Source organism: Marinobacter sp. MIT930201, assembly GCF_047122665.1.
Lineage (GTDB): Bacteria > Pseudomonadota > Gammaproteobacteria > Pseudomonadales > Oleiphilaceae > Marinobacter > Marinobacter salarius.
Genome location: NZ_CP138916.1, coordinates 3,275,955 through 3,333,625 on the forward strand (window position 1 = coordinate 3,275,955; position 57,671 = coordinate 3,333,625).

Below are 57,671 nucleotides of genomic sequence, written 5' to 3' on the forward strand. Positions count from 1 at the left end.
CTTCGCCCCTTTGAAACACCTGGCTGATCACGCTCATTGGCAGGGCGAGGGCCTTGCCCTGACGATCGCTGAGTGTTGAGTGGGTGGGGATCTCAACCTGTGGTGACGGCTGCTCTGGCCGGATTATGGCCTCGACACTGAACGCACCACCGGCCCGGACAATCAGGCAGCCCCATTGCCCACCGGCATTTTCCAGCAGAATCGCCAGGGTTTTCTGCAACAGCTGGTCCAGCACCATCTCGCCGGAGATCTCACGGGAGGCTTTCATAACCGATGCCAGGTCGAGACTGGCCAAATGGCTTCCTGGTGGGCTGAGGTGGGCCTGAACCCACTGACGAAGCACCGGGAACTCGTCCTCCAGCTGTTCTACCTTGCGTTGTGCGCCCCAGCGGTTGTATACCCCGTGGGCACCACGGAGATAACCCTCGGCTGAGCGCCCTTTACCCAGTGCCAGCAGGTGCCGTGCGGCTCGCTCAAAGGCAGTGGCCTCATCGCGCAGGAAGCCGTTTGCCCGTGCCGTGTCGATGGCCGTGTCATAGAGCTCCAGTGCGGCGTCGTGCCTGCCATCCAGGCGGGCGAGTTCTGCGGCCATCAGAAATTGAAGGTGGCGGAAATTCGCTTCGCAATTGTCCGCCCAACGGGTCATGCGCGCCAGGTCCCGTTCCAGGCGTTCTCGTGTGGCCTGTTGGTCAGCCCTGTTCATGGTGGGGAATAGAGTCGTGAGGGTGAGGTTGGCAACAATGTAGAAACGAACGAGCTGGGGCAGGGACATCGCGGACTTGATTAGCTTGTCCTGCTTTCTGACAAAGTGCAGTGCCTGTTCGTAGTTCCCGTAGAGCAGGTTGATCTCGGCACTGTAGATCTGATGATTGGCAATGCCGGTCATGAACCGGCGCGTACTCATTGCCTCGAGACACGCCTGGTCATCAAAATCATCGGTGCTCAGACTGGCCGGTGAGTGGGTGGTGCCAAGAAAATTGCGCTGCATCTGCAGGAAGAGGGAACCGGAGTCCAGCGAATCCTGGTAGGCGCACTCGCGAACGATGTCGAGGTTTTCCTGATGCAACTGGCTTGCGGTTTCCAGATCCATGCCCGGGTCCCAGATCACGCAGTCCTGGGCACTGTAGGCCAGATAGAGCAGGTCGCCGGATTGATAGCCGGCTTCGATGCCCTTGCGGAACCAGGGCGTGAGCGTTGCCCAGTGGTTGCTCCAGTGATGAACGAACATGGCGTATACATAGATAACGCGCGCCCTCAGGCTGAGGTCATCAAGCCGTTCATTGATGGCCAGGCCAACCTTGGCGTACTGATAGCCCAGGGCGGGCTCGTCCAGCTCACCACACAAAAGCATGCCGTAGGCGGCATAGGCAAACGCCGATTCCGGGCAGTTGCCCCGATGCAAAGCCAGGTTAACCGCTTTTAGCACCAGGTAGCTGAACAGCTTGCTGCCGGAGAGAAACGCGGCAGCAAAGATTTCCATCAGCAGACGCATGGCGGTCAATGTGGCTGGGTCTTCGATGACAGGAGCGCCAACCAGATCGGTGATTTCGCGGCCAGCCAGGTTCGTCAGTACCCGTTGGCGTTCGACATCGATATCGTGCTGGCTGGGGTGTTCGGTGAAATTAACACCCAATAGTGCCAGCCCCTCAATGGCAGCGTGAATAGACGCCTCCATTCTACCCAGCGTGGCATTCTGCCGGGTACGTATGGCGAGAATGTCGGCGCGATGCAGCCGGGAGTCCGCATGGTCCAGCATCTGTTCCAACCAATGGTCGGCCTCTTCGGTACGTCCGGTGAGGTAGAGGCAAAGCTGTATCTCTGACGCCAATGTGGCCATCAGTGAGGGCATCTGTGACCAGGCGTCGTCTGGCAGCAATTCCTCGGCGACCTGCAAGTAGTCGAGTGCCTGTTGATAGGCTGAGGTTTGTCGGGCGCGACTGCCGGCACGAAGGTTGAACTCGGCCAGTTGAAGGCGTTCTGACCCGGACTGGATCAGCGCACGCCCCTGATTGAGATGATTAACGATATCAATCAATTGGTCATCGGCGACCTGCCCGCCGCCGTGTTGTAACATCAGGCGCCCGACCGTTAAGTGTACCCGGGGGAGCTCGTCGGTTGCGATGAGGTTGTAGGCAGCCTGCTGCACCCGGTCATGCTGAAAACGATAGCTGGGGTTGAGCACCCGCTCTTCGTCCTGGTGTCTCGCCAGGCGATAATCACTGTGTAGCGGCAGCACGGTGTACTGTTTCAACGCCGGCAGAAGGGCCCGGGCGGTTTCCGCAACGGTATGCTCGTAGATGGTGGCGAGCGTTTGCAGGGTAAAGGTATTACCGATGCTGGCGGCCAGTTGAAGTACGTTCTGTGTTTCGTCCGGGAGCTGTCGCAGGTTATCCAGCATGAACTCAACCACGTCATGGCTGGTTTCATCCCAACTGGCCCTGTCGAGCTGCCAGTGCCATTGGCCACTGCCCGAATCTGACCAGATTGCCCCCTGGGCATGGAACTGTCGCAGCAACTCGTTGGTAAAGAAGGGGTTGCCCTGGGCGCGGTGAAACAGCATCTCGCTCAGTGTGCGGCTCGTTTCCGGCTCGCAACGCAGGGCATCGGCCACCATTTGGTCCACCGACGATTCATCAAGCGGCCCCACAGGGATCTGATGAATTCGACGATGGTTGTTGAGGTCATCCAGGAGCAATCTGAGCGGGTGCCCAGGGCCGACTTCATTGCTGCGATAGGCGCCAATCAACAACAGGTGGCTCTGGTCCCTGGAGGTGACTATACGGCGTATCAGGTCGAGGGTTGGGGTGTCGCTCCACTGCAGATCGTCCAGGAACAGCACGACCGGATGGCCTTCGCCGGCAAACACTCGCAGGAATGCGGTCAGTACCAGCTGCAACCGGTTACGGCTCTCTGAGGGTGGCAGCTCGGTCACAGGGGGTTGTTCGCCGATAATCAGCGCCAGCTCCGGTACCAGGTCGATCACCAGGGCGCCGTTGGGCCCCAGCGCACCAAGTAGTTCGGTGCGCCAGCAGTCAAGCTGGTTGTCGGGCTCTAGCATGATTTGCTGCACGAGGGCACGAAAGGTGGCTGCCAGTGCTGAGTAGGCTTCGCTTTGCTGGAACTGGTCGAACTTGCTCTGGACCAGGAAGCCGCGTTCACGGATCTGGTAGCGATCAATTTCGTTGACCAGTGCCGACTTGCCAACGCCGGAGTAGCCGTGAACCAGGCAGAAACGGGATCGTCCCTCCACCGCCTGCTCGAACAGGCCCAGCAGCTCCTGCAGCTCGCGCTCGCGGCCGTAAAGTGCCTGGGGAATCAGAAACTTCTGCAGATGGTCCTTTTCACCCAGTGTGAAGGGCAGCAGTGGCAGATCCTGTTCTATCGACGTGGTGCAACGGGATAGGTCGTGCAGCAGGCCCAGGCTGCTTTGATAACGTTCTTCCGGGGATTTGGCCAGAAGCTTCAGCACAATGTCTGAAAGGGCCTCGGGTATGTCCTCAAACACGGTGTGAGGCGCCGGAGGCAGACGACTTATGTGGCTGTGTACCCACTCCAGGGTATTGTTGGCTGTAAACGGAGGTTGGCCGGTCAGAAGTTCAAACAGCAGCAAGCCGAGGGAATAGTAGTCCGAGCGGTAGTCGAGGCTCCGATTCATGCGCCCGGTCTGTTCCGGCGACATGTAGGCCAATGCCGCCTCGGGCTGATTGGGCAGCTGTTTGGCCTGCCGCTCCTGCCCCAGCTCCGATGCTATATTGAACCCCGACAGCACCAGTGCGCCACTTCTTGAGTCAAACAGGACGTTATGGGGTGTCAGCGACTTGTGCACGATGTCCTGTGCGTGGATGTCGCTCAGAATCTGTACCAGGGCCTGGGCTATTTTCAGCGCCTGGGGCAGGGGCAAGCGTCTGTTACGGCTCTCGGCCATTACCGAGGCAAGCGAACGCTCACAGGGATCGGTGACGAGCGCCAGGTTCCCACTACCGTGTGGCAATATGTCATGAACCCTGCGTACGCCTTTCACGCCGTCGAGCCGTGAAGCAATGCTGGCTTCGTGATTGAGCGTGGCCACCTGCCTGCGGTCGGGATATTCGGTATCAAGGGTTTCAATGCAGACGTCTGCACCGTCCGAGAGTCGCCGTGCGCGATAGGCCGCCCGGCCTGCTTTTCTCCAGAGGCAGAAGGAGATTGTGTATCCGGGCAGCTGTAATTCGCTCTGCATCAGGTGCCGCTCCTGGGGATCACGCCTGGCAATGGAACACTCGATCGAAGGTGGCGCTGAAGTCCTCTTTGGCGTTGTCCAGTAGGGGTTGGCCATGGCCACAGAGAACGTGTTTGAAGTTCAGTGTTTTGAGCCGGTTAAAATCCTCGGCAGCAGGTTCCGCCGCCTGCAGCCAGACTGGGCCAATGTTGGCGGGTGTGAAGAAGCCCATCTGCTCCATTCGCTGTCGCGAGGCGTCGCAGAAGTGCTCGTCGGGTTTCAGCCAGTTCTGCAGGGCGTCACAGGCTATCAGGATGCCGCCATCCCGCTGGAGGTGGAGTACGCCTTCAGGAAGTTTGGTAGTTTGGAACTGAAATAGCGATGCGTCACTCAGGGGCAGCGTCTGGCCGAGGACGTTTGCCTCTCTTTCAGACCCGCTTTGGTCCTCCGGTTCCAGACCTGGCATCACCCAGTACTGCGCCTGGTAACGGTCAACATAGAACGCATCGTCACGCCCATGCAGAGCGCCAAGCCGAATCACGTCGGTTACTTTTCCCAGTCGGTCCAGTTCCGCCAGGCCGTCATCATCAAGGCGGACCGTATTGATGAGGATCAGCCGTTCACCGTCACGGACGATGGTCATGTTGCGGCTGAATTGCCAATCCAGGTCCATAAGGACGGTTTCCATGGCACCACTGACAAAAAACAGATCCGGCAGGATCTCTTCGATGGCATTGTGTGCCAGGGCTGGCGGGAAAGACGGCATGAGAGCTCCTCAGTCTTTATCATAGTTATAGCGGCCGACGTAGCGATACTCTCTGGCGTATTCGTTCAGATAGGCGTTGAGGTATCGCTTCTGGGCCTTGTTGAGGCGTCCGTTCCGGATATCGTCCATGGTTTCATCAACGTTGCTGCTGTCCAGCCGTCTGAGGTGAAAAAGCGTCATGTCCCTGCCTCCAAAAAAGCCTTTGAGGAAGTGGTGCAGAGGCCTCGCCTCGGACATATCAAACACGGCCCCGTAGAGGGCCGTGTACAGCGGCTGTTTTGCCAGCAACGCCCGGTCAAATGTTGGGTAGTCTCCGGGTGGTGCCGCGAACGTTGGGTGCTCATCAAGTTGATGAATGGGCTGATTGGCCAGTGACTCCAGGTATTTGCCATCCAGTCCGGCCTGGCGGCCTCCCTCCAGAACGATGTTCAGGTAACGACGGCTTGGTCGGCAGTCGTTGTCGATAAATTGGGGCATGCCCACATAGGTGAGAGCAGAGACCTTCGGGGCCATTGCCGCGCTAGGGTTATCCGGCTCTACCTCGATCTCTATGCGGTTATAGCCATGCCCGTAAGCTTCGGCCTGATCCAACAGAGAAAGCGCCTCGTCGGGGCATTCATGGAGCACGCCGAGAACCCGGTCGTCCGGGTGGCCGGTGTTTTCGATGTTGCCAACACCACCCTCATGGCGGAAGAAGTGCTGCACGTTGAAGCGTAACCGCCATCCGCGCAGCACCGCTTTCGTAGATGCCCGAGGCTCGACACCCTTCGCTCTCAGCGAGAGCATGCTCATGTTGGAGCCAAAGCCAAAGTAGTAAAACATAGATTCAATAGGTTACAGGTTAACCTGCCCTCAGGTACTTTTCTATAACCTGCCACGGCAAAGGCGGTGGCAGATTGGCTTATCAGCAATACGGCCAGGTATCGGTTTTCGCGGAGTTACCTTTACCCCGGGATATTGGGGCTTAATGGTAGTCTATATGGCATCATTATTTATGATCTCGCGTTGAAGTTATACCCGAGTATTGAAAGTGCCAAACCCCGTTCCCTTTAGCCTGAAACCATGACCTCTCTTTATTCACTATGATTCAGCATCTCACAGAAGCCCTTGTCCCTCTGCTGTCTTTGATACTCCTCGGGGCCATTCTTGGCCGAAAAACCGATTTTTTTGACGGCAAGGCATTGGCTGGCCTGGTTACCACCGTTGGAATCCCCGCGTTGCTGCTCCACTCCGTATTGAGCATGGATATGGACATTTTCGGAATGGGTGCCCTTGTAGGCATTACCGTGGCCTGGCTGGTCGTCATGGCGATGGTCACTGCACTGTTGCTTACGCTAGCTGGCCTGCCGGTGAGGTCCTATCTTCCGGCGTTGGTGCACCCGAATACGGGCAATATGGGGGTTCCGGTGTGCTTTGCGCTGTTTGGTCCGCAGTCGCTTGGGCTGGCGGTGGTGATTTCCTCGGTGATTCAGGTCAGTCATTTTACGTTGGGAATCGGCTGCCTGTCCGGGCGGTTTTCCATCAGGGCAATGCTGAAGAACGGGCCCGTCCTGGCATTGATCGCAGGTGCTTTTCTGTTGGCGACAAACATTCGCCCGCCTGGACCGGTGATGATAACGCTGGATATGCTGGGCTCGATTACCGTACCGATAATGCTAATGCAATTGGGCAGCTCTATTGCCAACCTGCGGCTGTCAGGCGCGCGGGATATGCTAAGGCCTCTCGTGTTCAGTCTGTATCGGCCATTGGGTGGTCTAGCCCTTGCGTGGGTGCTGTTGCTGATTTGGCCGTTGAGCGCCATGGAAGCGCAGGTTTTCCTGATTCAGTGTGCGATGCCGGTGGCGGTAATGAGCTACGTACTGTCGGTGCGCTATCAAGGGCCGTCGCAGGAGATCGCTTTGACTATTCCAATGTCGTTGCTGGTTTCTTTGGGGATTGCCGTAATTTTTGCCCTGTTTGCGTAGGGGGCAGCGCCCGGGATTACTGCGGCGAACATCAGGTCGGCTTGCGGCTCCAACGTATTGACGGTGCCCAGTTTCCGCAGTCACCCTGAATGAACCGTGTCTACCAGCAATCGTTTGGCCGGGCGGGAGAGTATTCTGACTGATCACACGCCAGAACAATCCGGTGACCGCGCGCTAAGAAGTGCAATGCTTGTAGCGCTTGCAGCCCTTTTCTGGGGGCTTTCGGGTGGTATCGGCGCCATCCTGCTCGCAGAAGGGTGGGGCTCGTTCGTAGTCTCGTTCTACCGGGGGATTGTCGGCCTGCTGTTTGTACTTGTCTGGCTGATTCTACGTCCTGGGAACAGCGGATTGGCCAAGCCGCGGCTCTGGTTCTGGGCGGCGGTGGCCGGCCTTGGCGTGGCGGGCAACTTCTCCTTCTATTTCCTCAGTATCTCCGAGGGCAGCGTTGCCGTCGCGGCGACCCTCATGTATTGCGCCCCGGTGTTCGTGTTTCTGGTTTCCTTTGCCATCGGGCTGGAGCAGCCAACGCCGTTCAAATGCGTGGCCATTGTCATCGTTATTGTCGGCATCGCTCTACTCACGGGTATCTATGACGTTGGCGGTAGCAGTATTACGTGGGTTGGCGTGGTTGCCGGCCTGCTTTCGGGGTTGTCCTATGCATTGTTTATTTTCGGCTTCAAGTTTGCTGCCAGGAACGGCAGCCCTCAGGCTGCTCTGGTGATCGCGTTTGCCGTGCTCGGTATTGTTCTGATCTGGCCAGCCAGCCTTGTGCAGGTCATTGCTGTGCTGGGTGCACCGGAATGGCCGATGTTCATTGCGCTGGGGGTGCTCGGTGGTGGCGTGTCTTTTATAAGCTATATCGTGGGTCTCAAGCACACCGTACCAACCGTCGCTGCCGTTGTAGCGATGGTCGAACCTGTTACCGCTACGCTCTTCGGCATTGTATTGCTCAATGAGAGCTTGGGCAGCGTCCAGTTCCTCGGCATGGGGCTCATCCTGGTCACAGTGACGGCCTTGAGCGTCTATTCGAGCAAGTCCCAGTAGTAATCAACCGGGATTCCAGCGTTCTCTGGCGATAGCCATTTGCCTTCAGAAACATGAAATCTCGCCCACAATTTGGCGTGCCGTTCGATTAGCTCCTATGTTGTCGGAAAGACTCGGGGAGAAATCGCCATGGAAGCTCTCGCAAGAAAGTTGGGTCTCAGGACCAACCCGACCATCTTTTTCACGTCCGCTGGGATCATGATCCTGTTTCTGGTTGTGCTCCTGATTGCGCCAGGCCCAATCGGAGAGGCCTTCGGAGCGGGGCGCGAATGGATCGTTACCAACCTGGGTTGGTTTTTCATTTTCGGGGTGACGAGTTGGGTAGCGTTCCTCTTGTGGGTTGCGCTCAGCCGATTCGGCGCCATCCGGCTGGGCGGCAACGACGCGAAACCGGCCTACAGTAATATCTCCTGGTTCACCATGCTGTTCGCCGGTGGCATCGGCACCGTGCTGATGTTCTGGGGCGTGGCCGAGCCCATCTCGCACTTTTCTTCCCCGCCGAGGCCGAATGTCGAGCCCTATTCGGTCGAAGCCGCCGACGATGCCATGAGCTTCGCTATCTACCACCTGGGGCTGCACACCTGGGCGATCTTCACCATGCCGGGGCTTGCCTTTGCGTATTTTATCTATCGTTACGACCTGCCGATGCGCTTCAGTTCGGTGTTCTATCCGTTGATCGGCGACCGCATATACGGGCCTCTCGGCAAGACTCTCGATGTGTTCGCAATCCTCGGCACGCTGTTCGGTGTGGCGGTGTCAATCGGGCTGGGCACGCAGCAGATCAACGCCGGGCTGACTGAGTTGTTTGGCATTCCGGATGCGGTAATCACCAAGGTGCTGATCATTGCCATCCTGACGGCCGTCGCTGTGGGGTCGATCGTCGCCGGGCTGGACTCTGGTGTGAAGCGGTTGTCCAACATCAATATCGGTATGGCCGTTGGCCTGATGGTATTCGTGCTCTTTACCGGTTCGACGGTTTTCCTTCTGCGAGCCGTGGTTGAGACGTTTGGCCTCTACATATCGAACCTGCTGCCCATGGCCTTCTGGAACGACACACTTGCAAGCTATACCGGCGACGATGGCGGCTGGGGATGGCAGGGCAGCTGGACGGTATTCTACTGGGCCTGGACGGTGACCTGGTCGCCCTTTATCGGAATCTTCGTGGCGCGGATTTCACGGGGGCGGACCATCCGTGAATTCGTGCTCGGGGTCCTGTTCGCGCCATCAATCTTCACCCTGATCTGGTTCGCCATTTTCGGCTGGTCAGCAATGCAGATCGATGGCATTGGGCCGGAGGCCAGGGAGGCGCTGGGCGAACAGGCGGGGGTGTTGTCACAAGCCGTAGGGGAAAGTGTTCCCCTGGCCATGTTCGCGTTCTTCGAAAACTTTCCGGGGGCTACGTTGATTCAGGGCCTGGCGGTTGTGATTGTCGCCATCTTCTTCGCGACCTCATCGGACTCCGCTTCCCTGGTGGTCGATATGTTATGCACGGGCTCGCCGGACCCGGGCCCCTGGCATCAACGCGTTTTCTGGGGTGTGTCTGAAGGCATGCTGGCAGCGATGCTGATCGTACTTGCCGGTGACGCCGGGCTGACCGCGTTGCAGGAAGTGATCACCGTGGTTGGCCTGCCGATGTTCATCCTCGTATTCGCCATGATGTTTGCCCTGTTCCGCGGCCTGGCCCAGGAGAAACTCAGCGAAGTGAGGGTGGGCAGTCCACCGCGGCCGGAGCAGTTGTGAACTGACCTGAATTGGTTGCTGATCACTGTTGATGGCTGGCCGAGGCCAGCCATCCTGGAGTCAGGAAAGGTGATGAACGTTTTCCATACCGTACACCGGCGTGTCGATGCCCTCCTTTCGGGCTTTCAGTTGAAGTGCGAGATACAGCGAGTAGTGGCGTGACTGGTGCAGGTTGCCCCCGTGGAACCAGAGCGCTTCCTGTTGCGTTGGCTTCCACATATTGCGCAGCTCGCCTTCCCATGGGCCAGGGTCCTTGGTGGTGTCTGATCCCATACCCCAGCACTTTCCGACTTTATCGGCGACCTCTTGGGATATGATTCGAGCCGCCCAGCCATTCATTGAGCCGAAGCCGGTGGCATAAACAATCAGGTCGGCCGGCAGTTCGGTGCCATCCGTCAGGGTGACAGAGCGGGGGGTGATGCGTTCAATGCCGACCCCGCTTTTGAGCTTGATTTCGCCCTGGGCGACAAGTTCGGATGCACCGACATCGATGTAATAGCCTGAGCCACGGCGCAGGTATTTCATGAACAGCCCTGAGCCATCATCGCCGAAGTCCAGCAGGAACCCTGCTCGCTCCAGCCGACTGTAGAAGTCCGCATCCTGTTCGGCGACCTGCTCGTAAACCGGGATGTGCATATCGGGCATGATTTTGAAGGGCACCGACGCAAATGTGAGATCGGCCTTTTCTGTGGTCATGCCGTTCTGTACCGCCTCTTCGGAGTAGAGTGGGCCTAGCACCAGCTCCATCAGAGTGTCGGACTTGATGATGTGGGTTGATGAACGCTGAACCATGGTGACGTCGGCGTCGTTCTCCCATAACGCAGCGCAGATATCGTGTGCGGAGTTATTTCCACCCAGGACTACGCACTTCATGCCTTTATAGGCAGCGCCACCGGGGTGTTTGCTGGAGTGGTGTTGCTCGCCTTCAAAACTGTCCATTCCGGGAATGTCGGGTATGTTGGGGATGCCCGACATGCCGGTAGCCAGGACGAGCTGCTTGGGGCGAAGGGTGACTTGCTCTCCGTCCCGAACCACTTCCACGACCCATTCCTGACTGGCCTCATCGTATCGCGCACCCGTGCACTCCGTTGAGCTCCAGTAGTTGAGCTCCATAATCTTGGTGTACATTTCGAGCCAGTCGCCGATTTTGTCTTTCGGCGCGAAAACGGGCCAGTGGTCCGGGAACGGCAGGTAAGGCATGTGGTCGTACCAGACCGGGTCATGCAGGCAAAGAGACTTGTAGCGGTTGCGCCAGGAATCGCCTGGATTCGGGTTTCGCTCGATCACAATCGTTGGCACGTCCAGTTGCCGCAGACGGGCGGCCAGGCCAATGCCCCCTTGTCCACCGCCGATGATCACGCAGTAGGGCTGGCGGCTGTATCCCAGTTCCTGTTCTTCGTCCTGCTTTGCCTCAAGCCAGGTTTTCCGTGACTTGGTCGCTCCATGCTGAGCGCCTTTGGGTCGAAGAAAGTTTTTCTTCTCGGGAAACTCCTTTAATTCCTGCATGGTGGTCAGCAGGGTCCAGGCACCGCCATCGCGAAGCCGGATGTGCCCTTTACCCAGAGCATCCCTGGTTTCGAAGGTAATCCAGGCTTCGGTCACGCCGTCCTGTTCTGTCGCGTCTTCGGCAACCTTCCAATTGCTGGGGAGGACATGTTTCGAGGTCTGTTCCAGCATGTCGCGGATATGGTCCCGGCCCTCCAGGGTTTTTATGTTCCAGGTTATTGCAACAAGATCTCTCCAGAAGCCGTTTGCTTCAAACAGTTCCGCCGCCCTTCCAGGATCGCTCGACTGCAGTATCTCGCTGAACCCGTCAAGCCACTGCTGAACTCGTTGGGTGGGGGTGATTTGGGTTTCGGTCATCACGGTTCTCCAGATTTCCATTGTTTTTGTTGGCGGGGAGTCTTTGATCCCCGGTGCGTTGTTGAACACGCTAATAGGAACGGAGCAGATGACGTGCCACATCGGTCTCCAAGGGCTTTTTATTTTCCAGGTATCTGAAATAAAGGGGTTTCAGGGATTTTTGTGAAAGGAGGAGGGGGTGGCGGAGCCATGTGGCAGAAGGCCCTGGCATTACGGCTGTAATGCGATTGCCTGTAAATGCGTTACAGGTGTAACGATCACTCAGGCACTAAAGGAGGATGTTGATGCCGGGTAATCCGGTATAGGCTGTCAGAACGACGAAGCAGTATCTCATCGTAAATGACAACAACAATATCAGAGCAATGCAGGAGCTTGGCATGACGATGCAACAGGCACAGCGGCGCCACATAGATACGATTCTAAGTTATACGGATGAAGGCGTGTGTGCGGCTTTATCTCCGGAGTCCGAACTGATTGGTCGCTCATGGAAGCGATGTATTGACGAGTACGGACTGGACCCGAGCCAGCCGCGTCGTGCCCGGATCGTGACTCATCAAACCCTGAGGGAGCATCAGGACTCGGTCGATGAATTTCTCAACGTGGCTCGGGCCGGCGTTGAGCAACTGTATATGAATATCGCAAAGCTGGGTTATGTGCTGTTGTTGACGGATCACCGGGGCATTACCGTGCAGTTTCTGGGGGATCGGCGTTCTGACCAACGTTTGCGTAAAGCCGGTTTGTACCTGGGGGCCGATTGGAGTGAGAAGTACGCGGGCACCTGTGCTGTGGGTACGTGTATTGAAGAGGGGCAGGCCCTGACATGTCACCGGGTCGACCATTTCGATGCAACCCATATAAGCTTGACCTGCACCTCGGCGCCCATTCTTGATCCGCTGGGCAACCTGCTTGCGGTACTCGATATTTCGGCTCTGGATTCGCCTGATCCACACAGCAGCCAGACGTTTGCACTGCACCTTACCCAGCTCTACGCCCGCATGATTGAGGACGCCTATTTCCTCCGCCGTTATCGCAATCAGACGGTCTTCCGGTGTGATGCCTCGCGGGAGTTTGTGCAGGTAAATGGCCAGTACCTGTTCGCCATTGACGGGGATGGGTGCGTGGAGGCCGCCAATACAGCCGGTCGTTCACTCATGTGGAGCCATGGAAACGGCAGCGATACCAAGCTGACCAGCCTGTTTGAATGCGAGTTAAGGGACATCTGGAGCATCCCTTACGATCAGGATGATCAGGTCAGGGCGTTCAGGCACTGCATCAGTGGCAATACCTTTTTTGCAGCGTTGATCCAGCCTAGGATCAAGTCGACGGCTTCCGCATCTTCTGACGCCCTGCCCACTGATGAATCTGTGCCTGAGCTAGATGCGCTGGCAGCGGATGACCCCGTCATGAGGCGAACTCTTGGCCTTGCCAAACGACTGAGGAACAGAGATGTCGGGCTGCTGGTGCTGGGTGAGACCGGCACGGGCAAGGAAGTGCTTGCCCGGGCAATACACCAGTCCAGCCACCGCTCCCGACGGGCGTTTGTTGCCGTAAACTGCGCAGCCATTCCCGAGTCACTGATCGAGAGCGAGCTTTTCGGGTACGTGGCGGGCGCGTTTACCGGTGCGCGGGCCAGAGGAATGCGGGGAATGATCCAGCAGGCGGATGGTGGGACATTGTTCCTGGACGAAATCGGGGATATGCCCCTGCAGCTCCAGACCCGGCTGCTGCGGGTGCTGGCGGAAGGCGAAATTCTGCCAGTGGGCGCCGACAGTCCCGTGAAAGTGAACTGTCGCGTGATAGCCGCCACGCACCAGGACCTGGGCCAACTGATTGAACATGGTGCGTTCCGCGCTGACCTCTATTACCGGCTGAATGGGGCCACGCTGCGCTTGCCCTCTCTGGGAGAAAGGGCTGACCGACAGCATGTCATTAACCGGGTACTCACACACCTGATCGACCAGGGACAGCTGCCCGATGTTCGAATCCGGGCAGATGCGATGAGTGCGCTGCTTGCCTATGACTGGCCGGGTAACATTCGTCAGCTTGTTAATGCACTGGCGTTTGCAGAAGCTACCTGCGACGATGGACAGATCACGGCCAATGACCTACCAGACGAGTGCTTGAGAGATCCTGCGATCGCGGCAACGAGCGTTGAGCGGGATGTCGACCCCGACGAGAGCGATCCGTTATTGGCGGCACTAAAGAAATATCGCTGGAACGTCTCTGAGGTCGCACGTCGTTATGGAGTGTCACGCCCGACTATCTATCGCTGGATGCAGCAGCAGGCGATTGAGGCGCCGAGGTTCCAAAGCAAAATATAAGTCTACGCTGCATTATATCTGCTTGTAGACCACCTCTGACAACCGGCTGCGGTTGCCATCCGTATCCAGGGTGCGGATAGCGAAGTACCAGGTGCCTTCGGTGAGCTCGTCCACCAGCAACTCGTCGATAGAGGCGTCGCCAACGGCCAGGCTTTGGTCCAGGCTGTCCTCGCTGTTGCCGTAAACCACCTCAAAGCCGGCAATTTCGCCCATTGCGAGACTGTCTCCATTTTCTCTGGTGAGCGGCGCGGTCCAGCTTAGCAGGGCTGCGTTGGCCGGAACGGTGTCCTCGGGGCTTGGCTCGGGGGCCGGCGGTTCGCTGGTGTCGTTGTCCGTTCCGTTGTCGGCGACAGTATCTCCAGTGCTGTTGTCGTCACTGGTATCGGGCTCTGGTGTATCGACAACGCTGGTGTCGTCTTCGCCGTATACCTCTGCAATGGTCTTGAAGCGTTGTACGTAGCGGTATTCGGCCACCACGAGTCTCTGGCTGATGACGCTCGAGTCCACCTTGGCCTGCAGCTCAGAGGCCTGCACTGCTGCGGCAGACACGAGATCGGCCAGAGCGATGTTTTCGCCGTCGCCCATCAGGCTGATCTGGCCGGTTTCGAGAATCTGGGTTGCCACGTTGTTCAGGACATCGGAAATGTTGTTCCATTGGGCGTTGTTGTTGACCAGGGCAAGGAAAGCCGCATTGGCAACGGCGACCTGCAGGGCATCGGCAGACACGCCGTTAAACTCGTCCAGGCGAGTCAGGTCTGGCGGGTCGAGGCGCAAGGAGCCCGCTGCCAGGCCAAACCAGCTTTCAACCCTTTCATAGGCCCCAGAGAGTGCATCGGGGGAGAGCCCGTTCTCGCTACGCTCAGCCAGCGCCACGGCCAAATGGGTCAGCGGCGTGAGGTTGACGGTCTCCATGCGAAGATCACCGGCTCCGCGCAGACTGAAACTATCGTCCAGCATCATGGTGTCGCCAAAGGCAACCGGCTCGGCGCCGCTGCGTTCGCATTGGGGAACGACGTCGCAAGTCATGCGGGTATTACTGTCAGCGGTAAGTTCTACCAAAGCCCAGCTGTCCGCCTTTCCTCGCAATTGCCACACATAACTACCGTCGTTTGCTGTCAAAACCGGTTTTGCGGCCTGTCGCTGTGGAGCATAGTAGCCGTCTTTGTCGGATATCAGGCGAGTGGCGGTCACCAGGCCTTGTTGAATAACGCCTTTCATGGCGGCGCCGGCAAGCTCAACCGTTTCAGCCGCCGGAGTGGTTGACGCTTCTGACTGTGGTGTCGTGGCGTTGTCTGAGGACGTCATGTCGAGACCGCAGCCCGAAAGCAGAACCGCTAGAGATAGAGTCAGCAGTCCATGCTTCGTTAAATTATTGCCGCAAGTTGACATTGTTTCGCACCAATTTATTGACGAGTTCGGACGAATCTTACAGCGGCATTTTTCGGTTATATGCGGTCTGGTTCAGGGTTTTTCGGGTGAGAATCGTCAGGAAGTTGGCGCTTACAGAGCGATACACGGTGAGACTGAGCGTTACATGCTCTCGGGGCGATTTTGGTTCCTTAGTTCGCTGTTATTTATACATTTTATGCAATCGACCCGGCAGCCGGGACATTTGCTTGGGCGCGGAGGGACTATTAGCGATTACAAATTTAAACGGTGGGCAGGAGTTGGATATACCTCTAAGTATTAATACGTAGTTTTTTTGCGGCGTTCTAAGTAATCACTGCGTATTGGTTTGGTCATTCCTACGGATTGTTAGTTCTCGCTCAAATCGTGACCATAAGTCGCGAATGACGACCCGAGCATCGTTCTAATACAACAAACACAACAGGAACAAGATCATGAAAAACTTCTTGAAAGCTGCTGCGACCGCCGCAGTGGTGTTCTCCGTGCTGTTCACGTCCTTTGCCCACGCTGCTGATAAGAGCTACACCCTCCGACTCGCAGAAACCTGGGGGCCGAACTTCCCGATTTTCGGTGATGCCACCAAGAACATGGCGGAAATGGCCGAAAAAATGTCCAACGGCCGGCTCAAGATCCGGATCGACTCCGCCAACCGCCACAAAGCGCCTTTTGGCGTCTTTGATATGGTTAAAGCGGGCCAATACGATATGGGCCATTCAGCGTCTTATTATTGGAAGGGCAAAGTGCCCAACACCCTTTACTTCACCAGTATGCCGTTTGGTATGAACGCTCAGGAGCAATGGGCGTGGTTCTACCACGGTGGCGGTATGGAGCTGATGCAGGAAGTGTACGAGCCCCATAACATGCTGTCGTTCCCGGGCGGTAATACGGGCAACCAGATGGGCGGCTGGTTCCGCAAAGAAATCAAAACCCTGGAAGACCTCGACGGGCTGAAAATGCGAATCCCCGGGTTTGCTGGCGAAGTCTTTGCCGAAGTTGGCGTTAATCCTACCAACATCCCGCCGGGAGAGCTTTACACTGCCCTGGAGCGCAACACCATCGATGCGGTTGAGTGGGTAGGCCCGGCCCTGGACCTGCGTCTGGGTTTTCAGCAGATTGCTGACTATTACTACACCGGCTGGCATGAACCCGCCACCGAGTTGCAGTTCCTGATCAACAAGGATGTCTGGGAGGACCTGCCGGCGGATCTGCAGGAAGTTCTGCGTGTCTCTATGCGTACGGCATCCTACGACATGCTGACCCAATCCGTGCATGCCAATGCACAAGCTTGGGCATCCATTCGTGACGAGTACCCGAACGTCAAGGTCAAAACCTTCCCGGACGATATCTTCAAAGCCATGGTCGCGGCTAACGAAAAGGTCCTGGAAGCGTATTCCAGGGATAACGAGCAAGGTCAGCGCATTATCAAGTCACAGCAGGCCTATCTGGACAAAACACGTGCTTACATCGACATCTCCGAGCGCGCCTACCTGAACACCATGGCCGAACTGGAAGAGTAAGTTTCCCGCCATTGGCCGGATGCTTGGCGCTTCGCAAGAAGCGTCGGCATTCGGGTGTTTTCATGAGTCCTATTTAATCCCGATTGGTCCGGAGTCCCCGCTTCGGCAAGAGGAGTTGTAATGCGTTGGTTAATTGCTGTGGATGACGGGTTAGGCGCTGTATCTCGAGCGTGTGGCTGGGTCGCAAGCGTGGCATTTGTCCTGATGATGCTGAACGTTTTCTACGATGTGGTGGCTCGGTATGCCTTCAATGAGGTATCCATTGGGATGCAGGAATTGGAGTGGCACTTGTACGCCGTCGTCTTTCTGATGGGCATTCCTTACGCCATGAGGACGGATGGCCACGTGCGAGTGGACGTTCTTTATGCCGGCCGTAGTGAAGCTTTCAAGGCTTGGGTCAATCTTGTTGGGGCCCTTTTTTTTGCGCTTCCGATTGCCGCCATGATCGCCTGGCTGGGTTGGGGATACATGCTTGATGCCTATCACATGGGAGAAGGCAGCGGAGATCCGGGAGGTTTGCCCTACCGCTTTATTGTTAAAGGGCTGATTCCGTTTTCTTCATTCTGGCTGGCGGTTGCCAGCGTGGGCATGGCGACCTTCGCTCTCAGGGTTCTTGTCAAAGAGTCCGCCTACGACGAGCAAAACGGTGCAGGAGGTCTGGCATGATCGGGATGATAATGTTTGGGGTCTGCCTCTTCATGCTGCTGTGGGGCTTTCCTGTTGCGTTTACGTTCGGCGGCGTTGCGTTGATTTTTGGCCTGATTGCAGAGGGGCCGCAACTGTTTGCCTTCATGCCATTCCGCATTATGAGCATCATGCAGAACACGGTGTTAATGGCGATACCGCTGTTCATTTATATGGGCATCGTGTTGCAGCGCACCCGATTGGCGGAGCAATTGCTGGAGTCCATGGGGCGACTGTTTGGTGGACTGCCCGGGGGGCTGGCGATATCCACCATCGTGGTTGGTGCTTTACTGGCCGCCTCCACTGGAGTGGTGGGTGCCAGTGTCGTGGCCATGGGGTTGATTTCGCTCCCGGTCATGCTGGCGAATGGCTATGACAAAAAGCTTGCCTGCGGCACCATTTGTGCCTCAGGCACCCTGGGGCAAATTGTGCCGCCATCCATCATCCTTATCATCCTCGGTGACGTGCTCGGCTTGCCTGTAGGGGACCTTTTCAAGGCCGCGGTGATCCCCGGTGTGGTGCTTGTGGGGCTCTACATCGGGTATATCCTGTTCGTCAGTTGGCGATCGCCGGGAACGGCGCCAGCGATGCCGCGGGATAGCGATGACAGCCGGGCACAGGAAATCGGCAAAGCCCTGATGGCGATCATACCGCCGCTGGCATTGATTGTTGTGGTACTGGGCTCGATCTTTACCGGTATCGCAACGCCGACCGAATCTTCAGCCCTGGGTGCCGTCGGCGCGCTGGTTCTGGCCGTGGCCTATCGCCAGTTTTCCTGGCGGATGATGTGGGAAAGCTCTCGGGATACGGTCAAGGTGACGGCCATGGTCTTCGCCATTCTGGTAGGGGCAACCGCCTTCTCCATGGTGTTCAGTTACACCGGTGGCGACTACCTGCTGGAGGAGTGGATGCTGCAACTGCCGGGTGAGAAATGGGGCTTCCTGATCCTGACCATGCTTATTATTCTGGTGTTGGGTTTCTTCATCGACTTTGTCGAAATCTCCTTCATCATCGTACCTATTCTGGCGCCCATCGCTGAACTGATGGGTATCAATATGCTCTGGTTCGCCATCCTGATCGCGATGAACCTGCAAACCAGCTTCTTGACGCCGCCCTTCGGGTTCAGTCTTTTCTACCTGAAAGGAGTATCACCACCCGAGGTTAAAACCACCGACATCTATCGCGGTGTGGCGCCATTCATACTGCTGCAGATAATGGTGCTGATCGCGATCCTGATCTTCCCCGCGTTCTTTGGTATGTCATCCTCCTGAGCGAGTTCTGGAGGCTTTTATTAATGACGCTGAGGGCATGTTTCGATCTGGCTGAAGTACCTTGACTGGAGGTTTGGCGGGCCTTGGGAGACTCTTTTCCAGGCCCGCTCTTTTTTACGGTTTGGGTTAGACTGATGGAGTCTCGCAACCGATGCCTAGATGGCGTGTGCTTATAAAGGACAATGTGACGGTCATGTCGTTAAGAACAAAATTGATACTGCTTGCCCTGGTTCCCTTGCTGGTGGTGACCGGTATTTTCTCCGCGGTGACCTTGCACCAGGGCGACATACTCATGGAACGCGAACTGCAGATTTTTGAGCAGAACCTGCGGCGGTCCAAGGAAACAGCGTTGAAAGACTACGTTTCCATAATGCGCACCGCTATCGAATTTGTCCGTCAGAACGCGGCCAATGATGATGAAGCCCGCGACAAGGTTATGGCTCTGATGCAGGAGGCCTCATTCAGTGACGACGGCTATTTCTATGCCTACACCCATGACGGATTGAACCTGGTCCACGCAGCACAGCCGGCCCTGGTCGGACGGGATATGTACGATTTCCAGGACAGTAGCGGGAACTATCTGATCCAGAATCTGATACGGATTGCTGACAATGGCGGAGGGTATTACCAGTATCTGTGGCAGCAGCCTTCCACCGGCAGGGAAGTGGATAAAGTTGGCTACGTTGAACAGATTGAAGACTGGCAATGGATGTTTGGCACGGGATTGTATATCGATGATATTGCCGCTGAGATGCGGGCCATCGAAGCGGGCGTGGACGCTAACGTTAAACAGACCCTGTGGGCCATTCTGTTGGCGTTGATGGTATCAATCGGTGTTGTGGTGTCTGCGGGGGTTCTGTTTAATGTGCACGAACATCGCTTGGCGGACCAGAATCTGAAAGAGCTGAGCCACAAGACCGTGCAACATCAGGAAGAAGAACGCCGCCGGGTATCGAGGGAATTGCATGATGGCATCAACCAACTGCTGGTGTCTGTGAAATATCGGTTGGAGACGGCCATGACCCATATTCCAGAGGGTGACTCCGTCGCCCAGGAGTCACTGGTGAAAGGCGGAGAGGTTTTAAACCGTGCGATACAGGAAGTACGGCGTATTTCCCATGATCTGCGCCCCAGCGTACTGGATGACCTGGGGTTGTTGGCGGCGCTCAACCAGTTGCTGGATGACTTCCGCGAACGTAGCGGGATCGTTATGGACATAGATATCCAGCCACCGCAGGAGGATATTTCCGAGGAGGTGGCTACAACGCTGTATCGTATTGTTCAGGAGGCCTTGTCGAACGTTGAGAAACACGCCCAGGCCACCCGGTTGGCGCTGAGCCTGGAAGAGGATGCGGAGGGGCTCTTTCTGTGTATTTCCGACAACGGCGTAGGCATTGCCGAGAAAGATGCATACGCCAGGCGAGGCATCGGGTTGCGTAATATGCGCGAGCGTGTGGAGTTTTTGGGTGGGGAGTTTGAGGTATCTCCGCGGCCAGGAAACGGAACCCGGATAATGGCCTCGTTCAAACAATACCAGGCATAGTCGAAAGAATAAGGATAAGCCTGGCGGTGTAGTAAACCTGACGGTAACGGTCCTATGAGCACATCAGAATCTGTAGTGAAGGTCATGCTGGTCGATGACCATATCCTTGTCCTGGAAGGTATCAGGGCGCGGCTGGAACAGGAAAAGGGCATCGACGTCGTCGGCCAGGCAACCGATGGGCTGGAGGTCCTGGAACGGGTCAAAGACCTGAAGCCGGACGTGATCATGATGGATGTCAGCATGCCCAACATGAACGGGATTGAAACAACGAAAATTTTCCAGGAGCGCTATCCCGATCTGAAAGTGCTTATCCTCAGCATGCACGACAACCGGGAATACATTTCACAGCTGATGTTTCATGGCGCCAAGGGTTACATCCTGAAGGACGTATCGGTTGAGGAAATGGTGAGCGCCATTCGTACCGTGGCTGATGGCGCCACCTACATCTGCCGGGCAGCGACCGAGACGTTGTTTCGTCATGGGGAAACAATGGAGCCGGTGGAGAGCAAACTTACTCGCCGCGAGGAGGCCATTCTTTCCAGAGTGGCCAAAGGGCTTAGCAGTAAAGCCATCTCCAATGAGCTCAACATCAGCGTGAGAACGGTGGAAACCCATCGGCAAAACATTAAGTCCAAGCTGGATTTGAATACCACGGCGGAGCTGACCAAGTACGCCTATGACCAGCAGTTGCTCTGAGTCAGAATAGCCCCATCTGGGGCTGGGTCTCGTCGAGGTCCAGGGCATCAACCATGGGTGCCCGTTCACGCAGTAACTCATTCCAGAGCGCCGCCAGGGAAAGGGCATCGCCCTTGTTCGGCATGTGCATGAAAATATAGGGACGTTTCCCTTCCTCGATCCACGCAGCTGCGCGCTCAACCCAGGGTGCGAGAAACGGACGGTTGGCCTCCAGGTCGGGATGGCCGACAAAGCGGATCACCGGCGCTGCATCCACAGGGAGCAGATGCACTGGTACTCGCGGCTTTTTGCGCTGTGCATCGCGTGTTTCCTCGTTATCCGGGGTCGCGGCAAAGAGTGCCCGGCTGTCCATGCACACCCGTGCAATGCGGCGTTCTCTCAAGCCACGATTCAGGGCTTTCTCGGCCTCCCCCTTGTCAAAGAACGCACTGTGGCGAACCTCAACGGTGCAGGTCAGGGTCGGGGGCAGGGCATCCATAAATCGCCAGAGGTTTTCTAGACGCTCTGGCCCGAAACTGGCGGGAAGTTGCAGAAGAATGGGGCCAAGCACATCGTTGAGTGGCGCAATTATCTCAAGAAAGTCAGATGCTTCGCGGCCAGCGCCACTCAGTAGACGGTCATGAGTGATCAGGCGTGGAAACTTCAACAGAAAACGAAAGTCATCGGGCACCTGTGACCGCCACTGTCGGCACTGTTCCTGGCTGGGCGTGGCGTAAAAAGTGGTGTTGCCCTCCACGCAATTGAGGGCACTGCTGTAACGCGCCAGCGGGCTCTGACCGGGAGGGAGTCGGCTGGTCCAGTCGGGATGTTGCCACTGGGGGCAGCCGAGAAAGTAGGGTTGTGCCATGGTCCCGTTTTACCACCGTTTATCAAGGGTCTGCTAAAAATTAGTCTCTGTATGTCACAAACATCAGGGCTGCCCCGTCTACCTCTGTAGAACCTACGTGGACATGATGCCACCTCGTGTCCCCCCATGCAGAGGAGTAAGATAATGGAAACGCGATTGAATGCCTACAAGGCTTCCCCTGATGCCATCGCCGCAATGACCCGGCTGGAGGAGTACGTTGGCAGTTGTGGGCTGGAACACAGCCTCATCCACTTGGTGAAAACCCGGGCATCCCAGATTAACGGTTGCGCCTATTGCCTGCACATGCACACCAGCGATGCCCGCAAAGCCGGTGAAAGTGAAGTACGGCTCTACCTGCTGTCCGCTTGGCGTGAGTCCGGGCTCTACACACCTCGTGAACGGGCTGCCCTGGCCTGGACCGAAGCACTGACGAACGTGGCTGACACCGGTGCACCCAGTCAGGATTACGAGCAGGGGCGAGCGAATTTCACCGAGAAGGAGTTCGTCGACCTGACGTTGCTGATCGGTGCGATCAACGTCTGGAACCGGATCAGCGTGGGCTTTCGGGCGGTTCACCCGAATGACAGTAAACTGTAACCAAGTACGCCGGGAACCAATTGCCATGAATGAACAGCCCGCGCATCAGTTTGATCACTGGCGCCGATACCTGACAGGCGTCGCGTACCGCATGCTGGGTTCGGTGACGGAGGCAGAGGATGTGGTGCAGGATGCATACCTGCGTTGGCACCATGCCGATCACCTGTCAGTCGATGATGTGCGGGCCTACCTGACCACGGTCACCAGCCGGCTTTGTCTTGATCGCCTTCGCGCCGCTCATCGGCAGCGGGAGGTCTATGATGGTCCCTGGCTGCCGGAACCTATAGTCGAAATTCAGGACACTCCGGCAGGCGCCGAGGCGCTTGCCAGTGATGTGTCCTTTGCCCTGATGCTGGCGCTGGAGCGGTTGTCTCCCCTGGAACGTGCTGCGTTCCTGTTGCACGATGTATTTGGGCTGGATTTCAGCCAGGTCGCTGGGAGCCTGGAACGCAGTGAAGCCAGTTGCCGCCAACTCGCAAGCCGCGCCCGGAAACGTGTGCAGGCTGAGCGCCCGCGCTATGAGGTGAGTTTAAGCGAGCATAATCAGCTGACCGATCGATTCTTCGACGCCGCCCGCAGTGGCGATGTGGCAACGTTGAAGGCGCTGCTGAGTGAGAACGCCATACTGCATACCGATGGTGGGGGAAAGAGGATTGCAGCGCGGCGCCTGATTCTTGGTGCCGACAGGATCAGCCGGTTCTTTGAAGGCGTGGCGCGCAAGTCTGCATCGCCCAGCCCTCGGTGGGTTAAAGCCGTTTTCGTGAATGGGCTACCGGGATGGTTGACCATCGAACAGGATGGGCTGCCACAGATCACGACACTGGATGTGGTGGATGGCCGTATCCAGTCGGTCTATGTCGTGCGCAACCCGGACAAACTACGGCATTTGGCCGGCCACCTGCCAGAGTTACGTGTTTAGGGTGTCACACTGGCGCCACCCCGAAGAGCCATTGGTGAGCCCACATTACCAGCACCGCATAAACCGCAAGGCCACCAACAACCGCTATGGCATCGTTCGCTTTGCTGGCCGGCAGGGTCGCAATCGGCCGCTGGGTTCTGCGTTTCAAGGAGATCCGATCCACCACGGCCCAGGCCAGGAAAGAGCCGAACAGCAACAGGTCGTGCAGCATCCCGTTCGCGAGTAAGTGAGCCAAAGCCCAGAGCTTGACCGCGACGAGCATTGGGTGCCCAAGTTTTGCCTTGATCTTGCCCGGAAAATAGGTGGCCAGCAGTAGGGGAAAGACCGGAATCAGAAGGAGCATGGCCAGGTGCCGGAGCCAGCCTGGAGATGTGTAAATGACGGTCGGGTCGAGGCGGGCGTTGCCATACCCCCAAACGATCAGAACCAGACCGACCAATGCGGCCAGCGAGTAAAGCCCCTTGAACGCCCCTTCGCCAAGGGAGTTGTGCAGGCGATTGCGCAGCGGTTCGTTGACGATGGACAGAGAGTGCACGCCAAGAAATAAAACCAGACCAACGATCAGTGTTGCCATTTACCCATGCTCCGTTGAGAAATTCCAGACAGTATAGTTGCGCAAACCGGGACAGGGCAGCCTCAAGCGTTTATCATCCGGAGCCTGTTTTACCGGATTGAGAAGGCCCCATGAAGTTTCCAAAAGTCACGGTCGTATTGGTTTCCGCAGCCCTGTTGTTCGTACTTTGGGAGCAGACCCGGGAGCGCCCGCAACCCGTGGATGCCCGCCGTTTTGCCAACCTTGCGGATAATCCAGTCGAACTTAGCGTAGCCATGGACTGGGTCGTTCGCCAACTCCCCGTGTTGTGTGAGGACGCGACTGGACAGGATTCGGACTCCGGGGCTCATTCGACGTGCGTCAGTGAAGGGGAGACCCGTACATCGGCCTGCCGACGTGCGGTTTATGATCGTTTTCCAAGTGTGATCGCCTCGGAACAGGTGTTCCGAGATGTCGCCCTCAGCGCGATGAACTGCCTTGTCCCGCAGTCCGGATTGGTTGAATAAGCTTTTAACCAATGACGTACAGGACGTATGGACGGTGTTTTATGCGAGTATCCCGGACGAACACCTGAATCGGCACTATAGTGGGGTAACATCAACACCATAGTGAGTTTCCGTGTTCTGTGGCCAGACGATGACCCGTACTCAATGCCTCGATAGTGTCCTCCGGCTCCAAAGCCGAGCCCTCTTTATTGCTGGGACTCTCTCTTTCAGTCAGATCGCTTGGGCGCAAATTGACACTGACAATTGTATTGTCAGCGAAATCCAGCCGGACGCGATTGATCTTGACCAGCCCCGGGACCAACTGGCTCGCCAGAGCGACTTGGATATTCCGGCAGGTGCCAGAATCGGCCGAATAAACATTATTCGGCGCCCGATCTTCGATACCAGCGATCCGGAACAGGACAACTTTCTTTATCGCACGCTGAACGCTCTAAATACCCCGACCTGGAAATCGGCCCTGCGTGCCCAGTTGGTGTTCGACGAAGGTGACGTTTACCAACCGGGTACGCTGGACGAATCCGAACGTATATTGCGGCAGAGTGAGTACCTGACGGCCGCGTGGATCGGTGTTACCCGCGTTTGCGGGAATGAGCTGGAAGTCACTGTCCTTGCACGTGACACCTGGACGTTACTGCCGAGCGTTGGTGCTTCCAGGACGGGAGGCGAGAATAAAACCAACACCGGCCTTTCTGATCCGAATTTCCTGGGTTCCGGCAAGAGCGTGGGGATTTCCCACAAAAAAGATGCCGACCGCAGCGAGACCAGTGTCGATTTCGATGATCCGAACGTGCTTGGCTCCCATTGGCAGGCAGGCCTTTCCTACGATAAGCGCAGTGATGGGCGCGGTCGCAGTGCCTACCTTGAGCGTCCATTCTACAGTGAGCTGGCGGAGTGGCGATTTGGCCTGAGTGGTGAGGATGACATTCGCGAACAATCCCGCTATGTGGGGGCGGAGGCAATTGCGGACTATCGGCAGGACCGCGATTTTGCCAGTGTTGATGTCGGCTGGCGACTGGCAGAACGCAATGGCAGCCAGTTAAGGCTGCTTGCCGGTTTTCGCTACGATGCTCGGGCGTTTGAGCGCTTACCGGATGAAACCAATCTGGACCTTCTGCCCGATGATCGGACACTGAGCTACCCATGGGTCGGGTTTGACTACCGTGAGAACCGCTTCCGGGAAATGACAAACCTGACTCGTCTGCAACGGGTCGAGGACGTGCGGGACGGCTTTGTGTGGCGTACCGAGCTGGGGTACTCCTCGCCGGGACTTGGAGCGACGGAAGACCGCGCCGTACTGAATATGGACTTCCGGGATGCTTTGCTGGCCACTGACACCAACTACGCCAGCTACGGGTTCAGTCAGAGCGGCACCTGGCGATTTGACCAGCACCGTTTCGAGAACCTTATCGGAACCCTGAGCCTGGAGTACTTTCATGGCGGGGCAGTGGATTGGAACAGTTGGTACACCAACCTGTCGTTCACGGCAGCGCACAATTTGACCGTGGATCAACAGCTTCTTATTGGCGGTGACAATGGCCTTCGTGGTTATCCGAGCAACTACCAGCAGGGCAACAGAAGAGCGCTGTGGACACTGGAGCGCCGTTACTTCCCGGACTGGCACCCTTTCGAGCTGTTTCGCATGGGGGGTGTGATTTTCACCGATGTAGGCAGAGCCTGGTTTGATGATGGTCGCAATAGCGGACCCGATGACGGCGTACTGACGGATGTGGGATTCGGTCTGAGGCTGGCCTCAAGCCGGATCGAAGTACAGCGAATGCTGCACCTGGACTTCGCCTTCCCGCTGGCGGGAGATGACAGCGTTGACCAGGTGCAGGTCTTGTTGCGGGGTCGTTCGCGATTCTAAGCGACAGTCATGTCACTTGATCCACTTGTCGCCCCAATGGGTGATGTCGTGCTTCTGCTCCACTTGCAGTGTGCGGGCGCCAGCGGCCGGTTCTGCTTCTTCCGCGGCAGCAATTTCCTCGTCAATCACTCGCGTTGAGAGGGACAGCCAACTGGTCACGAAGGCGGCAGCATCGCCGTTGATCTCAAGAGCGAGCTCGTCGACGTTGGTGATGTCGTCACAGGCTGAGTGATAACAGGGGTCGAAAGCAATGCCAGCCTCGCCACCGAACTTGGCCGCCTGCTCTTCGGTTTTCAGCACTTCCGCACCGGTAAACAGCCCGCCAAACGCAATGCCGTCCTCGAAGAACTGCGCGTAGTCTGAGCGGAAGCTGATTTGCGTGCCCTCTGAGGCGATTTCACGCAGGTTGAAGTACTTCTCGAACAGCGCCTCCGTGGCGGCTGATCCCGGAGGACCTGCCAGATCGAAGTCAGAACCATCGCCATCGTAGATAAAGTTGCCGAAGTTGGGCGAACCAATCATGTCGTAGTTCAGGTAGACCTTGATCTTGTCCTTCTCTTCCTGGGAAAGGCTGTTGACGTAGAACGTTGAGCCAACCAGGCCGGCCTCTTCCGCACCCCACCAGGCAAAGCGGACCTGATTACGGGGGTGAGCCCGTTTCATTTGCAGGGCCAGTTCAAGAAGCGCAGCGCTGCCGGAGCCATTGTCGTTGATGCCGGCCCCTTCAAACACTGAATCCAGGTGAGCGCCCGTCATCACGACGTTGTCAGGGTTGCCCCGATTGGTTTCGGCAATCACGTTGGAGGTTTCGGTTTGCTCTCTCACCACGTTGGTCACGACTCTGAGCTGGAGGTCCTGCTGCTCAACCCAGCCAGCGCCAATGTCGTAGGTGGTGAACACGACGGGAACTCCCCCGGCGTAGTCATCGCCGAGCGTGGCGTTGATCAGGCCTTTGCGGTCTTCCGTGTTGCCCTGGTTGAAGATCACCACACCCGCGGCACCTGCATTGGCCGCGTTGGTTGCTTTCTGCCCGAAGGCGCAGGCTCCCCGTTGGATGACGGCGACCGATCCAGCGGGGAAGTCGGTAAAGTCCTCGGGTTCACAGCCACTGGTGGAGGTATTGTCGGGGCCGAGTTGAACGTCAACGGCAACGGCCATGCCCGTCACATCGCCTGGCTCCGTCTGGGACAGGTAGGTAAAGTCCTCTTCCCATACATAGTCGGTCGGAGTGGGTGCCGTGGCCTGCAGAATGCCGTCTCCGGTCGGGTAGAAGGCATTGAAAGGAAACTGCTGGATGGTCACGTCATAGCCCGCACTCTCCAGTGTGGTTTTAACGTAATCGACCGTCGCCTGGTATCCAGGTAAGCCGGCAGCGCGATTGCCATCATTGGCTTCGGCAATGCCGTATAACCGGTCCAGGTGGTATTGGATGTTGCTTGCCTGCATGCAGCGGGGCAGACCAAATGGCGTGCTATTGAGAATGCCAAAGCGACACTCAAACGGACTGATTCGATCCGGGCTCCAGAAATCGTTGAGTAAATCGCCGGTGGATTTCTGGCCTGGCGAGGCGTGTGCGGTTATTGCAAAGAAAAGGGATCCTAAAGCCATGGTGCGGCTTGCGGTGCTGATTTTCATTGTGATTCTCCAATCCTGGGAGTTTGTTGTTAGGTCCGCTTGTGGCGGACTTTCAGCGCGGGGAGGCCTGAATGGATGTTAAACAGGCGCCCGGGCATCACTACTTCCATCGATGCCTACCGCAAGACTAGTCGCGGTTTTTTTGTCCATCCAGGCGGAAAACATTACAAAACGTTAGGTTTCGGGAGGCGCCGACGTGAGCGTTGGTCACGTCGGCGTTGGGAGGCAGGAAGGGCGCTCTTGCGGTGCGCTCAGAATCCGTAGGAGCGGGAAATGGTCTCCTTTTCGCCGGACTCAACCAGTGCCTGGTAACTTTTGTTCAGAGCCTGCAGGATCTCGGGGGCGGTGTCCTTGTGGACGGCGAGATACATTGGCGTTTCACGGAACACCAGAACGCGCTCGAGCCCGGTTACATCGGACGCATCAGCAGCCAGGTACGGGCCAGCCAGACCGTCAGCTACCCAGAGATCGATCTGATCCTGGACCAGGCGGCGCGCATTCAGGCCGTTATTGCTGATTGCGGAAACGTCAAAGCCCTTGTCGATCAAAAAGTTGGTCATGACGTCGCCCTTGTACCCACCGATCTGATAGCTGTGGGCATCGTTCAGGGTGTTCAGTTCAATGGACGCCCCGGGTTTGGCGAACAGTGTCCATTCGATGGAGGACAGTGGCCCCACCCAGTCGAAAAAAGGCGCTCGATCCTCTGTTTTGGATACACAGTAGATGGCGTGGTCAGGATGCCGTTCGGCCCGGTTGAGGCCATAGCTGAGGTCCCGGAGTTTAATGCTGTAATCCAGCTCGGCTTTACCCAGAAGCGCCTTCACGACATCGGTACAAAGACCCGTGATGTCTGCTTCCGAGTGGGCAAATGGCTGACCATTGGTGGTCATGTTATAAGGAGGGTATTGCTCTGTGTAGATCCGCAGTTCTTCTGCGGCAGTCGTACAACCTGCCGTTAACATCAGGGCCATTGTCAGCCCGAATTTTCCTTTCATGAACCCACTCCACATGTATGGTTACGGTATTTACGGAGTGCGGCATGATATTGAAGAGGAATCCAGCGTGGCATGCTGGATTCCTCTTCTTTACATTTTGGCAATGTAGTGAAAGTGGCAGGTAATGCTGACGTTCTACCTGGCGTTTGTCCGGGCACGGTAGACGGAAGGTGTCTCTCCGAACCTCGCCTTGAATGCCCGGCTGAACTGGCTGGCGTCGTTGAAACCGCAGTTGAGGGCGATGGCAGTGATTTTACTTCCCGGTTGGCGGAGTAGGTCCCGGGCCCGGGTCAGGCGTTGTTCCTGAACGTATTGATAGGGTGCGCAGCCAAAGGTCGCCCGGAACAGGCGGGCAAAATGGTAAGGGCTAAGATTAACCCAGCCCGCCATGTCCGCGAGGGTCAACGTCCGGTCCAACTGCGCGTGAATACGTTCCTGTAGCAATCGGCGGTAACGCAGTGAGAGTTGTCCGGTAACAGAGGGAGTTGCCTGCTGTACGTTCGAGTGACGACTAACCACCTGTAGTAACAGCCACTGGGCCAGGTGATCCATCGCCATGGACTGACCGGGGGCGAGCCAGTCACTCAGTGCCAGTAACTGGCCCGCCTGGGCCAGAACCGGGTCCTGCGTGTGGTATCGCTCACTGAGTTCAACCCGGTCAGGTTCGCAGTCCCAGGTCTGTTCTGCGCAGCGGGCGATGTCCAGGTCATTGAAGTAGAGGTGGAAGAATTCGAATTGGCCGTCGATCTGCCAGGTGGATTGACTGCCGGCGGGAAACAGGCAAACAGCCCCCGGAAAGCCCTGGCTCACGGCCCGTCCGTTTACCACCCGCCTCGCTTTGTCGCCCTCGTTAATGTAAATGCTCAGGGCGTGATGGCGCGGTCGCTCGTAACGCACCTCGCCCTTGCGGTTCTGCCACTGTGCGAGGGCACGGCCCTGGTCCAGCTCCATGAGCTTTTGAGGCGCCACGCCAGCGGCTCGCAGCGCGTCCACAATGTCGCGGCGTTCCCTGTGGGGATTCTTCGTTGAATCGGGTATCTGGGGTGAGCTGGTCTGCATATCGGGCCTCCGCAAGAATCATCCATGGTTGCGCAGGATCTGACAAGTTTTCCCCTTCGCACTGTCATAAGATCGGCCACTAGATACATCAATGCGTCACTTATTAAAGGGAATGACTGTTATGCCGATTTCCATGCACTACGGTTTGACGGTACTGATCTGGGGCCTGACCTGGACGGCCATTCGCCTGCAGGTTGAGTCTGCGCCGGTGGATGTTTCGGTGTTCTATCGTTTTTTGATGGCTTCTGTTGTGGCTCTGGTGGTGCTTGCATTGCTTGGGCGCCTGCAGACGTTGACGCTCAAGCAGCATGGCTGGCTTTTTTTGCAGGGGCTGACGCTGTACAGCGTGAATTTCCTGCTCATATACCGTGCCGCCGAGTCCATGACCAGTGGGTTGCTGGCAGTGGTGTTTTCACTGGCGGCGCTGTTCAATGCCTTGAATGGCTGGCTATGGTTGCGGTTGAAGCCCGCCGCCCGTCTGTATCCCGCGGTGGCGTTGGGGATTACTGGCGTGGCCCTGCTGTTCTGGCATGATCTGCAGCTTGGCAACGCCACCGGTGCCAGCATCCTGTTTGCGGCTGCCGGCACGTTCTGGTTTTCCATGGGGAACCTGGTGAGTATCAAGGTTCGGCTGGCGCAAATCCCCTTGTTGGTGGCGAATGCCTGGGCCATGGTTTACGGCGCTGTGATCCTCGGCGTCTGGTGTCTGTTGCAGGGAGTGGAGTGGGTGGTGCCAACCTCCGCGACCTTCTGGGGCGCAACGGTTTTCCTGGCGGTACCCGGCTCCATTATTGCGTTTTATTGCTACATCACTGTGATCCAGACCCTCGGTGCTGACCGGGCTGGCTATGCAACGGTGCTGTTTCCGGTGGTTGCCCTGAGTGTATCGACCTGGCTGGAAGGCTTTGAATGGACAACAACCGCCGTATTGGGTGCCCTACTGGCCATCCTGGGAAATTACGTGCTGTTTCGCCGAGTCAAATGATATCCCGTGGGGCCTCGGAAACCGCTACGTTGTATGGAGCTTCAGATGCGTCACCTTTTCCGAGAGACGGCTGGGTTCCGTGCCGAGGATGTCATCCAGTGAGGAAGGCCGATGGACCCAGAAGCCCTGGAGAAGATCCACGCCGATCTCCTTCAGTAACGACGCTGCATCCTCGGACTCGACGTACTCGGCCACCGTGATCATGTCCATGGTTCGGCCAATGTCATGAATGGCCCTCACCATTGCAAGGTCTGTTTTGCTGGTGACGATATCGCGAACAAACATCCCGTCGATCTTCAGGCAGGTAACTGGCAACCGGCGAAGGTAACCAAACGACGACAACCCTGAACCGAAGTCGTCCAGGGCAAAGCTGCACCCCATGTCGCTCAGGCGTTTCATGAAGGCCTGAACTTCCAGCAGGTTATGGACGGCGGCAGTTTCGGTGATTTCGAAGCAGATCTTGTTCGCTGGAACCCCGTAGTGGTGGAACCTGCCAACCACAAAATCCGCGAAGTCTGTTTGATCGAACGAGCGACCAGACAGGTTGATGTGGCAGGCTTCCAAGGCACCAAGGTGTTCTGGGGCGGCGGACAGTTTTTCGAGTACATTCTCGATAACCCAGCGGTCGATTCTCGATGCCATGCCATAGCGCTCCGCAGGGGGCAGGAAAGCACTGGGAGGCACCACCGAACCATCCTGTGAGCGCATGCGAATCAGCACTTCGTATCGCAACCCCTTGCCCCGGCCTGTGGGCGGGGCAATTATCTGGCATTCAAGGAAAAAGCGGTTGTCCTGAAGCGCGGTCTGAATGCGGTTGTGCCATTCCATCTCGCCCTGCTGGGAGGCCATCTGCTTGTCGTCCATCGACATCACGCACACGCGGTTGCGGCCGCCGTCTTTGGCGGTGTAACAGGCAATGTCGGCGGCTTTCATCAGGGCGCTGATGCCCGCGCTTTCTGCGGTTATAGGCACCACGCCAATACTGCAACTGATGGTGTGGCTGGTTTGCTGCCAGGAAAACACCAGGTGGTCGAGAGAGGCCCGCACCTTTTCAGCCACATGATGGGCGGTGTCGAGGTCGCAGTTCTGAAGAATGATACCGAACTCGTCGCCGCCCAGTCTGGCCAGGATGTCCGCTTCGCGCAGATTCTTTGAAATGATGTCGGATACCTGGCGCAGAAGTTGGTCGCCCGCGTCATGGCCCGACGTGTCGTTCGCCAGCTTGAACTGGTCCAGGTCGATGTAGCAGAGGGCGTGTTGTTTTCCTCCGTTGCGGACGTGCCCGAGATGGCTGGCAAGCTGCTGCTCAAACGCTCTTCGGTTTATCAGGCCGGTCAGGCTGTCATGGGTCGCCATGTAGCTCAATTCCGTCGACAGACGGTGAGACTCGGAAATGTCTTCCATAACCGTTGTGAAGTACGCTGAAGCGCTGGGCACATCCCACACGCGGGATACGGTGAGCCTGGCCCACAAGAAGTCATTGTCTTTTCGAACAATGCGATGCTCGGTCGTATAGCTGTCGATGTTACCGAAGCTGATATCCCGTCGTTCTTCCCGGGCAACGTCCCAGTCTTCCGGATGGACCAGCTCCCGATAGGGGCGATGCACAAGGTCATCGGGCCGGTAGCCAAGGATGTCGCAGGTCGCCTGATTGGCATTAACGATTCGGCCCTCGGTATCAATCTGGATGATACCGATGGCGGACTGCTCGAAGATCGAGCGGAAGTTCTGCTCGGTTCGATTGAGCAGTCTCACCAGCCGGAATCCCAGGAACCAGGACAGCAGCGCCACAAGAGTCAGGAACAATGCACTGACAACAGACAGGAAGCTGGCGGCCCAACGCGAGGCGTCTCCCATGGAAAGGCGGAATTCCCGGGCATTCACCTGCAGTTGCTGGTCAACAATCGCGAGCTTGTCTCGCAGGGCCTGCAGTTGCTCGCGATCCGGAGGTGCCGCCAACCACTCTCGTTCCATCGCATTGCCGATCTGATCCAGTTCAAACAGCAGGTCATCGGCGCCCTCCCAGGCGGTTAACGCCCGCTCCAGTTGATCAAGCCACGAAAAAAGACGGATCAGCAGAATCATGCGGGTCAGGTCTTCTTCATGGTTGCCCCCTTGGAGAAAACCATGCCTGGCACGTTGCCAATCGAGCGTATCGGAGGTGATGGCGACGCGGGCGTGCAGATCGCCGATGGGAACCGCCAGCGCCTGCCTCGCCTTCGCAAGGTGCGAAAAATCACCAGATTCGGAAAATCGGTTGAGGTGGTGGACAGTATCGATCTGCGCTCGGGACCAGACGCTTTCGCCCCAGGTATAGGCAGTGATTGCCGACTGCACCTGCACCACGGCGACCATGAAACACACCGTCAGGATGATCGTGAGGCACAGTCCTGCCACCAGCGCAATCAGTTGTCTTTGAAGATTGGGTTGCTGTCCTTTGCGTCGCATGGCTGCCGGTACTCTCCATACATGGTGCAAAACAACATAAATGGCGCACCACAAATGGTGCCAGTAGGTGGCATTTTCTCAATGGGGCGTCGGCTTACAACGTATGCCCCAACAACCCCAGGACACCGAGGATGATCAGATAGCCCGCCACGATGTAGTTCAGCAGCTTTGGAAACACGAGTATGCCAATGCCCGCGCCCAGGCTGATCAGTGGCGCCAGTTCAAGGTGAAGTGTCATAAGAGTAATATCCTCGTCGAGTACGTTGGAGCGTGTTTTTTCTATCTTTCATCGTAGTCGGTAAGTCTGCACAGTGCATCCACGCACGCCTCGATCTGTGACTCGCTCGCACTCGCGAATCCCATCACCAGCCCGGTTTGCGCGGTTCTTCCGATGTAGTGCTCGCTGAGGGCTGTGCTGCCGAAGCCCAGGTCTCTCAGTTGCTGACTCAGGGCAAGGTCATCCACGTTGCCTTTCAGAACCAAATGCATCCCGGCACTTTCCGCTATGGGGGCCAGCCTGCCGCCAAGCTTTTCGGTAACCCGCGCCTGAAAATGATGCCACTTATCACGATAGAGTTGGCGCATACGGCGCAGATGTCGTGTGAACTGGCCGCTGTCGATGAACTCGGCGATGGTTGCCTGGGTCAGTAACGGTGTCTCTCCGCCGCTGACACGTTTGGCCCAGAGGAAATGGTCGACGAGTGCCTCTGGTACGATCAGGTAGCCGACGCGCAGGGCTGGCAGCAGTGTCTTACTGAAGCTACCCACATAGAGAGCGGGGGCGGTATCGAACATGCCCTGAATGGCTGCAAACGGTTTGTTATAGAAATGGAACTCGCTGTCGTAATCGTCTTCCACGATCCACGTCTGGTTTCGGCGCGCCCACTGTAGCAATGCCATGCGCTGTGACACATCGAGAATGCCCCCCATGGGGTACTGATGAGTAGGGGTGCAGAACAGCAGTTTGGCAGCGCCAAGGCTGTCCAGGACACCAACATCCAGAACCTGTTGCTTGAGCGGTACGGGCAGCAGTGGGTTGCCGTGACGACCAAGGGCGTATCGGGCGCCCCGGTAGCCGGGGTTCTCAACAAAGACCCTGTCACCGGGTTTTAACAGCACGTCTGCAATCAGCGACAGCGCCTGTTGAGCCCCATTGGTCACGATCACCTGGTGTTCCTGGCAACGCACCCCGCGGGAAGCTCGTAAATAATCAGCAATGGCTCTGCGCAATGGCTGGTAACCCTGGGTTGTGTCATAGCCGCGAAGGCTTGTTCGGCTCTCCTGATGGTGCAGTATTCGGTTCCAACTGCGAATGGGGAAGGCGTTGATGTCGGGCAGCCCGGGCTGGAAGGGCAGGTTGGCGTCCTCCCCAAGCTTCAGGCGGCTGGCGGGAGCCGGCGGCAGTGGCGGCAAGGTCATGGCCTGCATGGTTTGAATGGCTCCGCCGGTAGGTTGGTTGATGGCCAGGTTGAGGTCTTGATGCACGAATACGCCCCGACCAGCCCGGCTTTGCAGGAAACCTTCGGCTTTCAACTGGTCGTAAACGGCATTGACGGTGTTGCGGCTGATACCCAGGTCTGCTGCCAGCTGACGGCTGGAGGGCAGTTGGCTTCCCGGCAGGTAACGTCGATGGATAATGCGTTGGGACAGGTGTTGATAAAGCTGTGTTTGCAGCGGTGTGGTGTGCTCGAACCGTATATCGTCAATCACCTTAACTGGTCCTATTGAAATCTATAATCTGGATCTTTCCATGGTATCAGATGTTGCTTCTAATAGAGATGTACTTTGCAAAAGGAGCATACGATGTCTCGGAAGGAAATCACGGATACCCCTTTATCACTACCGTTATCACCGCCGTCATCACCGCTGTCTTGCTGTCCTCGCAGTCGGGTGAAGCGCGCGGCCAGGAGAGCCAGTTATGAGCGGGCGCCGGCTTACGCCCTGATCGATCGGTTAAAAACAGCGCATGTGGGTTTTGTGGAAGAAGGGGAGCCACGCATCATCCCGATCACGGCCTGGCGTCTTGCTGACGACCTTTACCTGCATACACTCAGCGGTGGCAGGTTGGCGCAGACGCTGGCATCGGGACAACAGTTGTGCATTTCATTTGCCGTGACAAACCAGTGGGTAATGACTAAGTCAGCGTTCCACCACAGTGCCAACTATGAATCGCTGGTGCTGTTCGGCAGGGCCTCGCCAGTGTCGGATGATCGTGAGTTCGACGCCGCGTTTCAGGCCATCATTAATCAGATTGAACCGGGCCGCTGGGAGCAGGTGCGTGCCCCCAATGCGAAGGAGCGGAAGGCGACGGCATTGTTCCGGATTCCGATCGAGGAGGGCGCGTTCAAAAGCCGGGATGGCGGTCCTGGAGAGGAACCCGAGGATATGGCGCTCCCGGTGTGGCACGGTGTGCTGCCCGCGTAAGGTGAGTGTAGGCGTTGATGCACCCCGATCGTTGGCCGGCAGGTTATGATTGGGGGTCATTCAAGGTAAACTGTGTTCACAATCGTTTCATTTACTTGCCAGATAACACAGGCAGCAACGCATGTCCGATGTTGATCCCCTGAAAGCCTTGTCCGATATTGCCAGTGATGCCCATACCCGCATCCAGGCTGCCCATGAGCACATCAACCCGGTGTTGGAAGTGCGCCGGGGCATGCGTGATTCGGGTATTCCTGCGGATGTCATGACCATTGACTGTCTGCGCACCCGTCGCCGCATAACGTTGATCCTGCACGACAACCAGCCAGGCGTGTTGTTGTATCAGTTCGTGACCATCGATGATGAAGTGGGTGATGAGTTCCAGGGCATGGCGTTGTCGGAGGTCAGTGCCCAAACGCTGGTGGACTGGATGCAGGATTATTTTGGATAAGCGGGCCCTTATGTCGGGCGCCTGACACACGAGGGGCAGCATGGAAGCATTATTGATTATTCTGGCACTTGGTCTTGCCATACTCCTGCCGGTGGGCTCCGTGCTGGGTATTCTTGCGTTTTCCCGGCGTCGTGATCAGTCGGAACGCCTTGAGTCCCTGAACCGGGAAGTGTCCCGTTTGCGCGAAGAAGTGACTTATCTAAAGCAACATTTGGGCGGAAAAGACCAAGACCAGCCGGCCCCGGAGCTGGAGCTTGAACTTGAACTCGACGAAGCCGTTGTCGAGGACACGCCAGCCCCTTCTGAATCAAGCCCCTCTTCTGACACAAGCCCCCCGAGTGCGGATGCGACGTCACGCGATAAATCTCGCTTTGTCCAGGCCCTGAAGGATAACTGGATGGTCTGGCTTGGTGGCCTGAGCGTTGGGTTGGCCGGTATTTTCATGGTCAGCCACTCCATCAACGCAGGAATGATCGGCCCATCGCAGCAGTTGATGTTGGCGCTATTCAGCGGTCTTGCGTTGCATGCGGGAGCGGAGTACCTGCGTCGTCGCAACCGGGGTGCAAACGAAGTATTTGCGGCGCTGGCGGGTGGAGGCAGTATCACCCTCTATGCGGCATTGCTGGCGGGCGTTCACCATTACGGGCTGGTCGGCCCTACCGTGGGCCTGTTCGGGCTGGCTATTGTATCTCTGGGTACCATGGTGCTGTCGCTTTTTCATGGCCCGTTGCTTGCTGTCATGGGGTTGAGTGGTGCCTATCTGGTGCCGTTATTGATCGGTGGCGATGATGGCAGCGTGGCTTTTGTGCTGTCTTACAGTTTCCTGATCACCGTCAGTTCGTTGATGTTGATGCGTTATGTCTATCGGGACTGGCTTTGGTACGCCACGTTATCCGGCGCGTTTCTGTGGTGGTTGGCCACGTCCAGCGGAGCCGCCATCGGCGCCTCAACAGCCTGGTACATCGCCGCCCTGTTTGTGGTGTTTGCCATGGTTCCGGTTCGCGCAAAGCAGGCGTTGCCGTATTTACGGGAAGTCTTGATATCCCTGCTGGTTCTCTGGGCACTATCGATGGTCGGGCAGGGTGATCGCCCGTTTTTCTGGAGCTGGCTTATCATATTGCCGGCCGCAGCTCTGGTGCCGCAGAGTCGTGGAGCGCTCTGGTTCCTGCCCTGGGCCGCGGTGCTGGTCAGTGCGCTGGGATGGCTCGGATACGTCGGGCGCAATGGCACCGAGGTGACCTATTTTACGCAGATGGCGCCGGAGCATCAGGGTGGTTTGCTGTCCTACCTGATTGGGGCCGCCATACTCTCCACCGGGCTCGGATTATGGCACTGGGTTCGCCAGAATGATCGCCGCCGATGGGCCTCCTTTACACTGTTGTCGCCACTGGTTTGGGCGGTGCTGGGTTGGCTGTTAGTACACGGCTACCAGACGTCGTCGGCCTGGTCGGTTGCAATGTTGCTGGTTGGCGGCGTTTACGGCGTTCTCGCGTGGAAGCTCGAAAGCGTGCAGCGCTATCGAGTGGGCGTTGTCTGGGCAGTGATGGCGGCACACGTCAGCTATTCCCTGGCGGCGATAATGATTGTTAGTGAGGCGTCACTCACCCTCGCCCTGTCTGCTCAGTTTGTCAGCCTTACCTGGCTGGCGCGTCGTTATCAGATGCCCGAACTTCACCTGCTGTTGAAGGTGGCCCTGGCCCTGGTGGTGGCACGGCTGACGTTCAACCCCTGGCTGCAGGATTACGACACCGGTCTCCATTGGTCACTCTGGAGCTATGGTGGGGCGACGTTGTTTGCCGGCATTGCTACCTGGCTGGCGGGGAAGGATCGCGCCATTCGTCCTTGGCTGGAGGGGGCAACCCTGCATCTACTGGTGCTGTTCCTGGGTGCCGAGATGCGTTACTGGCTTTACGATGGCGATATTTTTTCCCAGCAGTACAGCTTTACCGAGGCCGCAATCAACACACTGCTCTGGGGTGCACTGGGCGTGACCTATATGGTGCGTGCCGGGGCAAGTGAGTCACTGGCCTGGCTGTACCGGTTGTTCTCGCGGATACTGGTTGCGCTGTCGATGTTGAGTTATCTCGCTCTGGTGACGCTGCACAATCCCTGGTGGGGCGGCGGCCATATTGGCGATACACCGATCATCAATATGCTGCTTCCCGGCTACGGTGGTCCCATTCTGCTGGCGCTTGCGGTCAGCCGGTTTCCCTTGCTTGCGCCCCGGTTCTGGTCGTTGTGCGTGGCGTCTGCCGGCTTTCTGCTGTTTACCGCGCTGGAGATCCGGCAACTCTGGCAGGGGAGTGACATGGGGTTGTCGTTCGGTATGTCAGAGGGTGAGCTTTACACTTATTCGGTTGTCAGCCTAATGTACGCGATCGGCGCTATTGCCTACTCCGCCAAGCGTGACAATGCGGTGCTCTACAAGGCTGGTATGGCTCTGTTGGGACTGGTGATTGCCAAGATCTTTCTCGTCGATATGGCCGGCCTACAGGGGCTTTGGCGAGTGGCGGCCTTTATGGGGCTTGGGCTGGCGTTACTGGGGTTGGCCTGGATGTATCGGAAAGCGCAGCCTTCGGCGGGTAATCAGACCCTCTCCGACTGATCAGGTGGGGCCGCGGGAGCGGCCCCACCCAGTTGTTTGCCGGTCGCTTACTTCGCTGTGATGGTTTTCATCACAAGCTTACCGTCTTTCTTGATGGGACCATCTTCCTTGGCGCCCAGGGTGTATTCGAAAATGCCCGTTTTCATGCCACCGTCTTCGCTATGAAGCATCAACATCAGCATGTCACCGGATTTGACGTCTTCAGTCAAAATGGCGGCCACATCTGTGTTTTTACCCTTGCGAAGGGGCGCGTGTGCCACGACCGGGCCGGGCTTGCCGCTTTCATCCGTGCGATGCACTACGAGCCAGCCATTTTCCTCGGCAACGACTTTTTTGGCAGTGACGGTGCCGTCCGCAACTGACTGATTGTCTCCCCAAACCCCGACTTTCATGTTGTCCATTGCCAATGCGGAACCAGAAGCCAGAGTTGCGGCTAGAAATGCGCTTGTCATCAAATGCTTCTTCATTGTGTTCTCCTTGCTTTCGGGTTGATCCCATCTTGATGTCTTGTTCGATGGGTGTAACTACAGCTACGGGATGTGATTCCCAAAAGTTTCAGCAAGGAAAAAAGAATCAGTGAGAAGGGTCGGATGTGCCATCAGCAACGGGATAAAGGTAGCCATGTATAGCCGGCCCGGTGGGCTGGCCAGTAGGTGAACCGCCTTCGGGCTCTACGCTGATACCGAAGGTGGCTTCCTTCAGTAGTTCAGGATCGTAGTCACGAAGGGCTGCACGCTCCAGCTCAAAGTTGTCGTTAAGTACGCCCAGGGAGCGCGGATTCGGCCCAAGCGAATCGGCCTTTATCCACATCTGGTAGGATTTTCCCTGCATGGGTTTGGCCGTTACCGGACGAATCTGCATTTGACGGTTGTTGAGGTCTACCGAGAGCATGAAGGCCGGCTGCTGGTCATTCTGTTGGAACACGGCCACAAACGACTGCGGGCCCTGCTCTGGCGCAGGTTGGAATACGAGAACCGCAACCAGCACCATGGCAGCGGCTGACGCCAGGGCTGTACTCCACTGCCAACGCCGGAGGCGCTTGTGCAGGGAAATCACGTTGGATTTATCGAGGCTGTCAGTATCGACACCTGCCCGGCGCGTCTCGAGGGCATCGATATCTTGTTCAATCCGCTGATACAGCTCGGGGTCTGGCGTGACCGGCGTTACTTCATCAGCCAGTGCAGACAAACGCTGCTCCCAGGCAGAGATCATCTCGTCGAGATCCGGTTCGCTTTGCCGACGCACGGCCACAGCGGCCCGCTCCCGGGCATCCAGTGTGCCCAGGACGAACTCTGCTGCCAGCATGTCCAGATCGTCGTGGTCGGTCATGGTGTGAGACACCCTTTCAGTTGTTTCAGCGCCCGGTGTAGCCAGGTTTTGACAGTATTCACCGGTTGATCGAAATGCGTGGCCAGGTCTGCTCTGGACCAGCCGTTAAGATAGGCCAACCGCACCATGTCGCGGCGATCTTTTTCCAGCTCCTCCAGGCATAGGTTCAGTCGGTTCACGGTCTGCTGGCTTTCCACTTGTGATTGGGCATTGGGTTCTTTGCTGGCAAGCTGCTCCAGCTCATCTTCCGGTGCCTTGCGACTTGCCGGCTGCTTTCGCAGCTCGTCGATAGCACCGTTGCGGGCAATGGTGACCATCCAGGTAATCGCAGAGGCCTTGGACGCGTCGAACTGATCCGCTTTTCGCCAGATCTTGATATACGTATCGTGCACGACTTCCTCGGCCCAGCCCCGGTTATTCAAGATACGGGTGATGGTGCCAAGAAGTTTCGGCGCCGTTGCTTCATACAGTGTTGCAAACGCTGCGCGGTCTTTTGCGGCAACGCCCTTAAGAAGCTGGCTGAGTTGATCGGGGGACACTGACATGGATGGCGACTCCGCGCCTGATGGGGCGCGGCCAGTGGTGGATGAACTGAACGGTTCAGACATGCAGGAGTCGCCAACGGGTGTGTGAAAAGTTGCCTCGTGATACGCAGATTGCCGTGTTCGGGTTTATTTCGTCAAGCAAGTTTGTGTGTGAGCCCTTCACCAACGGTAGCGGACGCTGGCAACCACGCTGCGGGCTTCGCCGTAGTAGCACCAGTAATCACAGCTTGCGACGTATTCCCGGTCCGCAACATTGGTGACGTTCACCTGTGCCTGCCAGTTGCGGGTTACATCGTATTGGGCCATCAGGTCCAGAACCGTGTAAGAGGGAACATCGGTCGTGCCGTCGCGAGTAGAGCCCACATAGCGTGCGCCGCCGCCGATTTTCAGGCCTGGCACGTGGTCGACGAAACTGTAATCCAGCCAGGCTGACGCCATATGTCTAGGGATAAGCGGGGCTGCGCGTTCGCTGTTGTCGGTCTCGGTTTCCTTGATCGTGGCATCGCTGTACGTGTACGCGGCGGTCAGTTCCAGTTGGTCGGTCAGGTAGCTGACACTCTCCAGTTCAAAGCCAGCCGTGGTGCGCTCCCGGTCCTGGATCTGGAAACCGCTTTGGCTGGTGCCGAGGGAATTCTCTTCTTCGATCCGGTAAATCGCCGCTGTTACGTAGCCATCCAGATCGTCCGGAGCGATTTTGACGCCGGCCTCCAATTGCTTGCCTTTCCTTGGTTCGTAAAGGTCGCCAGTGCCATCAGTACCTGAAATAGGCTGAAATGATTCGGTGTAGGACACGTAGGGCGAGAATCCGTTGTCCGCCAGATACATCACACCACCGGAGAGGGAGAATTCATCAGCATCGGCTTCCTGGCGTGTGCCGGCCGTACGATTAACGCTGTCGACTTCGGCCTGGTCAAAGCGACCACCGGCCAGGAACACCCAGCGATCATCCAGGCGCAGTTGATGTTGCAGGTAGTAGCCTGTCTGCTGCTTGTTGATGTCCTGTACGATCAGATCTGTGGCAGTGATTGGCGTGAAGTTGCCGTACTGCGGGTCGAACAGGTCGATAGGACCGCCAAACGGAGTAGATCCTCCAGCGCCGTTCTGTTTGCCCTTGTTTTCAAGATCCTGATAGTCCACCCCGAACAGCAACGTGTGTTCGGTGCGGTCGGTAAACCACTTGCCCACCAGGCGATTGTCGATTGTCCAGCTGTTGATCTCGCCGTCCCGGTAGACCAGATAGCGCTGACCTTCCCGCGGACCTGTCTGGAAGAAGATAAAGCTGCTGCGTAACAGCAGGTCTACCTGGCTGTAGCGGAAGTCCTGCTCGAAGGTCCAGGTGTCGTTTAGGCGATGACTCAGTGAATAGCCGATGGCTGACTGGGTGCGTTCGTTGGTGTCGTAGCCTGGCTCGCTGTAGTTGGTGGACGGGTCCACTTTGCCAAAAGGCGTGTCGTCTATGGTGCCAAATGGCAGCTTGAACGGATTGGTCGGAATGGCGTCGTCCTTCTGGATACTTGCCAATAAGGTGAGCTCGGTGCTGTCAGACATCTCCCAGGTCAGGCTTGGGGCCAGGTAATAGCGCTCGTTCTCGGTGAAATCCAGATCGCCTTCGTTATAGCGGTACAAGCCAACCAGACGGTAGCTGAGATCGTTTCGATCGCCGACGGGTCCGGACGTATCGACCCCAAGCTGGCGATGCTCATCGGTTCCTGCCTGCAGATTGATCTGGCCCTGAACAGTATCGGTAGGTCGCTTGCTGATTGCATTGATGACACCACCCGGAGGCGCTTCGCCGTACAGAATGGACGCAGGGCCTTTGAGCAGTTCTATGCGCTCCAGGCCAAAGGGCTCTGGCAGCCATTGATAGAACCCCTCGCGATAGATTCGCAGGCCGTCCTGATAAGTCGACTGGTCGAAACCACGTATCTTCAACCAGTCGGTATCGTTGTCTTCACCATACTGTCCCGAGAGCACCCCGGCACGGTAGCGGAAGGTTTCATCAAGCGCCTGCACGTTGCGCTCTTCCAGTTCCTCCTGCTCCACCACCGAGCCGGGCCGGGGGGTTTCCATCAACGGGGCTTCCACTTTCAAAGCGGTTGCGGACACAACCAGCTCCCCCAGACTCGTTGGTTCGCTGGCATCGTCCTGCGCAGCCGCGATAGCTGGAACACAGATTGCAGAGCAGGTTGCCAAAAGGGTTAGTGTGCGCCTGATCGCCAGCGTGAGCTGGTGCGGGGTGGGAGACTGGGCCATCGAAAACCTCCGGAAAACGCTGGGAGAGAAATGAACGGATGTTCATGTTGGATGGCGGCAATCATATCAGCCGCATTAAATAATGCAAATCAATCTCATTATGATTAATAATTTCGGATGGCATTCTCACTCGTAGGTCTGTGTTCGGTGGCATGTCGTGACGAGCTGAGGAAAGCACTTTTTGAGTAGCAAATTCGGAGTTTTGCAAATAGAGTTAAGGTCTTATCAGTCTTTTCGATACAGACTTCCAGGAGTATGCCCGTGTCTGAGTCAGAACAGTTTGCCAGTGATAATTACAGTGGCATTTGCCCGCAAGCCTGGTCCGCAATGGCCGAGGCGAATGGTACTGACGAGCCGGCGTATGGGGAAGACCGCTGGACACAACGAGCCGCCGATGGGCTTCGGGGCCTATTCGATACCGACTGCGATGTCTTTTTTGTGTTCAACGGCACTGCCGCAAACTCACTGGCACTGGCATCCATGGGGCAGTCATTCCACAGTGTGATCTGCCACGAACTGGCGCACATCGAGACCGACGAGTGTGGCGGGCCGGAGTACGCTTCCAACGGTGCAAAACTGCTTTTGGGGCAGGGGCCGAACGGCAAGCTGACGCCAGAGAGTATTGAGCACCTGGTTACCAAGCGCACGGATATCCACTACCCCAAACCCAAGGCCCTGAGCCTGACCCAGGCAACTGAGGTGGGTACTGTCTATTCTCCAGACGAGCTACGCGCGATCCGGCAAACGGCTGATCGTTTCAACTTGAATATCCATATGGACGGAGCTCGTTTCGCCAATGCCGTAGCGGCGCTGGATGTGCACCCTTCCGAGATTACCTGGAAAGCTGGCGTGGACGTACTGTGTTTCTCGGGCACCAAGAACGGCCTGGCTCTGGGGGAGGCCGTTGTGTTCTTCAATCGTGCGTTGGCAGAGGACTTCGAATGGCGCTGCAAGCAGGCGGGGCAATTGGCGTCAAAGATGCGCTACATTTCCGCGCCCTGGTGCGGGCTGCTTGAAGGTAATGTATGGCTGGAGAATGCCCGGCACGCGAATGCCTGCGCAGAGCGACTGGCGAAGGGCCTGGAAGGCTTGCCGGGTATCGGGCTCCGTTACCCCAGGCAAGTGAACGGCGTATTTGTAGAAATGCCTGACCCGGTGCAGGCGGCGCTGCGCGACAAAGGGTGGAAGTTCTACAATTTCATCGGCGGAAGTGCCCGTTTGATGTGCTCCTGGTCGACCACCCCGGAGCAGGTTGATCGCTTTCTGGCGGACTTGCGGGCGCTGGTGTCCTGATTTTGGTGTCGGGCCTCTCGCCAGCGTCGTCGCTTCATGATATATCAGCACCCTGTTTGTCCCACTTTAAATTCCGGAATCCGTAGCAATGCCAAAAGCAGGTGAAATCAAAAAGAATTCGGCGATCGAGTACGAAGGTGGTGTCTACTTCGTAAAAGATATTGAGCGTTCTGTCCCGCAGGGGCGTGCCGGTGGCAGCCTGTATCGCATGCGCCTTTACGACGTTGTAACCGGCTACAAGATCGACCAGACCTTCAAGGACTCCGATATGCTGAACCTGGCGGATCTGGTCCGTCGGCCAGCAACGTTCTCCTATTCGGATGGCGAGGAGTACGTCTTCATGGATAGCGAGGACTATACGCAGTACAGCCTGAATGGCGAGGCCATTGCCGATGAACTGCTGTTCATCAACGAAGAGACTCAGGGCTTGATGGTGGTTCTGGTGAGCGATGCGCCAGTGGCGCTGGATTTGCCCCCTACGGTGGACCTGCTGATCGAAGAAACCGACCCGTCGGTAAAGGGTGGCTCGGCCACTGCCCGCACCAAGCCGGCCAGGCTCACCACCGGCCTGGTGGTGCAGGTGCCCGAGCATATTTCCACGGGCGACCGCATTAAGGTCAATGTCGATGAGCGGCGGTTTCTGGGGCGGGTTTAATCCTCGGCTTACCCGATAGCGGGGCTTTCGGTGCCGTTGTGGCTCATAGCCCCGCGTCTTTCACATTCTCCATGACCACAAACGTGCTGGTCTGCAACACATGGGGCAGCGCCGATATCTGCTCCCCCAGCACTTGCCGGTATTCTGCCATGTTCCGCGTGCGTACTTTCAGCAGGTAGTCGAAGTTGCCGGCAATCATGTGGCATTGCTCTACCGCTGAAATCTGCTTCACCGAATGGTTAAAGGCCGCAAGGGCATTACTGCTGGTGTCGTTCAGGGTGACCTGGGCAAAGGCAATATGACTCTGTCCGAGTTTGGTCTGATTGATCAGGGCTGTGTAACCCGTGATATAGCCCTGTTCTTCGAGGCGCCTCATACGGACCTGGCAGGGGGTTTTTGACAAACCAACACGTGACGCCAGTTCGGTGACGGTCACCCGTGCGTGTTTTTGCAGTTCGCGGATGATGGAGTGATCGATCCTGTCCAATTCGACCATAACTTATTTCTCGATATGGATATACGGCTATACAAAGCCAAGAATATAATCAAATTGCCTGCATTTTAAAACTTTATGGGCAAAGAGTCTTTCGTGAGTTGTCTATACTGGGGATGTTCCGTCATACATGCCCCAGTTGATATCCCCGGAGATCTCCGATGACCCATTCCGATTCCCCTCAAAAGCAAACCCTCCTGGAACAGCTCTCCGAGGCGTTGGAGGGTGAGGACTACGACCCGGACGATTCCGGCCATCTGCGTGACGTTGTGGCGACGATGCTGGAGGAGTCCCAGTCCTGGGACGACGCGTTGCACCGCCGTTTGACCGAGGTGTTGGGTAAAGCGGAAGGAAAGCGTTGGGCGGGGATGTTCAGCGGCGGGTTCCCTTCGAGTTACCGATCGAGATTCTCCGTCGCGGAGGCCGCTGGCGATATCCAGCAAATCCAGTCCATTGCCCTCAGTTCTGATGTGCCCATGAGGTTCTACACATCATCGGAGCAGGGAGAGCAGGAACTGAACTTCAAGCTCTACAGTCAGGGCAAGCCGGTGATTCTGTCAGATGTGATTCCGATCCTTGAGAATCTTGGCATGCGAGTGTTGGGGGAGCACCCGTATCGTATTCGGCGGCGTGACGGCGAGCAGTTCGGTGTCAGTGATTTTACCGTGGAATGTCATTCCCGCTGCCGTGGCGCAGATGTCGAAGCGGCCAAACCGCGACTTCAGGAAGGGTTCCGGGAAATCTGGAATGGTTTCGCTGAAAACGACGACTTCAACCAGTTGATGATGGCGGCGGGTCTGAATTGGCGTGAAGTCAGCCTGCTGCGAGCCTACTCCCGCTACATCAAGCAGTTGCGCTTCGGATTTAGCCAGCCCTTTATTGCCGACACCCTGGCCCGGCACCTGGATATCACGGCGTTGCTGGTCGCCCTCTTCAGCGCTCGTTTCGATCCTGTTTTGGGCAATCGGGAAACAGAATCCGAGCACATCGAGAACCGGATTCTTGGGGCTCTCGAAGCCGTAACTAGCCTTGACGACGACCGTATCCTCCGGCGGTTTTATGTACTGATCAAGGCCACCCTCAGAACCAACTATTTCCAACGCCAGGACACCGGCGAGTTCAAAGGCTATATCTCGCTTAAACTCGATCCTTCCAGCATCCCGGATATTCCCAAGCCATGCCCGCGTTTCGAGGTATTCGTGTGTTCCCCTCGGGTGGAAGGGGTTCACCTCAGGGGAGGCGCCGTGGCCCGTGGTGGTTTGCGCTGGTCCGACCGTAGCGAAGACTACCGCACAGAGATACTCGGGCTGGTGAAGGCCCAGCAGGTCAAGAATTCGGTCATCGTACCCGTGGGTGCCAAAGGGGGCTTTGTCGTCAAGCAGCCTCCGGAAGGCGGCTCACGCGAGGCGCTGAAAGAAGAGGGTATTGCCTGCTACCAGACATTCATCCGCGGTCTGCTGGACCTGACCGACAACCTGAATGAAGGCAGCGTAGTGCCACCGGTTGACGTGGTCCGTCACGACGCCGATGACACCTACCTGGTGGTGGCCGCCGACAAAGGCACGGCGACCTTCTCTGACATTGCGAACCGGCTTTCCGGGGAATACGGCTTCTGGCTTGGTGACGCTTTTGCCTCCGGCGGCAGTGAGGGGTACGACCATAAGAAAATGGGTATTACCGCGAAGGGCGCCTGGGAGTCGGTCAAACGTCATTTCCTTGAGAAAGGCATCGACACCCAGGCCGACGAATTCACCGTTGTGGGTATTGGCGACATGGGCGGGGACGTGTTTGGCAACGGTATGCTGCTGTCGGATCGCATTCGCCTTGTGGCAGCCTTCAATCACCTGCACATTTTTGTGGATCCGGAGCCGGATGCAGCGGCGTCGTTCGCCGAACGCAAGCGCCTGTTTGAAACACCGGGATCGAGTTGGGAGGACTACAGTGCAGAACTGATCAGCGAGGGTGGTGGTGTGTTCTCGCGGGCTGCCAAATGGATTCCCGTGTCGCCGCAGATGCAGGCACGCCTCGGCATCCGTGAAACCCGCCTGCCGCCCAATGAGTTGATCAGTGTGCTGTTGCAGGCCCCGGTGGACATGCTCTGGAATGGTGGTATCGGCACCTACGTGAAAGCGGCTGGCGAGACCCATGACGACGTCGGCGACAAGTCCAACGATGCCGTAAGGATAGACAGCCACCAGCTACAATGCGGGGTCCTTGGTGAGGGCGGAAACCTCGGTTTCACCCAGCTTGCTCGCATCGGTTTTGCCAGAACCGGTGGTGCCGCCAATACCGACTTTATTGATAATGCCGGTGGGGTGGACTGTTCGGACCATGAAGTAAACATCAAGATTCTGCTCAACGAGCGGGTGCGAAGCGGGAAGATGACGCTGAGGCAGCGTAACCAGATGCTCCGGGCAATGACTCCGGAAGTGTCGGAGCTGGTGCTGCGGAACAATTTCCGTCAGGCCATGGCTCTGAGCCTGGCCGCCACGGGGGCGGTTGCCACTACGGACGAGTACGAACGCCTGATGCGGCGGTTGGAGGCAGAGGGGAAACTTGATCGGTCCCTCGAATTTCTGCCCGACGACGAGGAACTCCGCTCGCGGCGAGAGCGTGCTTCGGGGCTGACTCGCCCTGAGCTTTCGGTGTTGATTTCCTACGCCAAGATTGAACTGAAGCAGGCGTTGCAGGCTGCTCCTATTGTTCACGACGATCGTTTCGCCAAGGCCCTGTATTCCGCTTTTCCCGGCTCGTTGCTCAAACGTTTTCCAGACGCGATCGATGCCCATCCCCTGCGCGGGGAAATCGCAGCAACGCAGATTGCCAACGATATGGTGAATCGCATGGGCATCAGTTGGGCGGACAAGCTGCGTAATGCCACCGGTGCCGACTGTGGCCGGATTGCCGCCGGCTACCTGATCTCCCTCCAGATCCATGACGTAGAGACCCAGTGGAAAGCGATTGAAGCGCTTGACGGGAAAATCAGTGCCGGCGTACAGGCGGAGTTGTTCAGCGATGTGATTCGACTGGTTACCCGCAGTACCAGCTGGTTGCTGCACAATCGCCGGGCTGACCTGGACCCGAAAGCCTGCATTGCCCACTATCAGCAGCCACTGGCGGAAGTGCTGGCATCGACAGAGAGTCTGAAGGCGGTAATTCCTGCAAGTCGGTGGCAGGAACGCTATGATAAATACTGTGAACACCGTGTTCCGGAGAAACTGGCAGCCTATGCTGCCTCTGCAGAAAGCCGCTATTGGCTGATGGATATCATCGAAATCGGCCGTCAGTTGGATCGGGATCTCGAGTCGGTGGCCTGGGTGTACTTCAGCTTGGGTGAAGGTCTCAAACTGACCTGGCTGGACCGTCAGATGCGTGCCTTCAAGGCCCGAGGGCACTGGCAGGTACTGGCGACGCTTCATTACAGGGACGAACTGGACCACCAGTTGCGGAATCTGACCGCGAGTGTACTGTCCTTCGCGTCCGAAGGGGGCGGATCGATGTCTCCTGAGCAGTCGCTTGAACGTTGGCGTGAAGACAAGCAGGCTCTGTTGAGCCGTTGGCAAAAGATGCTGGCTGATATGCAGGCCGCGAGTGACGTGGATTGTGCCGTGTTCTCGGTGGCCCACGGCGTGCTTCGGGAGCTGGCTGCAAAGGCAGCTTAGTCATCTGTCAGGGTGTTTTCGTCTGAAAATTAATCATTTCACAGGAAAAATGTAAATTTTAATTAACCAAAAAAGCCTGAACGTCGCGCTTGTATGGTTTTTACAGTCAAATAGTCTTTGTCGTTCCCGGTAGAATGCGGGAAAGATAAACAACTGAGAGGGTTCAACCATGAGACCGCAGCAATCAGAGACTCCCACACTGGTCGATAGCCGGCAGGCCATCCGCAATTATTACCTCGCGGACGAACACAAGGTGATTAGTGAGATGATTGCTGGCGCCCAGTTGACCCGGGCAGAGCGCGATGGAATATCGGAGCGCGCCGCCGATCTGGTACGCAGCGTCCGCAAGAATGCCAAGTCCACCATTATGGAAAAATTCCTGGCGGAGTACGGCCTCACGACCAAGGAAGGCGTTGCACTGATGTGTCTGGCTGAGGCGTTGCTGCGTGTGCCGGACAATATGACCATTCACGAGCTGATCGAAGACAAGGTCACTTCTGGCGCCTGGGGTACTCACGTAGGCAAGGCGTCCTCAGCACTGATCAACACGGCGACCGTGGCGCTGTTGATGACCAGCAATCTATTGAAAGACTCTGAGCGACACAGCGTGGGTGACACGTTGCGTAAGCTGCTGAAGCGTTTCGGCGAGCCGGTCATTCGCACGGTTGCCGGTCAGGCCATGAAGGAAATGGGCCGTCAGTTCGTGTTGGGCCGTGATATCGACGAAGCCCAGGACGAAGCCAAAGAATACATGGAAAAGGGGTATACCTATTCCTATGACATGCTGGGTGAGGCTGCCCGCACCGATGAGGACGCCAAGCGCTATTTCGACTCCTACTCCAATGCCATTGATAGTATTGCCAAGGCCTGCAAAGGCGATGTGCGCAAGAATCCGGGTATCTCCGTCAAACTGTCCGCACTACTGGCCCGATACGAATATGGCAATAAAGAGCGGGTGATGAGCGAACTGCTACCCCGCGCCAAAGAGCTGGTAAAGAAGGCCGCAGCGGCCAATATGGGGTTCAATATTGATGCCGAGGAACAGGATCGGCTTGATCTGTCCCTTGACGTCATTGAAGCCCTGGTCGCGGACCCGGAACTGGCCGGTTGGGACGGTTTTGGTGTTGTGGTTCAGGCTTACGGCAAGCGTTCAGCCTTCGCGCTGGACTGGCTGTACGGGCTGGCTGAGAAGTACGACCGTCGCTTTATGGTGCGCCTGGTAAAAGGCGCGTACTGGGACGCCGAGATCAAACGCGCCCAGGTAATGGGCCTGAGCGGTTTCCCGGTATTCACCCGCAAGGCCTGCAGTGACGTTTCGTTCCTCTCCTGCGCAACCAAGCTGCTGAACATGACCGACCGGATCTATCCGCAGTTCGCCACCCACAATGCCCACTCGGTATCGGCGGTGCTCGAGTTGGCCAAATCCAAAGGCGTGGATAACTATGAGTTTCAGCGCCTGCACGGTATGGGTGAATCACTCCACAACGAAGTGTTGAAAACCAGTGGTGTGCCTTGCCGGATTTATGCCCCGGTTGGCCCCCATAAAGACCTGTTGGCGTATCTGGTACGTCGCCTGCTGGAAAATGGCGCCAACAGTTCCTTCGTGAACCAGATCGTGGACAAGAGCATTACGCCGGAAGAAATCGCCAAAGACCCGATAGACTCCGTTAAAGAGATGGGCAGTAATATCTCAAGCAAGGCGATCGTCCACCCCTTCAAGCTCTTCGGCGAACAGCGCAGAAACTCCAAGGGTTGGGACATCACCGATCCGGTGACGGTTGCGGAAATCAACGAAGGCCGGGACGCCTATCGTGACCATCGCTGGAAAGGCGGTCCGATCATCGCTGGCGAAGTATCCGGTGCGGAAGTGCAAATGGTCCGTAACCCCGCCGACGCGGAAGACACGGTTGGCCATGTGACGCAGGCGTCCGAGGAGGACGTGAACACAGCAATCACCGCAGCTCAGGAAGGCTTCAAGGCCTGGTCGGCCCGGTCCGCCGAAGAGCGGGCCGAGTGTCTTCGCAAGGTCGCTGACCTGTATGAGGAAAATGCCTACGAGCTGTTTGCGCTGGCCACCCGCGAAGCCGGTAAGTCGCTGCTGGATGGCGTCGCTGAGATTCGGGAGGCGGTGGACTTCGCCCAGTTCTATGCCAACGAAGGTATTCGCTACAAGGACAGCGGTGAGTCGCGCGGAGTCGTGGTGTGTATTTCGCCCTGGAACTTCCCGCTGGCGATCTTTACCGGCCAGATTCTTGCCAACCTGGTAGCAGGCAATGCTGTGTTGGCCAAGCCGGCCGAGCAGACCTCGCTATTGGCGGTAAGGGCCGTGGAGCTGATGCACCAGGCCGGTATTCCGGAAGATGTGATCCAGTTGCTGCCGGGCACCGGTGCGACGGTTGGCGGGGCGTTGACATCCGATTCGCGGGTCGCCGGCGTTTGCTTCACCGGCTCGACTGCGACGGCCCAGCGCATCGACAAGAAGATGAGCGAGAACATGGCCCCCGATGCCACCCTGGTGGCGGAAACCGGTGGTCTGAACGCCATGATCGTGGACTCCACGGCGCTGCCGGAACAGGTGGTGCGGGATGTTCTGGCGTCATCTTTCCAGAGCGCGGGCCAGCGCTGTTCTGCACTGCGCATGCTGTATGTGCAAAAAGACATTGCCGACCACCTGCTGGAAATGCTGTATGGCGCGATGGATGAATTGGGCATTGGTGATCCCTGGTTACTGTCCACCGATGTTGGCCCGGTCATCGATGAGACGGCCAGAAAAAAGATTGTCGACCACTGTGACAAATATGAAGCCAAGGGCCGGCTGATGAAGAAAATGACGGTGCCGGAGAAAGGCAACTTCGTGTCACCTGCGGTGATCAGTGTCAGCGGCATTGAAGAGCTGGAAGAGGAAATCTTCGGCCCGGTGCTGCATGTGGCCACATTCGCGGCCAAGGACCTGGACAAAGTCGTCGATAGCGTTAACGCCAAGGGCTATGGACTGACCTTCGGTGTTCACAGCCGGGTTGACCGCCGCGTCGAACGCATCGCCAGCCGTATCAAGGTGGGCAACACCTATGTTAACCGCAATCAGATCGGTGCCATTGTCGGCTCTCAGCCGTTCGGTGGTGAAGGTCTTTCCGGTACCGGCCCCAAGGCCGGCGGCCCGCAGTACGTGCGTCGTTTCCTGAAAGGCGAAACGGTTGAACGCCCGGCGGATGTCAGTGCCAAAGCGGTGGATATCAAGAAGCTTGAAGGGCTGATTGGCAAGGTAGTGGATGTGAAAGCGCCTGCGCCGGAGCCCAGAATTGAAGCCATGAAGCCTGTTTTCGGTGATGTGCCAGCACCGCTGGACGCCCATGCCGAGGAATTGCCGGGGCCAACGGGTGAGCTGAACCGCCTGAGCAATCATGCCCGGGGTGTGGTGCTCTGTCTTGGTCCGGACAAGGAAACCGCGTTGGAGCAGGCTGCAATGGCTCTGTCCCAGGGCAACAAGGTGGTTGTGGTTGCGCCGGGCACCCAGGATACGGTTGACCGTGCTGCCAAGGCCGGTTTGCCGATCGTGGGTATTGAGGGCCTGTTGGAGCCAGAGGCATTGTCCCAGGCGCGTGGTTTCCAGGCAGCCGTAAGCTGCGCTGAGCCGTCCTTGCTGAAGGAGTACCGTCAGGCCCTGGCGAAGCGGGAAGGTGCGCTGCTACCGCTGATCACCGAACACAGGCTAGACCAGAGGTTTGTGATTGAGCGCCACCTGTGTGTGGACACCACGGCGGCGGGTGGCAACGCCAGCCTGATTGCAGCATCCGAGTAACGACCTGTCACCTTGCAACGCCCAGGGAAGGGCGTTGCAAGGGTTTTGGTCAGGCAGAATCAGCGATCTCCCGGAATGCGTTGATCAGGGTGTCTGGCTCCTGCGCACCGGATATCAGGTACTTCTGGTTAATGATGTAAGCAGGAACTGCCGACACACCTGCCTGCTGATACTGTGCCTCTTCCTCCCGAACAGCCTCTGCATACTGGTCAGACGCCAGTACCTCGCGCGCTTGCGAGCCGTCCAGGCCAATCGTTTCCACACAGTGGATCAGCGTATCCGGATTGGAGATATTCTCGGCGCGTCCGAAATAGGCCTCGAAAAACGCCATTTTCATATCGGTCTGCCTGCCCTGCTCACCGGCCCACTTCACCAGCCTGTGGGCGTCAAAGGTGTTGCGAGTGTGACGTTCCTGTAGCTTCTCGAAGTTCAGTCCCAGCCCCTTGGCAATATCCATCATCTGCGCCTGATTGGCTCTCATCTCGTCCTCGCTACGGCCGTATTTGCGGCTCAGGGCGGGCAGGATGGGTTCGCCGTCACCGGATGGGTCCGGGTTCAGCTCAAAGGCATGCCATGCAACAGTGAAGTCCATGTCGTCTTTCAGGGCGTCCATCGCCTTTTCCAGGCGGGCATAACCAATGGCGCACCAGGGGCACGCAATATCGGAAACAATGTCGATGGCTATTGGGGTCATGGTGGCTCCTGTGTGTAAGGGCGAATAAGGGCAGGGTACCTGAAAGTTAAGCGGATGACTGCCCGTGCAGGCTCTTGGCCGTCCGGGCGCTCGGACACCTCTGTCCGGCGTTCCGGGCATATCGTTATTCGGAACAATCCCTGGGATGAGGGAAATCAGCAACCTGCAATCCTGGCACGTATCTTTCAGTTGCAACACTGCCGAACAATAAATCCAATAAAAGGAGCTCAAGATGTTCCAACTCATCGCACGTCAGGTGCGCGGTGGCACGCTATCGGCATTGCTGGCCTCCGCCGCCCTGATGATTCCTGCTCTTCCCGCGGTCGCGGGCCAGACAGATTCCTATACCCTGCCACAACAATCCTACAATCAGTCCAGGGCCCGTAACTACAAGGTGTACGTGCCCTCGAACGTGCAATCGCCTGCACCCATGGTGATGGCATTGCATGGTTGCAAACAGACCAACAACGACGTGCTCAATGACTGGGGGCTGAAAGCCGCAGCCGATGAGTACGGATTCATTCTGGTTGCCCCCTTCATTACCAGCTACGACGGGCTGCGTAATGAAAACTGTTGGGGCTTCTGGTTTGATCACCATCGCCATGAAGGCGCTGGCGAAGTGGAGGACCTGCACCAGATTGCACAGGCTGTTGAATCCAATTACACCATTGACGCCAATCGCCGTTATATCACCGGCCTGTCTTCCGGCGGTGCCATGGCAACCGTAGCCTCGGTGGCCCATAACGAATACTGGGCGGCGGCCGCGCCTGCCTCGGGCCTGCCGTACGGTGAGGATTCTGCGTCTGTCTCGTTGTCCGGACAGTGCCCCGGTAGTGCGACGTTTCACAGCGTATCGCGGGTATCCTCCGACATGCAGTCGGAGGTGGACGACCAGTATCCGATCCCGCTTATGGTGTTGCAGAACGAGAACGACTGTACCGTGCTGAAAGAGGCGGCTGATAACACCCGGGATGCGCACCTGCAGGTGTTTGGCGAGTCCGGGTTCCAGACCACGGGCCAGGCCTACGCCTCGTCAGTCGCCTGTTCACCCTATTATCAGAACAACCACAGCTGCGAGCACATCCGTTATACCCAGGATGGCACCAACGGAGCGCGTTCGGTGGTTGAAACCGTCTACCTGGACGGCCCCCTGTCGACCCCCAATACCCAGGATACCAATCATGGTCACTACTGGGTTGGCGGAGAGCATGGTAATAATGGCAAATGGTCCGTGAGGGTGGGGCCCAGCTATCCGGATATCATCTGGGATTTCTTTAACCGCCACAGCCGCGATGGAACCGAGCCCGAGGGTTTTCCGGTCATCACACTAATCGGCGATAACCCGATGACCGTGGCGATCAACACCACGTTTACCGATCCGGGTGCCACCGGGCAGGATGCCGAGGACGGTTCACTGACGGTAACGGCTGACTGCAGTGCGGTGGATACGTCAACGGTCGGAACCTACACCTGCGACTACAGTGCGACTGACAGCGACAGCAATACCACGACGAAAAGCCGTCAGGTCGAGGTGTATGACCCCAACGCACCTACCGAGACCTGCGAGCAGGCGACAGCGTCGCCCAATGCCCACATCTCGGCAAACCGGGCCTACGCTGGAGGTAACTCCAACCTGAGGGCCTATGCCAGTGGCGACGACATCGACATCGGGGGCTCCTTCGACACCTGGAGCAATGTCACCCTCTATGAGGGCGATCCGGGGCTCTGGTATACGTCCGAACCCAGCGCTTGCAGCGGAACCGGCGGAGGCGGTGATGGTGGTGGCTCCGGCGGCGATGTCACCTGCCAGGACTGGAACGATACCCATCTCAACCATGATACCGCTGGCCGGGCGTACTATTCAGGGGGGTACTACACCACCGGTGGTAACGATTACCTGGGCGCGGTATCCGGCACCTACAGCTGGGTGAAGGAGACCGACAGCGGCGTCTTCGAAGCCGGCCAATGTAACTGATCGCCATCGAAGACAGGCGATCACAGGGGGCGGGAAACCGCCCCCTGTTTCGTTGTTATTCCAGAATAATTTCGCGGGTGGTGAGTGGTCGGAATTCCCCGGGCTTCAGCGTTGGGTCCAGTGTTATCGCGCCCATTTGTTCCCGGTGCAGGCTACTCACACGGTTGCCCGTTGCGTGGAACATACGCTTGATCTGATGATAGCGGCCTTCGTAGATCGTTACCCTGGATTCGTTGGCAGACAGTGGTTCCAGGCGCGCAGGAGAGGTGGTCAGTTGTTCGTATTCGAACCAGATTCCTTGTGCGAAGCGCTCTATGGCATCGGTTGAAACCGGTTCGACCGTGGTGACCCGATAGACTTTGGGGAGCTTTACCCTGGGCTCCGTAACCCTTCGTGACCAGGTTCCGTCATTGGTCAGTATCAACAAACCGGTGCTGGCGCGGTCAAGCCTGCCGGCAATGTGAAGGTCTTTTCGCAGTTCCGGGTCGATCAGCTCCATTACGGTTTTGTGAATCTTGTCCGCCGTGGCACTGAGGTATCCGGCCGGTTTGTTCAGCATCAGGTAGTGGGCCCGGTCCCCGTGCTGGATAACCCTGCCGTTGCAGGCTACAGTGCTGAAACGGTCGACTTCCCGGGCTGTCTCCCTGCAGATACAACCGTCCACTGTAACCGTTCCGGCCGCGACCAGGGCGTTGGCCTGCTTGCGGCTGACACCGTTTTGATTACTGAGAATTCGGGAAAGCTTCATAGTGGCAATGTTATAGTCTTTCCGACTTTCTCCGTGATTCCCAAACCTGGGTGATGATAACACCGTGGCTCAACGATCCGTGATCCAAAAATCCCTGCGCGCGCTTGCCTGGTTACTGGTGGGCTTTTTGCTGCTGATAATCGCATTGATTGTCCTGCTACGGTTCGTGAATCCGCCGACGTCCACCTTCATGCTGGGGCATCTGTTTTCCGGTTCCAGCCACGAGCTCAGACAGGAGTGGGTTAGCCTGGACGAGATATCACCCTGGGTACCGTTGGCAGTGGTGGCCAGTGAGGATCAACGCTTTCCGTACCATCAGGGGGTGGATTTCAGCGCCATTCGCAAGGCACTTGCGGAATACCGTGCGGGCCAGGGTTTGCGGGGCGCCAGCACCATCACCCAGCAGACGGCAAAAAACCTGTTCCTGTGGAACGGACGCAGTTTCGTGCGCAAGTCGTTGGAGGCCGGACTGGCGCTCGGTATCGACGCTATCTGGCCGAAGCGTCGGATCATGGAGGTGTACCTGAATATCGCCGAATTCGGCCATGGGATCTACGGTGTTGAGGCTGCCAGTTGGGCCTTTTTCGGCATCCCCGCCAGCCGGCTGTCGCAAACCCAGGCAGCACGGCTTGCTGCGGTTCTTCCCAATCCGAAAGTGCTCAGTGCCGCCAGCCCCTCCTCCTATGTATGGGAGAGGGTGGCCTGGATTCGTGGGCAGATGGCTCAGCTGTCCGGGTTGCATTATCTGCGTGGTCTGTATAATTAAGAGTTCGGTTTCTCTCAACGTAAGAGTCTGTCTGTGATGTCACTGAACCTGGCCCTGCTGTCCGCGTTTATCCCGACGTTTTTTGTGGTGTCCATTACGCCGGGCATGTGTATGACCCTGGCGCTGTCCCTTGGTATTACCATTGGCGTGAAGCGGGCGTTGTGGATGATGGCCGGAGAATTGGTTGGTGTGGCCGTAGTGGCGACTGCAGCGGCGGTGGGTGTGGCAACCTTCATGTTGAAGTACCCGACGGCCTTCGACGTATTCAAGGTTGTAGGCGGCGCCTACCTTGCCTGGCTGGGCATCCAGATGTGGCAGTCCCGGGGCAAAATGGCCATGCCGGAGGAGGATTCGCAACCGGTGGAGAGTTCAAGGGTGCAATTGGCGCTCCAGGGGTTTGTGACCGCTATTGCCAACCCGAAGGGCTGGGCGTTTTTCATTGCGCTATTGCCGCCGTTTATCGACAGTAAACTGCCAATGGCGCCACAACTCACGGTTCTCATCCTGATCATACTGGCCCTGGAGTTCCTCTGCCTACAGCTCTACGCCCACGGTGGAAA

44 protein-coding genes (2 of these 44 cut by a window edge) are annotated in these 57,671 nt (G+C 57.2%); 24 read left to right on the plus strand and 20 right to left on the minus strand.

Going from position 1 to position 57,671, the window contains the following annotated elements; all coding sequences use genetic code 11:
• The 3 genes in view from SIC19_RS14950 to SIC19_RS14960 are tightly spaced (at most 19 nt apart) and all read right to left on the minus strand, a layout consistent with a single transcriptional unit that may run on beyond the window.
• On the minus strand, positions 1-4,219 hold the 5' portion of the coding sequence (locus SIC19_RS14950) for a diguanylate cyclase (protein ID WP_127401772.1). It extends 836 nt beyond the left edge of the window; the window shows 4,219 of its 5,055 coding nt (coding positions 1-4,219); the start codon lies at positions 4,217-4,219; the stop codon falls past the left edge of the window.
• Between the two features lie 19 nt (positions 4,220-4,238).
• A complete protein-coding gene (locus tag SIC19_RS14955; RefSeq protein WP_075196979.1) occupies positions 4,239-4,964 on the minus strand; it encodes a hypothetical protein in 726 nt (241 codons plus the stop codon).
• 9 nt (positions 4,965-4,973) lie between these two features.
• Positions 4,974-5,756 (minus strand): gamma-glutamylcyclotransferase family protein, encoded by a 783-nt coding sequence (locus SIC19_RS14960; RefSeq protein WP_412535531.1) that lies wholly within the window; start codon positions 5,754-5,756, stop codon positions 4,974-4,976.
• Between the two features lie 290 nt (positions 5,757-6,046).
• Between SIC19_RS14960 and SIC19_RS14965 the strand changes: the two genes are divergently transcribed.
• The 3 genes from SIC19_RS14965 (at position 6,047) to SIC19_RS14975 (ending at position 9,712) form a co-directional block, all read left to right on the plus strand.
• The gene (locus tag SIC19_RS14965) at positions 6,047-6,928 is read left to right on the plus strand and encodes an AEC family transporter (RefSeq protein ID WP_127401770.1); all 882 of its coding nucleotides are present in this window, start codon (positions 6,047-6,049) and stop codon (positions 6,926-6,928) included.
• A 186-nt stretch (positions 6,929-7,114) separates the two neighbouring features.
• Complete coding sequence (locus SIC19_RS14970; RefSeq protein WP_075196981.1) at positions 7,115-7,972, plus strand: EamA family transporter; 858 nt, start codon at positions 7,115-7,117, stop codon at positions 7,970-7,972.
• 129 nt (positions 7,973-8,101) lie between these two features.
• Positions 8,102-9,712 carry a BCCT family transporter gene (locus SIC19_RS14975; protein WP_127401769.1) on the plus strand — a complete coding sequence of 537 codons (1,611 nt, stop codon included), beginning with the start codon at positions 8,102-8,104 and terminating at the stop codon, positions 9,710-9,712.
• Positions 9,713-9,772: 60 nt separating this feature from the next.
• On the opposite strand, the gene SIC19_RS14980 is transcribed toward SIC19_RS14975, so the two are convergent.
• Entirely contained in the window at positions 9,773-11,575 is a 1,803-nt protein-coding gene (locus SIC19_RS14980; protein ID WP_127401768.1) for a flavin-containing monooxygenase, read from the minus strand.
• A 377-nt stretch (positions 11,576-11,952) separates the two neighbouring features.
• On the opposite strand from SIC19_RS14980, the gene SIC19_RS14985 reads away from it, so the two are divergent.
• Positions 11,953-13,896 carry a sigma-54-dependent Fis family transcriptional regulator gene (locus tag SIC19_RS14985; RefSeq protein ID WP_075196984.1) on the plus strand — a complete coding sequence of 648 codons (1,944 nt, stop codon included), beginning with the start codon at positions 11,953-11,955 and terminating at the stop codon, positions 13,894-13,896.
• Between the two features lie 12 nt (positions 13,897-13,908).
• Here the strand turns inward: SIC19_RS14985 and SIC19_RS14990 are convergent, their stop codons facing one another.
• Entirely contained in the window at positions 13,909-15,201 is a 1,293-nt protein-coding gene (locus SIC19_RS14990; RefSeq protein WP_127401767.1) for a hypothetical protein, read from the minus strand.
• Between the two features lie 536 nt (positions 15,202-15,737).
• Between SIC19_RS14990 and SIC19_RS14995 the strand changes: the two genes are divergently transcribed.
• The 5 genes from SIC19_RS14995 (at position 15,738) to SIC19_RS15015 (ending at position 21,014) form a co-directional block, all read left to right on the plus strand.
• Entirely contained in the window at positions 15,738-16,820 is a 1,083-nt protein-coding gene (locus tag SIC19_RS14995) for a TRAP transporter substrate-binding protein (protein ID WP_007152684.1), read from the plus strand.
• A gap of 120 nt (positions 16,821-16,940) precedes the next feature.
• Positions 16,941-17,486, plus strand: a complete 546-nt coding sequence (locus SIC19_RS15000) for a TRAP transporter small permease subunit (protein WP_085679544.1) — start codon at positions 16,941-16,943, stop codon at positions 17,484-17,486.
• The gene (locus SIC19_RS15005) at positions 17,483-18,775 is read left to right on the plus strand and encodes a TRAP transporter large permease (protein ID WP_075196986.1); all 1,293 of its coding nucleotides are present in this window, start codon (positions 17,483-17,485) and stop codon (positions 18,773-18,775) included. The genes SIC19_RS15000 and SIC19_RS15005 overlap by 4 nt, the downstream gene beginning before the upstream one ends.
• 193 nt (positions 18,776-18,968) lie before the next feature.
• Positions 18,969-20,318 (plus strand): cache domain-containing protein, encoded by a 1,350-nt coding sequence (locus tag SIC19_RS15010; RefSeq protein ID WP_075196987.1) that lies wholly within the window; start codon positions 18,969-18,971, stop codon positions 20,316-20,318.
• 54 nt (positions 20,319-20,372) lie between these two features.
• Positions 20,373-21,014: a response regulator transcription factor gene (locus tag SIC19_RS15015; protein WP_127401766.1), complete on the plus strand. Its 642-nt coding sequence runs from the start codon at positions 20,373-20,375 to the stop codon at positions 21,012-21,014.
• 1 nt (position 21,015) lies between these two features.
• Here the strand turns inward: SIC19_RS15015 and SIC19_RS15020 are convergent, their stop codons facing one another.
• Entirely contained in the window at positions 21,016-21,861 is an 846-nt protein-coding gene (locus tag SIC19_RS15020) for a DUF72 domain-containing protein (RefSeq protein WP_127401765.1), read from the minus strand.
• A gap of 144 nt (positions 21,862-22,005) precedes the next feature.
• Between SIC19_RS15020 and SIC19_RS15025 the strand changes: the two genes are divergently transcribed.
• Both SIC19_RS15025 and SIC19_RS15030 read left to right on the plus strand, forming a co-directional pair.
• Positions 22,006-22,458, plus strand: coding sequence for a carboxymuconolactone decarboxylase family protein (locus SIC19_RS15025; protein ID WP_127401764.1), 453 nt, complete (start codon positions 22,006-22,008; stop codon positions 22,456-22,458).
• A 25-nt stretch (positions 22,459-22,483) separates the two neighbouring features.
• Entirely contained in the window at positions 22,484-23,377 is an 894-nt protein-coding gene (locus tag SIC19_RS15030; RefSeq protein WP_127401763.1) for a sigma-70 family RNA polymerase sigma factor, read from the plus strand.
• A 4-nt stretch (positions 23,378-23,381) separates the two neighbouring features.
• Here the strand turns inward: SIC19_RS15030 and SIC19_RS15035 are convergent, their stop codons facing one another.
• Positions 23,382-23,951, minus strand: coding sequence for an NnrU family protein (locus SIC19_RS15035; protein WP_036209321.1), 570 nt, complete (start codon positions 23,949-23,951; stop codon positions 23,382-23,384).
• A 110-nt stretch (positions 23,952-24,061) separates the two neighbouring features.
• Here SIC19_RS15035 and SIC19_RS15040 point away from each other — a divergent pair, with 110 nt between their 5' ends.
• Both SIC19_RS15040 and SIC19_RS15045 read left to right on the plus strand, forming a co-directional pair.
• Positions 24,062-24,436, plus strand: coding sequence for a hypothetical protein (locus tag SIC19_RS15040; RefSeq protein WP_091640828.1), 375 nt, complete (start codon positions 24,062-24,064; stop codon positions 24,434-24,436).
• 130 nt (positions 24,437-24,566) lie between these two features.
• Positions 24,567-26,300: a BamA/TamA family outer membrane protein gene (locus tag SIC19_RS15045; protein WP_127401762.1), complete on the plus strand. Its 1,734-nt coding sequence runs from the start codon at positions 24,567-24,569 to the stop codon at positions 26,298-26,300.
• A 12-nt stretch (positions 26,301-26,312) separates the two neighbouring features.
• On the opposite strand, the gene SIC19_RS15050 is transcribed toward SIC19_RS15045, so the two are convergent.
• From SIC19_RS15050 to SIC19_RS15060, 3 genes are all read right to left on the minus strand, one after another.
• Positions 26,313-27,935 carry a M28 family metallopeptidase gene (locus tag SIC19_RS15050; protein ID WP_127401761.1) on the minus strand — a complete coding sequence of 541 codons (1,623 nt, stop codon included), beginning with the start codon at positions 27,933-27,935 and terminating at the stop codon, positions 26,313-26,315.
• 251 nt (positions 27,936-28,186) lie between these two features.
• On the minus strand, positions 28,187-28,930 hold the full coding sequence (locus SIC19_RS15055) for a substrate-binding periplasmic protein (RefSeq protein ID WP_127401760.1): 744 nt from the start codon (positions 28,928-28,930) through the stop codon (positions 28,187-28,189).
• A gap of 135 nt (positions 28,931-29,065) precedes the next feature.
• A complete protein-coding gene (locus tag SIC19_RS15060) occupies positions 29,066-29,989 on the minus strand; it encodes a helix-turn-helix domain-containing protein (RefSeq protein ID WP_041334166.1) in 924 nt (307 codons plus the stop codon).
• Between the two features lie 121 nt (positions 29,990-30,110).
• Here SIC19_RS15060 and SIC19_RS15065 point away from each other — a divergent pair, with 121 nt between their 5' ends.
• Positions 30,111-30,974 (plus strand): DMT family transporter, encoded by an 864-nt coding sequence (locus SIC19_RS15065; protein ID WP_127401759.1) that lies wholly within the window; start codon positions 30,111-30,113, stop codon positions 30,972-30,974.
• A gap of 24 nt (positions 30,975-30,998) precedes the next feature.
• Here the strand turns inward: SIC19_RS15065 and SIC19_RS15070 are convergent, their stop codons facing one another.
• From SIC19_RS15070 to SIC19_RS15080, 3 genes are all read right to left on the minus strand, one after another.
• Positions 30,999-33,422 carry a putative bifunctional diguanylate cyclase/phosphodiesterase gene (locus SIC19_RS15070; protein WP_075196996.1) on the minus strand — a complete coding sequence of 808 codons (2,424 nt, stop codon included), beginning with the start codon at positions 33,420-33,422 and terminating at the stop codon, positions 30,999-31,001.
• 94 nt (positions 33,423-33,516) lie between these two features.
• The gene (locus tag SIC19_RS15075) at positions 33,517-33,660 is read right to left on the minus strand and encodes a DUF3096 domain-containing protein (protein ID WP_007152669.1); all 144 of its coding nucleotides are present in this window, start codon (positions 33,658-33,660) and stop codon (positions 33,517-33,519) included.
• Between the two features lie 41 nt (positions 33,661-33,701).
• Positions 33,702-35,132: a PLP-dependent aminotransferase family protein gene (locus tag SIC19_RS15080; protein ID WP_127401758.1), complete on the minus strand. Its 1,431-nt coding sequence runs from the start codon at positions 35,130-35,132 to the stop codon at positions 33,702-33,704.
• Between the two features lie 93 nt (positions 35,133-35,225).
• Here SIC19_RS15080 and SIC19_RS15085 point away from each other — a divergent pair, with 93 nt between their 5' ends.
• The 3 genes from SIC19_RS15085 (at position 35,226) to SIC19_RS15095 (ending at position 38,899) form a co-directional block, all read left to right on the plus strand.
• On the plus strand, positions 35,226-35,846 hold the full coding sequence (locus SIC19_RS15085) for a pyridoxamine 5'-phosphate oxidase family protein (RefSeq protein WP_075196998.1): 621 nt from the start codon (positions 35,226-35,228) through the stop codon (positions 35,844-35,846).
• 121 nt (positions 35,847-35,967) lie between these two features.
• Positions 35,968-36,294, plus strand: coding sequence for a hypothetical protein (locus tag SIC19_RS15090; protein WP_036209362.1), 327 nt, complete (start codon positions 35,968-35,970; stop codon positions 36,292-36,294).
• A 40-nt stretch (positions 36,295-36,334) separates the two neighbouring features.
• Entirely contained in the window at positions 36,335-38,899 is a 2,565-nt protein-coding gene (locus SIC19_RS15095; RefSeq protein ID WP_127401757.1) for a DUF2339 domain-containing protein, read from the plus strand.
• A gap of 47 nt (positions 38,900-38,946) precedes the next feature.
• On the opposite strand, the gene SIC19_RS15100 is transcribed toward SIC19_RS15095, so the two are convergent.
• The 4 genes from SIC19_RS15100 to SIC19_RS15115 form a co-directional block, all read right to left on the minus strand.
• Entirely contained in the window at positions 38,947-39,366 is a 420-nt protein-coding gene (locus tag SIC19_RS15100; protein ID WP_036209368.1) for a hypothetical protein, read from the minus strand.
• A 106-nt stretch (positions 39,367-39,472) separates the two neighbouring features.
• The gene (locus SIC19_RS15105; RefSeq protein WP_127401756.1) at positions 39,473-40,228 is read right to left on the minus strand and encodes an anti-sigma factor domain-containing protein; all 756 of its coding nucleotides are present in this window, start codon (positions 40,226-40,228) and stop codon (positions 39,473-39,475) included.
• Positions 40,225-40,773, minus strand: a complete 549-nt coding sequence (locus tag SIC19_RS15110; protein WP_228712250.1) for a sigma-70 family RNA polymerase sigma factor — start codon at positions 40,771-40,773, stop codon at positions 40,225-40,227. Before SIC19_RS15110 ends, SIC19_RS15105 begins: the two co-directional genes overlap by 4 nt.
• A 159-nt stretch (positions 40,774-40,932) precedes the next feature.
• Positions 40,933-43,026, minus strand: a complete 2,094-nt coding sequence (locus SIC19_RS15115) for a TonB-dependent siderophore receptor (RefSeq protein WP_169052529.1) — start codon at positions 43,024-43,026, stop codon at positions 40,933-40,935.
• A 255-nt stretch (positions 43,027-43,281) separates the two neighbouring features.
• Between SIC19_RS15115 and SIC19_RS15120 the strand changes: the two genes are divergently transcribed.
• Both SIC19_RS15120 and yeiP read left to right on the plus strand, forming a co-directional pair.
• Positions 43,282-44,319, plus strand: a complete 1,038-nt coding sequence (locus SIC19_RS15120; RefSeq protein WP_127401754.1) for a threonine aldolase family protein — start codon at positions 43,282-43,284, stop codon at positions 44,317-44,319.
• Positions 44,320-44,407: 88 nt separating this feature from the next.
• Positions 44,408-44,974: an elongation factor P-like protein YeiP gene (gene yeiP, locus SIC19_RS15125; protein ID WP_036209377.1), complete on the plus strand. Its 567-nt coding sequence runs from the start codon at positions 44,408-44,410 to the stop codon at positions 44,972-44,974.
• A gap of 43 nt (positions 44,975-45,017) precedes the next feature.
• On the opposite strand, the gene SIC19_RS15130 is transcribed toward yeiP, so the two are convergent.
• On the minus strand, positions 45,018-45,470 hold the full coding sequence (locus SIC19_RS15130; protein WP_007152658.1) for an Lrp/AsnC ligand binding domain-containing protein: 453 nt from the start codon (positions 45,468-45,470) through the stop codon (positions 45,018-45,020).
• 158 nt (positions 45,471-45,628) lie between these two features.
• Here SIC19_RS15130 and SIC19_RS15135 point away from each other — a divergent pair, with 158 nt between their 5' ends.
• On the plus strand, positions 45,629-49,129 hold the full coding sequence (locus tag SIC19_RS15135; RefSeq protein ID WP_127401753.1) for an NAD-glutamate dehydrogenase: 3,501 nt from the start codon (positions 45,629-45,631) through the stop codon (positions 49,127-49,129).
• Between the two features lie 169 nt (positions 49,130-49,298).
• Positions 49,299-52,928 carry a bifunctional proline dehydrogenase/L-glutamate gamma-semialdehyde dehydrogenase PutA gene (putA, locus tag SIC19_RS15140; protein WP_085679600.1) on the plus strand — a complete coding sequence of 1,210 codons (3,630 nt, stop codon included), beginning with the start codon at positions 49,299-49,301 and terminating at the stop codon, positions 52,926-52,928.
• A 49-nt stretch (positions 52,929-52,977) separates the two neighbouring features.
• On the opposite strand, the gene SIC19_RS15145 is transcribed toward putA, so the two are convergent.
• The gene (locus tag SIC19_RS15145) at positions 52,978-53,622 is read right to left on the minus strand and encodes a DsbA family oxidoreductase (RefSeq protein WP_085679603.1); all 645 of its coding nucleotides are present in this window, start codon (positions 53,620-53,622) and stop codon (positions 52,978-52,980) included.
• A 232-nt stretch (positions 53,623-53,854) separates the two neighbouring features.
• Between SIC19_RS15145 and SIC19_RS15150 the strand changes: the two genes are divergently transcribed.
• Positions 53,855-55,597 carry a PHB depolymerase family esterase gene (locus SIC19_RS15150; RefSeq protein ID WP_081899301.1) on the plus strand — a complete coding sequence of 581 codons (1,743 nt, stop codon included), beginning with the start codon at positions 53,855-53,857 and terminating at the stop codon, positions 55,595-55,597.
• A gap of 55 nt (positions 55,598-55,652) precedes the next feature.
• Here the strand turns inward: SIC19_RS15150 and SIC19_RS15155 are convergent, their stop codons facing one another.
• Positions 55,653-56,345, minus strand: a complete 693-nt coding sequence (locus SIC19_RS15155; RefSeq protein ID WP_036209383.1) for a pseudouridine synthase — start codon at positions 56,343-56,345, stop codon at positions 55,653-55,655.
• 64 nt (positions 56,346-56,409) lie between these two features.
• On the opposite strand from SIC19_RS15155, the gene mtgA reads away from it, so the two are divergent.
• Positions 56,410-57,111: a monofunctional biosynthetic peptidoglycan transglycosylase gene (gene mtgA, locus SIC19_RS15160; RefSeq protein ID WP_036209384.1), complete on the plus strand. Its 702-nt coding sequence runs from the start codon at positions 56,410-56,412 to the stop codon at positions 57,109-57,111.
• Positions 57,112-57,147: 36 nt separating this feature from the next.
• A protein-coding gene (locus tag SIC19_RS15165) for a LysE family translocator (RefSeq protein ID WP_036209386.1) crosses the window boundary here: on the plus strand, positions 57,148-57,671 show its 5' portion. It continues 103 nt past the right edge of the window; 524 of the gene's 627 nt are visible here — the first part of the coding sequence; it begins with the start codon at positions 57,148-57,150; its stop codon lies off the right edge, out of view.

Excerpts from the sequence above, each read along its gene's own strand:
- SIC19_RS14955 (WP_075196979.1), bottom strand. The coding sequence starts at position 4,964 with ATGCCGTCTTTCCCGCCAGCCCTGGCACACAATGCCATCGAAGAGATC.
- SIC19_RS14960 (WP_412535531.1), bottom strand. The coding sequence starts at position 5,756 with ATGAGCATGCTCTCGCTGAGAGCGAAGGGTGTCGAGCCTCGGGCATCT.
- SIC19_RS14965 (WP_127401770.1), top strand. The coding sequence starts at position 6,047 with ATGATTCAGCATCTCACAGAAGCCCTTGTCCCTCTGCTGTCTTTGATA.
- SIC19_RS14970 (WP_075196981.1), top strand. The coding sequence starts at position 7,115 with ATGCTTGTAGCGCTTGCAGCCCTTTTCTGGGGGCTTTCGGGTGGTATC.
- SIC19_RS14975 (WP_127401769.1), top strand. The coding sequence starts at position 8,102 with ATGGAAGCTCTCGCAAGAAAGTTGGGTCTCAGGACCAACCCGACCATC.
- SIC19_RS14980 (WP_127401768.1), bottom strand. The coding sequence starts at position 11,575 with ATGACCGAAACCCAAATCACCCCCACCCAACGAGTTCAGCAGTGGCTT.
- SIC19_RS14985 (WP_075196984.1), top strand. The coding sequence starts at position 11,953 with ATGACGATGCAACAGGCACAGCGGCGCCACATAGATACGATTCTAAGT.
- SIC19_RS14990 (WP_127401767.1), bottom strand. The coding sequence starts at position 15,201 with ATGACGTCCTCAGACAACGCCACGACACCACAGTCAGAAGCGTCAACC.
- SIC19_RS14995 (WP_007152684.1), top strand. The coding sequence starts at position 15,738 with ATGAAAAACTTCTTGAAAGCTGCTGCGACCGCCGCAGTGGTGTTCTCC.
- SIC19_RS15000 (WP_085679544.1), top strand. The coding sequence starts at position 16,941 with ATGCGTTGGTTAATTGCTGTGGATGACGGGTTAGGCGCTGTATCTCGA.
- SIC19_RS15005 (WP_075196986.1), top strand. The coding sequence starts at position 17,483 with ATGATCGGGATGATAATGTTTGGGGTCTGCCTCTTCATGCTGCTGTGG.
- SIC19_RS15010 (WP_075196987.1), top strand. The coding sequence starts at position 18,969 with ATGTCGTTAAGAACAAAATTGATACTGCTTGCCCTGGTTCCCTTGCTG.
- SIC19_RS15015 (WP_127401766.1), top strand. The coding sequence starts at position 20,373 with ATGAGCACATCAGAATCTGTAGTGAAGGTCATGCTGGTCGATGACCAT.
- SIC19_RS15020 (WP_127401765.1), bottom strand. The coding sequence starts at position 21,861 with ATGGCACAACCCTACTTTCTCGGCTGCCCCCAGTGGCAACATCCCGAC.
- SIC19_RS15025 (WP_127401764.1), top strand. The coding sequence starts at position 22,006 with ATGGAAACGCGATTGAATGCCTACAAGGCTTCCCCTGATGCCATCGCC.
- SIC19_RS15030 (WP_127401763.1), top strand. The coding sequence starts at position 22,484 with ATGAATGAACAGCCCGCGCATCAGTTTGATCACTGGCGCCGATACCTG.
- SIC19_RS15035 (WP_036209321.1), bottom strand. The coding sequence starts at position 23,951 with ATGGCAACACTGATCGTTGGTCTGGTTTTATTTCTTGGCGTGCACTCT.
- SIC19_RS15040 (WP_091640828.1), top strand. The coding sequence starts at position 24,062 with ATGAAGTTTCCAAAAGTCACGGTCGTATTGGTTTCCGCAGCCCTGTTG.
- SIC19_RS15045 (WP_127401762.1), top strand. The coding sequence starts at position 24,567 with ATGACCCGTACTCAATGCCTCGATAGTGTCCTCCGGCTCCAAAGCCGA.
- SIC19_RS15050 (WP_127401761.1), bottom strand. The coding sequence starts at position 27,935 with ATGAAAATCAGCACCGCAAGCCGCACCATGGCTTTAGGATCCCTTTTC.
- SIC19_RS15055 (WP_127401760.1), bottom strand. The coding sequence starts at position 28,930 with ATGAAAGGAAAATTCGGGCTGACAATGGCCCTGATGTTAACGGCAGGT.
- SIC19_RS15060 (WP_041334166.1), bottom strand. The coding sequence starts at position 29,989 with ATGCAGACCAGCTCACCCCAGATACCCGATTCAACGAAGAATCCCCAC.
- SIC19_RS15065 (WP_127401759.1), top strand. The coding sequence starts at position 30,111 with ATGCCGATTTCCATGCACTACGGTTTGACGGTACTGATCTGGGGCCTG.
- SIC19_RS15070 (WP_075196996.1), bottom strand. The coding sequence starts at position 33,422 with ATGCGACGCAAAGGACAGCAACCCAATCTTCAAAGACAACTGATTGCG.
- SIC19_RS15075 (WP_007152669.1), bottom strand. The coding sequence starts at position 33,660 with ATGACACTTCACCTTGAACTGGCGCCACTGATCAGCCTGGGCGCGGGC.
- SIC19_RS15085 (WP_075196998.1), top strand. The coding sequence starts at position 35,226 with ATGTCTCGGAAGGAAATCACGGATACCCCTTTATCACTACCGTTATCA.
- SIC19_RS15090 (WP_036209362.1), top strand. The coding sequence starts at position 35,968 with ATGTCCGATGTTGATCCCCTGAAAGCCTTGTCCGATATTGCCAGTGAT.
- SIC19_RS15095 (WP_127401757.1), top strand. The coding sequence starts at position 36,335 with ATGGAAGCATTATTGATTATTCTGGCACTTGGTCTTGCCATACTCCTG.
- SIC19_RS15100 (WP_036209368.1), bottom strand. The coding sequence starts at position 39,366 with ATGAAGAAGCATTTGATGACAAGCGCATTTCTAGCCGCAACTCTGGCT.
- SIC19_RS15105 (WP_127401756.1), bottom strand. The coding sequence starts at position 40,228 with ATGACCGACCACGACGATCTGGACATGCTGGCAGCAGAGTTCGTCCTG.
- SIC19_RS15110 (WP_228712250.1), bottom strand. The coding sequence starts at position 40,773 with ATGTCAGTGTCCCCCGATCAACTCAGCCAGCTTCTTAAGGGCGTTGCC.
- SIC19_RS15115 (WP_169052529.1), bottom strand. The coding sequence starts at position 43,026 with ATGGCCCAGTCTCCCACCCCGCACCAGCTCACGCTGGCGATCAGGCGC.
- SIC19_RS15120 (WP_127401754.1), top strand. The coding sequence starts at position 43,282 with ATGCCCGTGTCTGAGTCAGAACAGTTTGCCAGTGATAATTACAGTGGC.
- yeiP (WP_036209377.1), top strand. The coding sequence starts at position 44,408 with ATGCCAAAAGCAGGTGAAATCAAAAAGAATTCGGCGATCGAGTACGAA.
- SIC19_RS15130 (WP_007152658.1), bottom strand. The coding sequence starts at position 45,470 with ATGGTCGAATTGGACAGGATCGATCACTCCATCATCCGCGAACTGCAA.
- SIC19_RS15135 (WP_127401753.1), top strand. The coding sequence starts at position 45,629 with ATGACCCATTCCGATTCCCCTCAAAAGCAAACCCTCCTGGAACAGCTC.
- putA (WP_085679600.1), top strand. The coding sequence starts at position 49,299 with ATGAGACCGCAGCAATCAGAGACTCCCACACTGGTCGATAGCCGGCAG.
- SIC19_RS15145 (WP_085679603.1), bottom strand. The coding sequence starts at position 53,622 with ATGACCCCAATAGCCATCGACATTGTTTCCGATATTGCGTGCCCCTGG.
- SIC19_RS15150 (WP_081899301.1), top strand. The coding sequence starts at position 53,855 with ATGTTCCAACTCATCGCACGTCAGGTGCGCGGTGGCACGCTATCGGCA.
- SIC19_RS15155 (WP_036209383.1), bottom strand. The coding sequence starts at position 56,345 with ATGAAGCTTTCCCGAATTCTCAGTAATCAAAACGGTGTCAGCCGCAAG.